Genomic DNA, 57671 nt, shown 5'->3' with positions numbered 1-57671 from the left:
GGTGTCGAAGAAGTGATGATCGGGATGGCACACCGGGGACGGCTCAACGTGCTGTCGAACATCATGGGTAAGTCCTACGAAGCTATCTTCGACGGCTTTGAAGGTAACGTTCCGCAGCACGCGTACGGCGATGGCGATGTAAAATATCACCTCGGCTATTCGAGTCTGCTGCATACCCCGGCCGGTAAGGAGATTAGCGTGAAACTGGCCCCTAACCCGTCGCACCTGGAAACCGTCGACCCGGTGGTTGAGGGCTTCGTGCGGGCGCAGGCCGATGAAGAATACAACGGCGACTTCACCCGGATTATGCCAATTCTGATTCACGGCGACGCAGCCGTGGCGGGGCAGGGTATCGTCTATGAAGTGACGCAGATGGCCAAACTGCCCGGCTACACAACCGGCGGTACAGTTCACTTCGTTATAAACAACCAGGTTGGCTTCACCACTGACTTCGACGACGCCCGTTCGTCGATCTACTGCTCGGACGTTGCCAAAATCATCGATGCACCGATTTTTCACGTCAACGGCGACGATCCGGAAGCGGTAATTTTCTGCGCCAAACTGGCCGTTGAATTCCGCGAGAAATTCAAGCGTGACGTGTTTATCGACATGGTCTGCTACCGACGCTACGGACACAATGAGTCCGACGAGCCGAAGTTCACGCAGCCGACGATGTACGGCATCATCGACAAGCACGACAACCCCCGCGAACTCTACAACAAAACACTGATCGAGCGTGGCGATGTGGATGCCGAACTGGCGAAGGGTATGGACACCGAGTTCAAGAAGCAGCTTCAGGAGCGGCTCGACAAGGTGAAGCAGAAAGCCGAGATTCCGTACAAACCGCTGCGGCTCGACCTCGACTGGGCCGAACTGCGCTACTCCGAACCCGAAGACTTTGAGAAGTCGCCGGAGACGGGCGTACCTGCCGAAACGCTCGAAACCATCGGCAAAGCCCTGACATCGGTGCCGCAAGGATTCAAGCCGCTGAAGCAGATCGACAAGCTGCTGAAAGACCGGCAGGCCATGCTGACCGACAGCAAGATGGTAAACTGGGGTACGGCCGAACTGCTTGCCTATGGGTCGCTGCTGCTGGAAAACAAGCCGGTCCGTCTGAGCGGGCAGGATGTGCAGAGGGGGACGTTCTCGCACCGCCACGCCGTACTGCACGACGCCGAAACAAACGAAACATACTCGTCGCTCGACCATATCGCCGAGGGACAGACGAAGCTACAGATTTACAACTCGCTGCTGTCGGAATACGGCGTGCTGGGTTTTGAATACGGTTACGCGATGGCTAACCCCCACGCGCTGGTGATCTGGGAAGCTCAGTTCGGCGATTTCTCGAACGGCGCGCAGATCATCATCGACCAGTTTATTTCGGCCGCTGAGTCGAAATGGGGTATTCAGAATGGTCTGACCATGCTGTTGCCGCACGGCTACGAAGGGCAGGGACCGGAGCACTCCAACGCCCGCCCGGAGCGGTATCTGCAACTGTACGCGGAATACAACATGGTCGTGGCCAACATCACGACCCCGGCCAACCTGTTCCACGTCATGCGTCGGCAACTGACGTGGGCGTTCCGTAAGCCACTGGTGATTATGTCGCCGAAGTCGCTGCTGCGCCACCCGAAAGTGGTTTCGCCATTGGAAGACCTAACCAACGGTTCATTCCAGGAAGTGCTGGGCGACAGCTACGTCGATGCCAAGAAGGTGAAGCGGGTGCTGCTTTGCACGGGTAAGGTGTACTACGATCTGCTCGAAAAGCAGCAGGCCGATCAGCGCGACGATGTAGCGATCATCCGGCTGGAGCAACTAGCTCCGCTGCCTAAAACGCAGATCGACGCTGAACTGGCAAAATACACCGACGCGCAGGTATTCTGGGTACAGGAAGAACCTGAAAATATGGGTTACTGGACCTACCTGCTTCGTGTAGGCATGGTCCTTCCGATCATTGGCCGGAAAGCGTCGGCATCACCCGCCAGTGGGTATCCGAAAGTACACAGTCAGGAACAGGCCGATATCGTTCGGCGTGCATTTGAATAAATGAGTTTGAGGTTTTTCGTTTAAGGGTTTAAGTTGCCTCCCGGCAGCACAAACCATGAACTACATACCACAAACTACAAACCCGGAAATAATGGCCGTTGAGATGAAAATCCCCCCCGTTGGGGAATCGATTACCGAAGTAACCGTTGGTACCTGGTACAAAAAAGAAGGCGACACGGTGAAGATGGACGAAGTGATTTGCGGATTAGAATCTGACAAAGCCACCTTCGAACTGAATGCTGAAGCCGATGGCGTACTGCACATTCTGGCGCAGGAAGGCGATGTGTTGCCTATTGGTGCCAGCATTTGCAGCATCGACGGCAACGGCAGCGCACCAGCCGCTGCCCCCGCAGCACCGGCCGCCCAGAAAGAAGAGCCTGCTCCAGCTCCCAAAGCGGAGGCTGCTCCGGCCCCGGCGGCAGAAGCTGCTCCCGCTGCTTCGTCGGCAGGTCAGGTAATCGAAATGAAAGTTCCCGCTGTTGGTGAGTCGGTTACGGAAGTGACCATCGCGTCGTGGAGCAAGAAAGACGGCGATCAGGTCGCGCTGGACGAAGTGCTGTGCGAACTGGAATCCGATAAAGCCACCTTTGAATTACCCGCTGAAGCGGCCGGTACGCTCCGTATCGTGGCTGAAGCCGGTGCTACATTGCCCATCGGTGCCTTGATTGCTAAAATTGAAACGAGTGCTGGTGCGGCCAAACCCGCTGCGGCACCGTCGCCTGAACCTGGTCGCCCAGCGGCCGAACCGGCGCAGCAGGCTGCATCGAACGGACAAAATGGCTACGCGGCCAACCATCCGTCGCCAGCAGCGGCCAAGATTCTGGACGAGAAAGGCGTAACAGCACAGGCCGTTCAGGGTAGTGGCGTTGGCGGACGCATCACCAAAGAAGATGCGATGAAAGCATCGCCTGCACCTGCTGAAGCCCCTGCTGCCAAGCCCGCAGCACCAGCTAAACCAGCTGCCCCCGCCCCGCAGGCGGCACCAGCCCCGGCCGGATCGCGTAATCAGCGCACCGAGCGGATGACGTCGCTGCGTCGGACCATCGCCCGCCGACTGGTGTCGGTGAAAAACGAAACGGCCATGCTGACGACCTTCAACGAGGTCGACATGAAGCCGGTGATGGATCTGCGCAACAAGTACAAAGACAAGTTCAAAGAGAAGCATGGCGTTGGGCTTGGCTTCATGTCGTTCTTCGCTAAAGCCGTTTGTGCCGCGCTGAAAGATTTCCCGGCGGTGAACGCCCAGATCGACGGCGACAACATCGTGTTCAACGATTTCTGTGATATCTCCATCGCCGTTTCGACGGAACGGGGACTGGTTGTTCCGGTCATTCGGAACGCTGAGCAGATGAGCTTTGCCGGCATCGAAAAGGAAATTGTCCGGTTGGCTGGTCTGGCCCGCGACAACAAACTGACCATCGATCAGATGACTGGTGGTACGTTTACAATCACCAACGGTGGTACATTCGGGTCGATGCTGTCGACGCCGATTATCAACGCGCCACAGTCGGCAATTCTCGGTATGCACAACATCGTTGAGCGGCCAGTGGTGGTGAACGGTGAGATCGTTGTTCGGCCGATTATGTACCTGGCCCTGTCGTACGATCACCGCATCATCGACGGTAAAGAGTCGGTTAGCTTCCTGGTGCGAGTCAAGCAGATCCTCGAAGATCCCGCCCGGCTGCTGCTGGAGATGTAAGACAATAATTACCCGTACAAAAAAGCGTCTAAGTCAGACGCTTTTTTGTTTTTAACAAATGGTAAAAAATACGCCGTTCTAAACCTGGTATTTAGCTGTGGAATTAGTGACAAACACACTCGCAGTTAAAACCTATGAACAAGAAGATTTTTGTTTCGCTAGCCCTGACACTGCTGTCTTTCGCATGGGCGAATGGTCAGGCTCCGGCTCGTACTGCCAATGGAAAACCGACCGTTGTTTTTGTACACGGATTATGGGCCGATGGCTCGTCGTGGAGTAAAGTAATCGCGCCCTTGCTCGCCAGTGGCTATCCGGTTATCTCCGTGCAGAACCCAACGACATCGCTGGAAGACGACGTGGCTGCGACGAAGCGGGCCATTGCGCGGGCTGAAGGCGACGTTGTACTGGTTGGTCATTCGTGGGGTGGCTTCGTGATTTCCGAAGCGGGCAACGACCCGAAAGTGAAGGCGCTGGTCTACGTAGCGGCCCTGATGCCCGACAACGGGGAAACAATTCCATCGCTTAGCGCGAAGGCTGCGGCCACGAAACTGGGAACGTTCCTGAAACCGGCTGATGGCTTTCTTACCCTGTCGAAAGAAGGTGTTATGCAGGCATTCGCGGGCGACGTAAGCAAGGCCGAGCAGGAGTTGATTTTCGCGACGCAGCCACCCGCTTCGGAATCTGTGTTCAAGGCCGAAGCCAGCAACGTAGCCTGGAAGCAGAAACCAAGCTGGTACATCGTGGCTACCAAAGACGGTGCTATCAACCCTGATCTGGAGCGGATGATGGCGAAACGGGGTAATGCAAAAACCACTGAAATCAGCGCCAGCCACGTACCGATGGTATCGAAGCCAGCCGAAGTGCTCAAGGTAGTAAAAGAAGCCGCCGACAGCGTGAAGTAAGAGTTATCCGAAGCGTTGAAAAAACAAACCCCGGCCATCTGACCGGGGTTTGTCGTTTTTTGGGTAGCTTAAGAAACTGCGTAGCCTGTATGCTGGCGGAGATGTTCCGGGTGGAAGCCTAGCACGATAGCCTGTTTTGGTATTCCCGCTGCAACGAGTGCGTCTGTAACCGACCGATCTGTGTTATCTTCCTGCACCCAGACTTTTTCATCGATTATGTCAATTCGAATGATGGGCTGAACAATGTGTTTTAATCCATCCCATCCCATACTGACTAGCATGTATCGATCACGGTCTGAATCGAATACGACGTCGTCCCGTACCGGCTGACCAACTGAATACGACGCATACTCAGTCAACTGATGGCGGATTAACTGACGGTAGTGGCTCACGGTATCCATTGAATAATCGTTTCGTCTTCTTCATCAAAAATAAGTAAACTGATAGAGAATGTATCCCGTACCAGTTCACCGAATTCGTTCTGAAATAGATTCACGTAAGCACGCTGCGGTATGGCCAAGTATATCGGTCGGTCAGGCTGTTGTAGGGCCAGTATACGTTTATACAACGCATACTGGCCTGCGGCACTTTCCATATCAGCAACGGGCGATACGCTCAGGAAACTTTTGATTTCAACCGCAATCTTATAGTCCTCGCGTTCGGCTCCAATCGTATCATTCTGCGCGCCTAAGTCAACATAAAGTTTTCGGTCACCAAACTTCAGATAAAGCGGGTCATCGGTAATCCGCCAACCATCTTTTTCCAAGGCTTTCACGACTAAGCTATGATAGAGATCCCGCGCGGACATGACTATCCTTTGATCAGGCTCACGCCCGTCATGATCGGTGGTTGCGGTACGCCGAGCAGTTGCAGCACCGTGGGGGCGATATCGGCGAGTTTACCATCGTTCAGGGCGGGGTGGTAGTCGTTGTCGACCAGGATGCACGGCACGAGGTTGGTCGTGTGGGCGGTGTTGGGCGACCCGTCTTCGTTGAGCATAAACTCGGCGTTACCGTGGTCAGCGATGATGATCGTGGTATAGCCGTGGGCTAACGCAGCTTCCGTAACGGCTTTCGCGCAGGCATCGGCAGTTTCGGCGGCCTTCACAACGGCCTCAAACACACCCGTATGGCCCACCATATCCGTATTGGCGAAGTTCAGGCAAACGAAATCCGTTTCTGCGTTTTCCAGCTCGGGAATAATCTTGTCGCGGATGTCGAAGGCCGACATCTCGGGTTTCTGATCGTAGGTTTTGATGGGAATTACTACCTGTTCGCCCTGCTCATTAACGACGGTCATCTCTTTCGGCGACGGAGCCAACAGGCGTTTCTCACCCGTAAACGGCTCTTCGCGGCCGCCCGAAAAGAAGAACGTTACGTGCGGGTATTTCTCCGTTTCGGCAATGCGAATCTGCGTTTTACCCGCTCCGGCCAATACCTCGCCCAGCGTATTTTCCAGGTTGTCTTTCTCGAAAATGACCTTTACGCCCACAAATTCGTCGTCGTATTTGGTCATTGTGATGTAGTTCAGGTCCAGCTTGTGCATGCCCTGGTCCGGAAAATCTTTCTGCGTCAGGGCCTGCGTAATTTCGCGGCCCCGGTCGGTGCGGAAGTTGAAGCACAGCACTACGTCACCCTCCTCGATTACGGCCACGGGCGAACCGGTCGGCTGTGATACGATCAGCGGCTTGATGAATTCGTCGGTTACGTCGGCGTCGTACGAAGCCTGTAGCGCACTGATGACGCCGTCCGGCGAAATAGGCTGACCGATGCCCTTCACCATCGCGTCATACGCCACTTTTACCCGTTCCCAGCGATTGTCGCGGTCCATCGCGTAGTAGCGTCCAACCACGCTGGCGATCTGACCGGTGGTCTGGGCCATGTGCTGCTGTAAGTCCGAGATGTAGTCAACACCGCCTTTGGGGTCGGTGTCGCGGCCGTCGGTGAAGGCGTGAACGAATACGTCGGTCAGCTGATGCGCGTGCGCAATCGACAGTAGCCCTTTCAGGTGGTCGGTATGGGCGTGAACACCCCCGTCAGACACCAGCCCGATGAAGTGTACTTTTTTGCCGTTGGCTTTGGCGAAGTTGAGTGCGTCGACCAGAATCGGCTCATTATCAAGCGTGTGCTCGTCGACGGCTTTGTTGATTTTTACCAGGTCCTGATACACGATGCGACCCGCACCGAGGTTCATGTGACCAACTTCGGAGTTGCCCATCTGCCCAACTGGTAAGCCAACCGCCAGTCCGGACGCTTCAAGCGTGCTGTGCGGGTATTTACCGTAGAGCGAGTTGATGAAGGGCGTATGAGCCGCTTCGATGGCCGACACCGCCGGGTTGATCGGAATCCCCCAGCCGTCGAGAATAATCAGAATGACTTTTTTGTTCATGTTGGTCAATGATTGAATGATAGAGTGATGGAGTGATTGAATGATTGGTGCGCCAGCCTGGTCAATCATTCAATCACTCCATCATTCAATCTTTTGTCAAGTACGCTAGTAACTGTTTGCAGCACCGCTCGACGATCTGGTAGACGTCTTCGAACGCGTCGGGGCCTTCGTAATAGGGATCGGGAACGCTGGGCTGATCGCTGACAGCCGGATCGAATTCACGGAGCAGAAAGATGGTATCCGTCGTGTGCAGACCTGTGCTACGGGAGTTCAGTTTCTCAATAGCATCGAGGTTCAGTTCGTCCATTGCCACGAAATAATCAAACGAAGCGAGGTCGTCGCCGGTCATGCGCCGGGCGCGGTGGGTAAGGGTCAAGCCATGTTCGAGGGCGTTCTGGCGGGTGCGCAGGTCGGGTAGCTGACCAATGTGGTAGGCCGACGTACCCGCCGAATCGCATTCGATCTGACCAGCCAGTCCATTTTCGTCGATAAGCTTACGAAAGACGCCCTCCGCAATGGGCGACCGGCAGATATTGCCCAGACAAACGAATAAAACGCGTATCATCAGCAAACCGGGTGGGTAGATGCACGACACCGACCGTAGCGGTCGACGTGTGGCGGGAAACCCCGCTTATTTTTCAAGGGGTTCATTCAGGGAATCGACCACCACGAAAACGTCTTCGGTGGGCTTCTTCATCAGATACTTCTCGCGGGCGTATTTCTCCCGCAGCCGATCGCTGCCCAGTACTTCGTGCTGGTCAGCGCGAATGGTATCGATCTGCGTCGAATAATAATCGATTTCCCGCTGTAATTCGGTCAGTTTGGCCAGGTTACGAAACTGAGCGATAAAATTGTTGGCGTCGAAAAACGTCATCCAGACCAGCAGCGCCAGCGCCGTAGCTACGTAAAAATTTCGGAAAAACGGCGGAATTTTCTGGAGCATGGCCGGGGGCGGGTTCAAGGTTTAGAGTTTAACGTTTAAGGTTGCTGCTTGCGTAACAACCTTAAACGTTAAACCACAAACGTTAAACTAAACTTACATCTTCAGACCGGGGAAGTAAGCGGTTTCGCCCAGTTCTTCCTCGATGCGGAGCAGTTGGTTATACTTCGCCATTCGGTCGGAGCGCGACGCCGAACCCGTTTTGATCTGACCTGTGTTCAGAGCAACGGCCAAATCAGCGATGGTAGCGTCTTCGGTTTCACCCGAGCGGTGCGACATGATGTTTTTGTAGCTGCTGCGCTTCGCAAGGTTCACCGTATCGATGGTTTCGGTCAGCGAACCGATCTGGTTTACCTTGATCAGAATGGCGTTGGCAATACCCTTGTCGATACCTTCCTGAAGGCGCGTGACGTTGGTTACGAACAGGTCGTCGCCAACGAGTTGCGTTTTCGTGCCCTTCAGCTCGTCGGTGTGCAGCTTCCAGCCATTCCAGTCGTCTTCGGCCATGCCGTCTTCGATCGATAGAATCGGATATTTGGTCGCCCACTCTTTCCAGTAACCCGCCATTTCCGGCGAGGTCAGCTTGTCGCCGGTCGATTTTTTGAAGTGGTACATTCCGCTGTCAGCGTCGTAGAACTCCGAGCTGGCCGCGTCCATCGCGATCCAGACGTCTTCGCCGGGCCGGTAACCGGCTTTCTCGATAGCTTGCAGGATTGTCTGGATGGCTTCTTCGTTCGACTTGATGTTGGGGGCAAAACCACCTTCATCGCCGACGTTAGTTGCCAGACCCATGCCTTTCAGTACTTTTTTCAGGGTATGGAAAATTTCCGTACCCCACCGCAGGGCTTCCGAGAAGCTGGGTGCGTTGGCAGGCATAACCATGAACTCCTGAAAATCAATCGAGTTGTCGGCGTGCGAACCCCCGTTGAGGATGTTCATCATCGGAACGGGCAGCGTGTTGGCGTTAACACCACCGATGTAGCGGTACAGGGGCAGACCAGCTTCCTGCGCAGCGGCTTTGGCAACGGCCAGCGAAACGCCCAGAATGGCGTTGGCGCCCAGCCGACCTTTATTGGGCGTGCCGTCCAGATCCAGCATGATTTTGTCGATCAGGCTCTGATCGAACGCCGAGATACCAACAAGCTCAGGAAAAATCAGTTCGTTGACATTCGATACCGCTTTTAGTACGCCTTTGCCGACGTATACCTTCGGATCGTCGTCGCGCAGTTCGACGGCTTCGTGCGTACCGGTCGATGCGCCCGATGGCACGGCGGCACGGCCCAGAAAGCCGTTTTCGGTGCGAACGTCTACTTCAACCGTGGGGTTGCCGCGCGAATCCAGAATCTGGCGGGCATGAATGCTTTGGATTGTACTCATTGTAACGAAATAAGAAGGGTTAACAACGAAAAAGCTAATTTTTTCAGCCTTGATTGCCAGAACTGTAGCCGATCTGGCGAAGCCGGGGCAAAGTAACAAAATACAGGGCAAAAGTGCAGACTAAGGTTTGGCGAAAAGCACAGCGGGCCGGTAGACGTTGCAAAACAGGGGCGTTTGCCGATATTTGGTGTAGCCTGAACGGTGTAGCCTGGACATTCTGATCCGGTCTGCACAACCCCTCCCTATGCGTCGACTGTCTATTCTTCTGCTACTCATCAGTTTGTTTGGTCAGGTGATGGCTAAACCGGCGGTTCCGATTTTCTCCAAACCGCTGAGCCCCCGGCTGGCAAACTACCAGATCGACGTGTCGCTCGATACGAAGACGCGCAAACTGACCGGGCGCGAAACGCTGACATGGCGAAATCCGTCGAACGCGCCGGTAAACGAACTGCGGTTTCATCTGTACCTCAACGCCTTTCGTAACGAGAAGTCGACGTTTATGCGCGAATCGGGGGGGCAGTTGCGGGGCGATCAGATCGAGCGGAACGGGGCTGAGAATCCGTATGGATCGATTGATGTAACGTCGATGAAAACGGCGGCCGGGGAAGCATTGGCGTATGAATTTATCCAGCCTGACGATAGTAACACCAACGACCGGACGGTGATTCGAGTGTCGCTCTCTAAACCCGTTGGACCGGGACAAACGATCAGCTTACGCATCGACTTCCAGGCTAAGCTCCCCAAAATCTTCGCCCGAACGGGCTACAGCCGCGACTATTACCTGGTTGGGCAGTGGTTCCCCAAAATCGGGGTATACGAACCGGCTGGTACGCGCTATGCCAAGACGAACCAATGGAATTGCCATCAGTTTCATGCCGACTCCGAATTTTACGCCGATTACGGGGTATATGACGTCAACATCACTGCACCGAAGGAGTACTGGGTAAGCGCAACGGGCTTGTTTGTCGGCGAAAAAATGCTGACCAATAACCGCAAAAGGGTGCAGTATCATGCCGAAGACGTAGTCGATTTTGCCTGGACGGCGTCGCCCCATTTTCAGGTCGTCAACGACAAGTGGCTCCGGCCCGATGGCGACTCGGTCAGTATCGAGCTGCTGATGCAGCCGGAGCATCTGTCGCAGGCTAGGCGCCACCTCGACGCGGTGAAAGCGGCCATGACCTACTTCGACAAACACGTGGGCCGGTACCCCTTTCCCAATCTGACCATCGTTGACCCGCCAACCCACGCAAGTGGATCGGGCGGGATGGAATACCCCACATTTATCACGGCCGGAACGAGTTGGGGAACTCCCGCCGGGCTGCGGATACCGGAGGTTGTAACGGTGCATGAATTTGGTCATCAGTATTTTATGCAGCTGCTGGCCAGCAACGAAGCCGAAGAAGCGTGGCTCGACGAGGGCTTCAACCAGTATTTCGAGGGTCGGATTATGGACGAAGCCTACGGGCCGAAAACGTCAGTAGTCGATTGGCTGGGCTTCCGTATGGGTGACCTCGAACTGTCGCGGGATCAGTATGCACACCAGAAGAATCCGGCCGTTGGTTCATCGTTTGGCAACACATGGCAGCTCCCCGCCGGGCAATATGGCGTGCTGACCTACATGAAAACGGCTACCTGGATGCGGACGCTGGAGGGGCTGGTTGGCCGGAGGGTGATGGATGAAATTATCCAGACGTACTTCAACCGCTGGCAGTTTCGGCATCCCAACGCGCAGAGTTTTATCGATATCGTCAACGAAATCGTTCCGAAGCGGCTGGGGCAAAAATACGGTGCTGATATGAACTGGTTTTTCGCGCAGGCGCTCTACGGCGATCAGGTAGTTGACTACCAATTGCAGTCGATACGCAACCGGACCCGGGCAGGGAGTCCCGTTGGGGAAGTAACTGTATTACGAAATTTTGATGGGCAGATGCCGGTGGAGGTACTGATACGGCTCGACGGTGGTACCGACGACAGGCCCCGGGAACAGCGGCTGGTTTGGGATGGCAAAGCCCGGCAGCACACGTTTACCGTGCCCGGCCGGGTCGTGTGGGCGCAGGTCGATCCCGCCCGGAAGGTGTTTATGGATATTGATTTTAACAACAACAGCCTGACCCTATCGCCCTCAACGGCTCCGGAGGCCAAGATCGCTGCGCGTTTTCTGTTTTGGGTCGAGAACTGGATGCAGTGGCTGGTGTGGCTGGCCTGAGTCAGCGTGTATGACGCTAGCTAATGTTGTGCAGTTGGCTGGCGATAGTCTTGCTGATACAGCAGCCACACTATAGGCACGTACCAGACAGGGTGAATAGGTACAATACAAATAGCAACTAATCGAAACAGACTCCCGCGTCCGTCAGTAACGCATTGCGCTACTGACGGATAAACTGACTCGACCGGGTTGGTCGGTGCGGGGCTGGGGAGCGAGGAAGGGTCGAAAAGAGACCGAGATGTTTATCAGGTGGATAGCAGGAACGATACTTAGTAAACTATGGAAGAAGCGAAAAGCTACTGAACAAGGGGCGCTGACGAGGAACCGGAGCCGCGTAGGTTAGGCTGATAGGTACCACCCGACTGATAATTAGATAATTGGGGGGCGGCAGTCAGGGACGGGTCGGTGTGCGTTGTTGTCGAAATGCTGCTATGCTCGTACTGCCAGTAAGCCAGCACTAGCCCAGTTACGACAACGCAAATCAGAACGGTTTTCATAGCGGTCGCGGGGTTAGTTAGCTACCGTTATGTAAGTCGACTGAACTGACGCGGCCGCAATTTCGGTTTCGGGGCCACAACTGGGCAGGCCAGTCATCGTGATCGTATTGGCAGTTAGCGGGGGTTGACGTAGGGAGTTTTTCATTTTTCTGCTGTTTTCAGTGACTGGTTAGTTATAGATCGTTTACTCGCGGAGCACATGACAAAGGTCAGGGTTGCGGGGCGGGCGGGCGTTTGGTTTTGCGTCAGCTTGTTTTGCTAATCGGACAACTTCGGCAACCAACCAGAAAAAGTGCGTTAATGCGGCAGGTCATGTATCAGCGAGCCGTCTGTACCGAGCGACTGGGTTGTCCCCGACAGCTTCCCCGCTGTCGGAGCCGCGACAGCGGCTAACAGAGCTTCGGTCATTCAGCCTGACGGCTCCGACAGCTGGGAAGCTGTCGGGGACAACGTAATCGACCAATTCAGCCATACGGCAAGCGAGTTAGCTTACGTTTGGTTTTGCGCCAGCTTGTTTTGCCTATTGGGCAATCGAGGGCGTCGTCGGTGCAAAAAAGCGGACGAGCTGGTGGGAAGGAAGTTTGCTCCGCGCTTAGCGGGTGGCCAGAAAGTCGGACGGGGTGCGGCCGTACACGTCTTTGAATGCCGTGGTGAAATTGGCGGGGTGCTCGAAACCAACCATATACGCAGTTTCGGAAACGGGATGACCCGCCCGCAGCAGATCGGTGGCCCGCCGGAGCCGGTAGGTGCGAATCAGGTGCGCCGGACTTTCGCCCGCCAGCGTCGTCAGCTTACGGGTCAGCGTACGAATACTCATCGAGACTTCTTCGGCCAGTGCTTCGGCCCGGAACGTCGAGTCGTCGAGGTGGGCTTCAACAATCGCGTACAGTTTCTGCAAAAACACATCCTGCACCGATGGTTCCGGCGGTAGGGCCGGGGCGGGCATAGGCGAGCTGAACTGCCGTTGGTAATAGTCGCGCAGGGTTTGCTGCCGTTGCAGAATGTTGTGCAGCCGTAGATGCAATTCCCGCAGGTCAAACGGCTTGGTTAGGTAATCGTCGGCCCCGCCCAACAGACCCGTCAGTCGGTCTTGCCGGGTAGCGCGGGCCGTCAGCAGAATAACGGCGATGTGGTCGGTGGTGGGGTCGGTCTTTAGCTGACGAGTCAGTTCGAGGCCGTCCATTTCCGGCATCATCAGATCGGTCACGACAAGGTCGGGCAACTCCTGCCGGGCCAGTTCCAACCCGATGCGTCCGTTTGTCGCCGTCAGTACGCGGTACGACTCGGTCAGGGCGTCGGCCGTGAACGCCAGCAGATCGGCGTTATCTTCCACCAGCAGCAGCAGGGGGCGATTGTCGGTCGTGCCGTCGGCTGGAATGTCGATGGACTGAGCGGATAGCGGCAACGGCCGGGTCGACGGTAGCGGCTGCGCGGTAGACCCGGTCTGCCCATCGGCCGGGCTGACGGGTAGGTCGACGGTAAAGGTGGTGCCCGTAGGCGCGTCGATTCGGCTGTGGACCCGAATCTGCCCGTCGAGCCGGGCGATGAGTTCGCTGACGAGCGCCAGTCCGATCCCGGTTCCTTCGTAATTCCGGATCGATGAGGATTCGATCTGGTAGAATCGGTCGAAGATATGGGGCAGGTAGTTAGCCGCGATACCGATTCCCGTGTCTTGTACGATTAGTTGAATACCAGTCGCTGTTGGCGACAGTGCCACATTTACCTGCCCCCCCGCTCCGGTAAATTTCAGGGCGTTGGAAAGCAGATTAGCCATTATTTTTTCCCACTTGTCGGCGTCGAACCGGCCCGCATAGGTGGGTGTGTCGGTTGAAAAGCGCAGGTCGATGTCGCGTTGTTCGGCCAAGGGGGAGAATGTGTCAACGACCTGCCTGGTGTACAGCACCGCGTCGCCCCCGGTTTCGATGACGGGCAGGCTACCCGCTTCGAGTTTGGCGAGGTCGAGCAACTGGTTGATCAGGTTCTGGAGCTGCCGGGCATTGCGCTGCACAACCGTCAGTTGCCGACGTACCGGTTGAGCGAGCGGTTCCTGGCAGAGCAGCGTATCGAGCGGAGCCAGAATGAGCGAAAGCGGGGTGCGAAACTCGTGGGTGATGTTATCGAAAAAACGGGCTTTGAGTGCAGCCACGGCCTTTTCCCGGATTGAGTCGCGCAGTTGACTCACGTGCCGGGCCGTTTTTTCGATGGTCAGTTCAAGGTCCTGGAAATTGATTGGCTTGGTAACGAAGTCGAAGGCCCCCCGATTCATAGCTGCCCGAATATTGCCCAGGTCGCCGTAGGCCGACACCATGACGGCCCGGCTGTTGGGCAACCGCTCCCCGATTTCAGCCAGCAGCGTCAGCCCATCCATGTCGGGCATGTTGATGTCCAGCAGCAGCACGTCGGGGTCGTTGGTGTCGCTGATCGAGGCCAGAGCCGCCCGCCCACTGCCCGCAAAGGCAAACTGGTAGTCGCCCGCCTGTATTTTACGGCGGAAGCGTTGCAACATCAGTGATTCGATGTGCGGCTCATCATCAACAACCAGAATGCGGGTAGGCATGAAATTGAACTCAGTATTTAAGGTCTGAGGGCTGACGTTTAAAGTACGGGACCGATAACCTTGACCTGTAAACGTTAAACCACATTATACTGGGCCAGTATAGTTTTTAGACGGTTGAAATTAACCGGTTTCGTGAGGAAGTCGTCAGCACCGAGTGCGCGGGCCTGCTCCTGATTTTGCGCGTCGCCGTAGGCCGATACCATCAGCACGGCGGGTGGAAGTTGTGGGTGTTGCGCCCGGATTCGGCGCAGGAGTTCCAGCCCATCCATGCCGGGCATGTTAATATCAGACAGGATCAGCACCAGGGCCGACTCGGCCAGTCGTTGCAGGGCTTCTTCGCCCGAATAGGCAAAAATCAACTCAATGTTACCGTCGCGAATTTCACGGCGGAACCGTTGTTCAAAAAGTGGACGTACATCTGGCTCATCATCGACAATCATAATCTTCATAGTAGTCACTAGCTTACAGGGAGGGGTATCTGAAGGGAAAATTCCGTATAGACATCGGGTTGACTATCGACAGAAAGCTGCCCGCCGTGCCCGTTGGTAATAATATCGTAACTGATCGACAATCCCAGTCCAGTTCCTTGTCCGGTTGGTTTTGTCGTGAAAAAAGGTTGAAAAATCTTGTCCTGCACGGCGGGGGGAATTCCCGGTCCGTTGTCGCGTATCGTCAGCCGCACGTAGGTCGCTGTGTGCCGGGTGCAGACCGCTATGGTTGGTATAAAGCCGTTTTCGGCTAACCGGGCTTTCTGCTGCACGGCGTAAAACGCGTTGTTGAGCAGGTTGAGGAGCACCCGGCCAATGTCCTGCGGCACAATCAACACGGGGGGCAGGGCCGGATCATAGTCGGTCTGCAATTGTGCTGTAAACGACCGGTCTTTGGTCCGAATACCCTGATAAGATAGCCGCAGATATTCGTCGGCCAGCGTGTTAAGGTCGGTGAGTTCGAGCTGTCCCGTCTCGGCGCGGGCGTGCTGGAGCATGTTGCGCACGATGTCGGACGCCCGCTGCCCGTTCTGCACGATATACGCCAGATTGGTCCTGATGTCGCTCGACAGTGTCGATACGGTGTCAGTATCGCCCGTTTGCAAGCCGTCGTTCAGTTCGTCGACCAGTTCGACCGATACTTCGGCGAAGTTATTGACGAAGTTAAGTGGGTTCTGAATTTCGTGGGCGATGCTGGCCGTCAGTTCGCCCAGACTGGCGAGCTTTTCCTGCTGCACAAGCTGTTCCTGCGTCTGGCGCAGCGAAGCAAGCGCTACCTGAAGATCGTCTTCCCGGGCGTTGATTTCAGTGGTGCGTTCCTGCACCCGGAATTCGAGTTCGGCATTCTGCCGTTCGACTAGTCTCCGATTTTCGTCGGCAAGCCGAAGTTGTTCGCTGATAGCTTCGTCTTCCTTCTCTTTCAGCAGGTTGACTTTGTAGGTCAGGGCCAGTGCGGACAGGATGATCTCAATACCGGAACCGATATAAAGGCTGTTTCTGGCCCAGAAGGTGGGCGGCAGATACCCGAAGGCGTAGGACAGAAACTGAAAGATTGACAGAAAGAAAATCAGGTTGCCGATGCTGTAGAAAAGGGCGGGCCGAAACCCGTGCCGAAGCGCGAAAACACCCGCCCCGACGCTGAACAAGCCCTCGATCAGTGCAAGCACGGGTATGAGGTCAGTGGGGCTACCCAACTGCCCCCTGGTCGCTATAGTAGACGCGAGCAGCACAATGCCGATCAGGTACAAACCCGCCACGAACAGCCCAACCCGGTAGAAACGGGGGGAGAGCTGGCGAAGGCGCAGAAACTCGACCGTAAACAGGATGTGCAGTATCCCCGTAAGGCCGCCGATGACGCTGCCGTACCGGCTGAGCGACGGGTCGGACGCCCAGAGGAACTCGGTCACAAAGCCCCGGTACAGGGCTAGCTGCAAGCCGATAAACAATACCCAGATGGCATAAAACAGCGTATCGCGTTCGCCGAGCCGGGTGTAGAGAAACAAACTGTACAGGATAACAATCAGGATAAATCCGTAATAAATCCCGTTGAACAGGTCGTCTGAATGGATAGTCCCGAGCAGGGTAGTCGCCGTCTCCGCCCCGAAATACAGTGCCGTCGTGTGAATGCCTTCCATGTACACGTACACTGTGCGGGGCTGACCTTCCGGAAGCTGCATAGGCCAGAACCAGTTGCTGTACCGGAAAGGATTGGCTGATTCCCTAACAAGCGTACCGATCTGCCGGGATGCCACTACGCGCCCATCAGCTACTTCGTAGATTGTCATGCGCTCGGTGCCGCAGTAATCAAAGTGCAGGATAAACGCATCGGCTGACTGGCGCGTCAGGTCGACCCGAAACCAGTAGGCTCGTTGCTGTTCCTGCGGTTTAATCAGCGCGTTGCGGGTCGGTACAAAGGTATAGCGGCCGGGCGTTTGCAGTAAGTCCTGAATCGATACCTGCCCCGGCCGAACCTCCAGCAGCGAACTGGACCGAAACAGATCATACGTTTGGGTGGGGTCGCGCAGGACAATAGGCGTGGCCCCGGCCACCGATAACAGGAGGTAGACGAAAAGACTGCATAGATACGTTCGGGCGTGGAAGGACATAACCCCAAAAGGTGTGCACTTTTGAGACGAATATCAACGATTTTCCGCAGTTAGTGTATCAACGTACGCAGAGGCTGTACGGACGGAAGAAACAGGGTGCGCAGCACCAAGTCAATTTTCTGAGTAGGGGTGCCCATTCGCTGTTGGCTATCAGCTTCAGTGGGGCTTGCACTACGGTGGGCGAGTCGGTAATTTGGCGGCATACGGCCCCTGAATCGTGCTCCGGTCTGTTGAGCCGATGTTGCCATCAAGTCAGTCCATCGGGCTGGTGCAGGGCCGTGCAAGCGGCCAATTCCCACTCCTGACCTTGCCTGATGAAGCTGCGTTCCAACGCTTTGAATCGCCCCTCGATCAGACGCCATAACCGACCCATCAGCGGGGCAGGCTGACGCCGGTTCCGGCCCGTATTGGGCTGGTCGGTGGAGACAGGGGTGGGGCTAGCCAATCCGGTTGCGAAATGCTGTATCTTTGTTTGGTGGGTCCTGTTAGTCGCCCGCCTGATCCCCATGACCTTTTCCGCCATTGTCGACGTACTGACCGATCAGTTCGGAACCGACGTATTCACGACCAATTCACAGGCCATCCAGCCGTTTCTGACCATCCCGACCGAGCGGCTGGTCGATATGTGTCAGTTTCTACGCGACGACGACCGCCTGTTTTTCGATTTACTTGCCTGCGTTACCGCCATCGACAACGGCCCCGACGCAAACACGATGGAGGTAATCTACAACCTGACATCGATTCCGTACGAACATGATCTGATGGTGAAAGTAATGGTGCCACGCAGCGCGGTCGGAAGTAAGTTGCCATCGGTAGCCAGTTTGTCGCATCTGTGGCGTACGGCCGACTGGCACGAGCGCGAAGCCTACGACCTGGTTGGTATCTGGTTTGAGAATCACCCCGACCTGCGCCGGATTCTGATGCCCGCCGATTGGATTGGCCATCCGCTACGGAGAGATTATCAGGAAGAATCTCAGTACCACGGCATTCAAACAAAATGACGGTTTTCGGTTTATGATTTATAGTATTCGGTTGTCGATTTTGCGCTCCGAAGTTTGCCTGGCTGTCATCAATTTCGGGTTCCGTTTACCCCCCAGCCCCCTGAAGGGGGAGTACTCCGCAAATGAACCGCTCCCCCTTCAGGGGGCTGGGGGGTAAACGGAACCTAGCGGATACTGCAAAACCGACAACCGAAAAACCGAATACCGTAAACTGCACTACCGTATACTACACATGCGTTTTCTCACCATACTATTTTGCTCGTTACTACTGTCGGCAAACGTGCTGGCGCAGGTCGACTCGGTAATTGTCAGCGGACGGGTTCGGAATCTGTCGGCCCGGCTCTATCGCGACGCACCGACCGTACTAGTTGGCCGTAACAATATTCTGCAAGCCAGTCGGGAATTGATAAAACCGGCTCCGCTCAACGTCGATGGTACGTTTCGGGTGAGCATTCCGCTAATCTATTCGCAGGAGGAACTCTACTTCACCTACGGCCGTATTTCGACGGCGTTTCTGGCAGCCCCCGGCGCGCTGACGATCGACCTTAACGCCGACTCGCTCTTTACGGCGCGGGTGCCGTTCCGGTTCGGCGGGGTCAATGCGCAGGTCAATCAGCAATATGCCCGGTACAAAGCGTTTGAAGCGGGGTACGCCGATAAGCCGAACGTCAAGAAGCTGTCGGAAGACATCAGCGGCCCAGTTAGTAATACTTCATTCGTACTGCTGAATCAGGCGTTCCAAAAACCATTTCGGGCGTTTGCCGCACAGGAGAAACCGTTTCCGCTGCTGGCCCGCTGGGTTGAGGCAGACAACCGCTACGCTGCCGCCAGTTTTTTATACGATCGCCTGATTGTGGGTGAAGATGAGCGACAACCGCCCGCCCTGAGCGATTCGGTTGGCCTGACGAACGACCTGATCCTGACGGCATCGCGCACGCAGGCCATGAACCGGTTTGCCACCTTTGCCAACCGGCAGATTGTTAGTAAAGCATCGCAACAGGCGCAGCGGGGGCTGGCTGTCGACAAGCTGTCGGGCCTGCTGCTGCGCTATGGAACGAATCTGACCGATGCCGAAAAGGCAAGGTTGCAGCAGTTCGCCGAAACCAACTCCGCCCGCAATGCCGACCTGCGCTTTTTGACCGACTTGGTCCGGCGTAACAACGAAATGATTCAGTCGCTGGTCAACTACGAGTTTCTGATTCAGGAGAGCCGCAAGCAATACGACGATGAACGGCGGGAGTATATGACGGCGTTCTGGCTGGTCAATTCATTCCCGATTCTGACGCTGGCGCAGGATAAGCTGCTCTACGACTATGCCCGCCCGCAACTGACAAACCGGCGGCTGGGACAATCGCTCGACGAACTGTACGCGCTGGAAACCAGAGACAGTGTGGCGATGAAACAGGCCGTTCAGACGCTGGTTGCGAGTAAGGATGTGGCCACCGAACTGGAAGTGTCGCCCGGCGTTTTTGTTACACGCGATAAATTCGGTACGGCCAACGGATCGGACCTGTTCGACAAGGTCATCAACGCCAACCGGGGCAAGGTGATCTATGTGCTGCTGACGTCCAACGAGAGCGAAGCCGGGCGTCAGGCCGCCCTCGACGCGCAACGGCTTCGCAGCACCTACGATGCCCGCGATTTCGCCGTCGTCTACTTACCCATGCTGACTAGTGACGAACAATCCGTGTGGGTTGAAGCCGCTGCCCGCAATAAACTCATTGGCGATCATCTGCTACTGACAAGCGGCCAACTCGACGGGCTGTCGGGTCGGCTCCGCGCAAACGATCTGCCCAGCGCGACGATCATTAACCGCACCGGCAAGGTTATCAAACGCAACGCCCCCCTCCCCGCCGACTTCGATGAAGCCAAGAAAGCGGTGGATAAGGGGCTGTAAGCTGCGCTGGTTTAACGTTTAAGGTCCAATGTTTAAGGTTACCCAGCGGAGCAACCTTAAACATTGGACCTTAAACGTTAAACCAGCATCGCCTACTTCGCCCACCACAGCTTTGTCTGCATGGTGTTGGCACCGCCCATCTGGGTCAGGGCCGTTTTGAAGTTGGCGTTGTTGAGGTTTTCTTCCGACGACGGGTAGGGCAGGCGCGTCGGGATTGCGTTGTTGTTATAATTGATCTTCGGCACCACCAGTGCGGGAATACCTGTCCGGCGATATTCCGTCCAGGCTTCGACACCCTGCCCGAACAGCGCAATCCATTTCTGTTCCAGCACCTGCACCAGCGCATCGTTGCCAGTTTTCAGCGTCGTAGCGGTCAGGTAACTGGCTGGGGCTGTCAGGCCGTAGTAACTCATCGACGCTTTGATACCCTCCTGGTAAGCCGCTGCCGCGTCGCCAGCCGCCGTAACGCCCTTCAGCGCAGCTTCGGCTTTGATGAAGTTCAGTTCGGCATAACTCATCAGTACACCGGGTGTCGTTTCCTGCACGAAGTACGTCCCGATCTTCGACGTTTTTGTCAGGCCGAGTGCACCAGCTTCCGAGTTCGACAGCCCGTTGGGTACGCCCTTATATTCGCCCGTGTCGGCCGCTTTGCTGGCGTAGATGGCCAAGCGTGGGTCGCTCATACCGACGAGTTTATTCATCATCGTGGCACTAACGCGGTGATCGTCGCGGGTGCGCCGGTTTTCGTTGATCGGGTTGTTGCTGGGACGGGCGAGGTAAACAAGCTGCGCTACATCTGAATTCGACGTCATCACCGGGTACTTGGTCGGGTCGCTCAGAATCCGGGTCATTTCGGACTTCGGATCAATGCTCAGCCCCGATTTATTCACCATCCGGTTCAGTAAGCGCAGGCTCAGCGAGTTGGCGAATTTCTTCCACCTGGTCATGTTGGCCGCGAACAGAATGTCGCCTTCGCTCGACACTGTTTTAGTGTTGATCAGGTCGCTGGCAGTTTTCAGATCGGCTACCAGCCCGGCATACACATCTTTCTGCATGTCGAACTTCGGCGCAACAAGACCGCTCGTGGTGCCTTTCAGCGCTTCCGAGTACGGAATATCGCCGTACACGTCGGTCAGAACCGAGTAGACGTACGCCCGCATGATGAGCCCGATGGCCTGATAGTTCTCATTGTTGCCCGCCTGCCCCAGTTCGATGACCTTCTGAAAATCGGCCAGCGATTCGTTGTACAGGTTACGCCAGGGGGTGTCCTGCGTGTCGCTGGTGAAGCTGAACTGGTCGATTTCGGTGTACTGAATCCGGGCCATGTGCTGCGCCCAGTCGTTGCCCACGTCTAAGCCCAACGTGCCGATGACTCCGTTGACGGTCGTGTAGATACCGTGCGGCAGCAGCCGTTCGGCCGGTACGCTGGTCGGGTCGTTGGGGTTGACGTTGGTTTCGTCGAACTTGTTATCGCAGGCGGTGAGGATGCCGAGCGAAAAAGCGAATGAGAGAAAGAGCGATTTCTTCATTGATGTATGTGTGTTTTTAAACACGGAGGAACGGAGATTTCACGGAGTACACGGAGGTCTATTTCTTACGTTGATTCGATGCTGATTCCGTGGTCGGTGGAGACACCGACCACGGGAGTTTGGGAAGCTTTTTCTCTACTTTCTCCGTGCAATCCTCTGTACCTCTGTGTTTAGAAAAAATTAAAGTCCGAAGGTCAGGTTGAAGCCCATGCTGCGGGCCGAGGGGGTGTTGCCGTTCTCGAAGCCCTGCACGTTGCCGTCGCCGTAATAGCTGGTTTCGGGGTCGATGTGCGGGATGTTCTTGTAGAGCAGAGCCAGATTGCGGCCGACGAGCGCGAAGTTGACGTTGTGGAAGGGCGTCCGGCCGAACCACTTCTGCGGAATCGCAAAGCCCAGCCGTACCTCGCGCAGCTTGGCGTAGCTGGCGTCGAAGATGTAATTTTCGTTGACGTTGCGGTTGTAGAAGTTGTGGTAGTAATCGTCGGCATTGGCCACCGCCACCGTGTTGGGCGCGTAGGTAAACGTGCCATCGGCGTTGGCCGTTTCGGTGACGCCCGGCGCTACGATGTTGCCTTCCCGACCCGGCAGCGTTTCGGCCAGTACACCCGTGTACCGCCCGATGTTGATACCCTGCGAGAAGACGTTACCGCCCCAGCGCACGTCGATCAGCGAACTGAGCGTCACCCATTTGTAGCTGAACGTGTTCTGGAAACCGCCCGTCCATTTCGGCATGATATTGCCCACTACTTTCCGGTCCGACGACATGATGGGGTAGCCCTGGCTGTTGATAATCAGGTTGCCGCTGGGGTCGCGCCGGTTGTAAGTGCCGTAGAAGTTGCCGTAGGGGTCGCCGGGCCGCGCTTCCAGAATCACGTTGCGCAGCAGCGAACCCGTGTTGATCTGATACGTCGACAACCCGCCCAGGTCGACTACCAGCGAGCGGTTACGGGCGAAGTTGACACCCACATCCCAGCGGAAGCCGCCCGGCCGCCGGATAACTGCGCCCGACAGCTCAAGTTCGAAGCCGCTGTTGCGGATGCTCCCCGCGTTGATAACGGAGTTGTAGTAGCCCGAACTCTGCGCGACGTTGGCCAGCAGAATCTGGTTCTTCGTGTTCTTGTCGTAGTACGTAAATTCAAATTGCAGCGCGTTGTTGAACAGGCGCGTTTCCAGCCCAAATTCTACCGCCGTCGTGATTTCCGGCTTCAGGTTCTGGTTGTAGATCAGGTTGTTTTCCGAGAAGGTCGTAGTGTTACCCCAGGCCGTTTCGCTGGTGTATACCTGCATCAGGTTGTATGGGTCGGTGTCGTTACCCACCATCGCGTAACCCCCGCGCAGCTTGGCGTAGGTCAGCACGTTGGAGCGCAGATTGAGCATGTCGGTCAGAATGGCGCTGGCCGACACCGAGGGGTAGAAATAACTCCGGTTGTTGGCGGGCAGCGTGCTCGACCAGTCGTTACGGGCCGTCAGGTCGAGGAACAGGTAATCGCGGAACGAGAGCGAAGCTGACCCATACAGGCTGTTCACGCGCTTGTCGGTTTGCCGACCGAAGAGTGCCGGGCGCGACTTGGCGTTGCCGATGTTGTACAGGTTGGGAATCGTCAGCTCCGATGCGTACATGTAGTCGCGCTGGGTGACGTTCCGGCGCTGGTTGCCGCCCACCGATGCCACGACGTGAAAATCGGAGTACCGTTTGTCGGCCGTCAGCAGGAAGTCGCTGTTCGTTTCGCGGACGTACACGATGTCTTCGGTGTAGTCGCCGTTGGGAAGTCCCACGCCCTTCGCCCGTTTGGTGATGCGCCGGTCGTTGGAGAAATCGGTACCCGTACGGCCCGTCAGGCTCAGCCAGTCGGTCAGTTTATAGGTCGCCGTGATGTTGCCGATGATCCGGTCTTTGTCGTTGCCGTATTTGAAGTAGTTCAGCGCGTAAGCCGGGTTGTTCCAATAGTTGGCGTTCCAGTTGCGCTGCTGCGGCCACTGCGACGGGTCGGTGCCTTCCACGACGGGGTTAGCCTTTAGGTCTTCCAGATCGACCTGCCGACCAAACCAGATCCAGTACAGGTTGAGGTTCTGCCGGTTGTCGGAGCCGTCTTTGATGTAGTTGACGCTCGTCCGGACGTTCAGTTTCGGGGTGAAATTCCAGCCTGCGTTCAGCGAAATGTTCTGCCGCTTGTAGTTGGTGTTGGGCAGCATTCCCTTCTGATTCAGGTTGGTGTAGGCAATGCGGAAATCGCCTTTGTCGCTGCCGCCCGTCAGGCCGATGCTATTGGTCGTCGTAACGCCGGTATCGTAGAAATTCTTGACGTTGTCGGGACGCGCAATCCAGGGCGTTGCCGTCCGGACGCCGTTGACGATGGGGGAGTTGTACTGCGGAATCAGCCGCCCGTCGAGCCGGGGGCCCCAGCTTTCATCGACGCCGTCGTTGACGCCACCGCCCAGCCCGTCGACGTACGAAAACTGCCCTTTCAGACCCTGCCCGTATTCGTTCTGGAAATCGGGCAACCGCAGTGGTTTATCGAACGTCGTGTTGGTATTTACCGTTACGCCGATGTTTTTGCTGGCGGCACCGCGCTTGGTCGTGATCAGAATAACGCCGTTGGCCGCCCGCGAACCGTAAAGCGCGGCTGCGTTGGCTCCCTTCAGCACGGAAATATTGTCGATGTCGTCGGGGTTGATCGATGAGGCACCGTTGCCGTAGTCGGTCGTGACGTTGTTGGTGTTGGACGTTGAGCCGGGCGTGACGTTGTAGCTGCCATTATCGATTGGAATCCCGTCGACTACGAACAGCGGCTGGTTATTGCCCCCGATTGAGTTGGCCCCGCGAATCAGAATCCGTGACGATGCGCCTGGAATACCGTTAGTGGCCGTCACCTGCACCCCCGCAATTTTCCCCGACAGGGCATTGACGAGGTTGGTAGGCCGGGCCTGCGTCAGTTCGGCTCCTTTTATTTCCTGTAAGCTGTAGCCCAGCGCTTTTTTATCGCGGGCAATACCGAGGGCCGTCACGACGACTTCCTGCAATTGCGAGGCATCGTCGGCCAGCGTAATCGTAATCTGCGACTGATTGCCCAGCACGAACTCCTGCGTCAGAAACCCGATGTACGAAACGGTCAGCGTCACATTGGGTTCGGCACTGAGCGTAAAGGCACCATCGGCATCAGTTACGGCCCCGACGGTTTTACCTTTCACCAGTACGTTGGCACCGGGCAACCCTTTTCCGTCGGATTTGGCGATAACCCGGCCCGTAATCGTCCGGGCCGATTGGGCCCAGCCAGCCGATTGGGTCAGGAGCCAGCACACAGCCAGTAGCCCCCATAGTTGAACAGTAAAGCGATGTCGCATAGTCAGGATCAGTTAAAAACAGAGACGTATTCAAAATTGTATTCTGCTAATTTATCAAAACTATAGTGCGTATTTTTAACAGTAAAGCAGAATATATTCGTCAATTATGAATTATTTTAAAATAATATTGGGTTAATGCTATTTTAACAAAAAGTCCTGCGCACGAAACAATTGGTGGTACGGATCGTATGAGTATAGAGACGTATAGGCTACTGTTGGCCAGATCAACACCACACAGCAATGAGCAGAACCGGTAATCTGGCGAGAATGATGCGCGTTGGCTGGTGCCTTGGGCTGCTGATAGCCGGTACCGGATCGGCGGGGGCTCAGAACATCGTTACGAGGCTGTACAACCGGTTTCTGAACGATACGACTGCATCAAATCAGCCCCATCTGGCCCTGTATCCGACGCTGGCCTACGCGCCCGAAACCAGTCTCGAACTGGGCGTATCGGCTCTGTACCTGTACCACGCCAACAACGATACGGTCAACAATCGGCTGAGTGAATTGCAGGCGTTTGGGTTTTTTACGCTGCTGGGGCAATACGGTCTGAACCTCGACAATACCGTCTTTGGCGATCACGACCGCTGGTATTTTCTGGGCCGGGCGCGGTTTCAGCGGTTTCCACTGCTCTATTACGGAATCGGCCCCGACGCCCACACCGACAATCCAGCCACGGTCGACGCGTTCTCGATTCAGGCGCGGCAGCGGGTCATGCGCCGGATTCGACCTAATCTATTCGGTGGGCTGGCCGTCGATTTGCAGCACCTGAGCCGGGTTGAGTTTCAGCAGCCGGAGGGTACACCGCTCGACCTGCCACGCGGTAGTACGGGGAGCACCAATCTGGGGTTGGGCGTGGGCCTGATTTACGACAGTCGCCCTAACGTGCTCAACGCCCGGCAAGGTGCGTTCGCCGAACTGACGTATCTCAATTACCACCCGACGCGGGGCAGCACCTACACGTTTTCCAACATCGTGGCCGATGTGCGGCTGTACAAAACAGTCCGTACCAATCAGGTGCTGGCCTGGCAGGCATACGGCGTGCTGGCCGGGGGCGACGCTCCGTTCAACCAACTGGCTTTGCTGGGTGGCGAAACCATTATGCGGGGTTATTACATGGGCCGTTACCGCGACAAGGTTCATGCGGCCACGCAGCTCGAATATCGCTGGCTGCCGTTCTGGTTCAGCAAGCGGGTCGGCGCGGCTGTATTCGCGGCCGTCGGCACAGTGGCCCCGTCGGTGAGGGAGCTGAGTTTCAGTAACCTGCTGCCAGCCGGTGGAGCCGGGGTACGGTATCTGCTGTTCAAAAAGAAAGACGTTTTCCTGCGCTTCGACGTTGGGTTCACCCGCGAAGGCCCCGGCTTTTACATCCTGACCGGCGAATCGTTTTAAGCCTGTCGCGCTACACTCCCCCGACGCTACGCCAGTACCGCATACTACAGTTGCAGCTTATTCACTACGTAGCCTGTGGATTATGCCGTATTTTTAGCCCACTCGGTCTTTGTGACAGCCTGTTTACCCCCAGCCCCCTGAAGGGGGAGCACTACGCAAATGAACCGCTCCCCCTTCAGGGGGCTGGGGGTAAACAGACTAGCACTAAACAGCCCTGATATTCAGTGGGCTGCCGGGTAAACGGACTGTCGAAATCGACCAAACAAAAAACCTGACCCCTGTTTATTACTCTTTTCGTATGAAATACTGTCTACTGCTTTGTAGTTGGCTCATAGTCAGTCTGTCGCTTCAGGCGCAGAATGCCCGAACCCCTGTCGAAGCCGCCCGTTTTATTAAGCTGGGCAATACGCTGCGCATGGTCGACCGGCCGCAACAGGCTATCGATCTGCTACAGCGGGCCATACCGGCCGTTCAGCAAAAAGATCTTACGCAGGAAGCAATTGCTTACGAAAACCTGGGTTACGCGTATACCGAGCTGGAAAACACCAGAGAAGCCGTTCGGTACTTTCAAAAAGCCACGGCGCTGTACCAGAAGCTGGGCTTTACGGCTAGTGAAGCGGCTATGCGTCAGCTAACAAACGAAGCCGCCGGGAAAGACCTCTACGCCGGTATTGATATTGGCGCGTCGGGGGTGAAGCTGGCCATTTTCCGTACGACTTACGACAATGGCTTCTACGCAAAAGATATTCGCTCGAAGCCGCTTGCGCCCAACGTGACGCTGGTGTCGGGTACAGCGCAGGCGTTCGACGCGGGGCGCGATGTGATGAAAGCCTACCTCGACTCGATCCGTCATTACAACATTAGCCCGGAGCGGGTTTATATGGCGTTCAGTAGCGGTATCAACGAGTCGCTGGGGAAGACACCGGAAAAGAAAAAGAAGCTGTATGAATTGCTGACGGGACTGGTCACGACCGAATTGCCAAACGGCAAAAGTATGCCTATTGACACGACGCTTACGGCCGCCCGCGAGGCTGAACTGTTTATGGTCGGTACGATTCCCCGTAAATTCTGGGCGTCGACATCCTGCATCGACATCGGTAGTGGCAATACAAAGGGCGGCTACTACGACGGCAGCGGGCAATTTCGATCGATCAGCTTTCCGTTCGGTACCAAAACGCTGGCGGCTCAGATCGACAACAAACGGTCACTCGATATTACTGGGTACAAAGAAGAAGCGCTGAAAGCCATCCGCCCCCTGACCGACACGACAATCAATCTGGAGTTTAATACGGCGAGTCCGGGTTTGCAGCAGCGCAAAACAGTGGCGTTCGGTGGGGGAATTGCCTGGGCCATGACCGCGTACCTTCACCCCGAGCGGGCCGGTACGACGGCCGTTCCGCTGACGCAGGGTGATGTTGACCGGTTTCGGCAACTGGCTCTCAATGATTATCAGGCGTTGATCCACCCCGACCTGAGCAACCTGACCGACCCCGTGATCCGCCGAAAAGCGGAAGCTGATCTGGCGAACGCACAGAATCAGTTCAACGAAAAACAAATCATCGCCGGAGCCTTGCTGCTCGACGCTATTGTCCGGGCCTACAGCAATACATCGGTGCCGAAGCGGTTCGTTTTTATCCGCGATTCCGATATCGGCTGGGTGACGGGTAAGTTTATGGAACAACTCAATCAGAACTATGAACGCGCCGTCGCTAAGGGGGCGCAGTAAGTAGTTTTACAGTGCTCATTGTGAGGAATTATACATACGGCGTAAGCAGACCACAACATCGGGCAATATTATCCACAAATTCAGTAGACTACCGTAGCGTGTGGTAACTCATACAAACTTTAAAGTTCTGATATACAGATTTTTAAAGTTTGTATTTTCAGAGTGGCATGGTTTTGACCAATATGATTATCTGCACAGACAGTGTTGGATGAAGCAAACTAAACGCTGTCCCCCTTTCTGATTGACTCAACGATATGAACGGCCCCACTTTCACCCGAAAGATGGGGCCTCTTTTTGGGTAACGGTTAATTGGTAAAACGCAAAAAAGCGGCTGGCTCCGTAGAGTCAGCCGCTTCCATTTTCATAGCGTTGAGTCGTGTTGCGTGCTGATTAGTTGAGTTTCAGCGCGTCTTCTACTTTGTTGACACCCGACTTCGTAGCGTCGGCTGCATCTTCAACTTTATCGTTATAATTCGATTTCGCGCGCTCCTGGTTGTACTGCGATTTAACGTCAGCCTTCACCTCATTAGCTTTGTCCTGCGCTTTATCAGCCAGATTGTTTGCTTTGTCTTTTACTTCATCAGCTTTTGCTTCAGCCTGACCAAGTAAGCTGCTGAACTGCGATTTTACATCGGCAACACCCTCGTCCCACTGATTCTGAAGATCACTGATGCCTTCGCTCAGCTTCTGGCGGGTGTCTTTACCGCTACGTGGTGCTGTCAGATAACCAATGGCAAGACCTGCAAGTACTCCTCTAATAAAACCCATGATCGTGTGTGTTTAAGTTGTTTGGGATCTGACTACAGAGTGGTAAAAACTGTGCCAGTAAGAAGTGTTTATAGAGTAATGTGCTAACTGTCAGAATGTTACTTGGTGAAAACGGAACGTAGTAGGTGTGCCGGAAAGTGGGTAGCTGAGTAGGTTTCTCCACAGAATAGGGGCCAGCGTGGGGCGATTGTGTATCCTGTGTTCTGTGTATCCTGACGCGCTTATGTAGCCTGGACGTCCACGTCCGGGTGGCCGTTAGGCCAACTATGTAAGGCGGTAGCTTTGTGGGCCGCTTCGCGTCCACCCGGACGTGGACGTCCAGGCTACACATACACGCCAGGCTACACAGAACACATAAAAAAAGCGGGTTACTTACTAGAGCAACCCGCCTGATAATAGAACCGTGAGAAACTACCGCTTCTCCGCGATTACCTCCCGAATATCGTTAATGATTTTTCCGGCCAGATGATCGGCTGTGGCCAGCGTGTCGGATTCGGAATAAATACGGATGATCGGCTCGGTATTGGACCGGCGCAGGTGAACCCACTCGCGGTCAAATTCGATTTTTACGCCATCAATGGTGCTGATCGGGTTGCGGGCATACCGGGATTTGATCCGGTCCAGCAGCGCGTCGACGTCGATATCGGGCGTTAGTTCGATCTTATTTTTCGAGATGTAAAAGTTCGGGTACGTCCGGCGGAGCATCGATGCCGACTTGCCGGATTTCGCCAGCTGAGTCAGGAACAGGGCGATGCCCACCAGTGCGTCGCGGCCGTAGTGCAGGTCGGGGTAAATGATACCGCCGTTTCCTTCGCCACCGATAACGGCGTTGCTTTCCTTCATCAACTCGACCACGTTGACTTCGCCCACCGCCGATGCAAAGTAGCTGCCACCGGCTTTTTCGGTGATTACGCGCAACGCTACCGTACTCGACAGGTTCGACACCGTATTGCCAACGCCACCCGTACGCAGCACATAATCGGCCACGGCCACCAGCGTATATTCTTCACCGAACGGCGACCCGTCTTCGCAGATCAGCGCCAGCCGGTCGACGTCGGGATCGACAACGATGCCGAGGTCGGCGTTGCCGCGCTCCATCTCCTTGATAATGTCGCGCAGGTTTTCGGGTAGTGGCTCGGGGTTGTGGGCAAAGTTACCGGTCGGTTCGCAGTGTAGTTTCGTTACCTGCTCAACACCCAGCGCTTCCAGCAGCATCGGTACGGCCAGGCCACCGGTGGAATTGACTGCATCGACAACGACGCGGAAATTCCGGGCGGCAACAGCGTCGCGATCGACCAGGGTCAGGGCCAGAATCTGGTCGATGTGTCGGCGGAGCCAGGTGTCGTCGGTCCGGTATTTTCCCAGTTTGCGTACGTCAGCGTACTCGATGGCGTCGGTATCGGCCAGGGCCAGCACTTCGGCACCGTCCTGAGCCGAAATAAACTCACCCGCTTCGTTGAGCAGCTTAAGCGCGTTCCACTGGATCGGGTTGTGGCTGGCCGTCAGAATAATACCGCCAGCGGCCTGTTCGCCAACAACCGCAACTTCAACGGTTGGCGTTGTGGAGAGGCCGAGGTCCAGCACATCGAGGCCGAGGCCCTGTAAGGTTGCTGCTACCAGTTTGGCAACCAGCTCACCCGACAGCCGCCCATCGCGACCGATGACAACCGTTGTCAGTGCTGGGTTGCGCTGTCGTAACCACTGGCTAAAAGCTGCCGTGAATTTAACAACGTCTGGCGGGGTCAGGCCGTCGCCACTGCGTCCACCAATGGTCCCCCGAATGCCGGAAATGGATTTGATTAGGGTCACAATAGGGAATCAGATAAGTAAGAAGTACAAAGCAACAAAGATACAGGTCAAGCTACTGGCGACAACGCCCTACAGACAAATAAGTTGATCTGATTGATCGGTTTACTACTTAAACGGTACCATTCCCGCTAGTTCTGTACCGGTCGGCAGACGCTGTCCGGACAGGTGGCAACCATGAGTTTTACGGGCTGTCCGGCGCGGAAAGTACAGACGTCACAGGTATATATTTGCTAAATTGATATAGAAAATAGGCCCTGATTTTGAACTGAGGGCACCTCCCCAAATTTCCGGCTTCATCGGCTGAACCTTGTGCTCTATTATTCTTTTATATTCACCAGATCAAAGAAAAGTTGACTTATAAGGAGGAAAAAATGTTTTAAACCTAGATGTGCTGCGTTAGTCACGCACGTACTCTCTGTAACTGAGTAACACCTTAACCAACACAAACACGTAAAATGGCATTCTTATCATTTCTCGACCGGGAAAAATCAGTAGCTGGTCCGGGCTATAGTCGCTGGCTGTTTCCCCCCGCTGCCCTGGCTGTTCACATGTGCATCGGACAGGCCTACGGGCTCAGCGTATTCAACATTCCGCTCTCGAAACTGATCGGTATCGATCAACCGGCCCCCGACGACTGGCCACTCTCGGCAACGGTGCAGGGGTTCAACTTTGCCTTCTTTTTTCTGGGCGTATCGGCGGCAATTTTCGGCAAATGGGTGGAGCGGAGCGGTCCGCGCAAAACCATGCTTGTGGCCGCCATCTGCTTCGCCAGTGGCTTCATGGTGTCGGCGCTGGGCGTAAAGATTCACAGCCTACCGCTATTCATCGGCGGTTATGGCGTATTGGGTGGTATCGGTCTGGGACTGGGGTATATCTCGCCTGTTTCGACGCTCATCAAGTGGTTTCCCGACCGGCCCGGCATGGCAACGGGAATGGCCATTATGGGCTTTGGCGGTGGTGCCATGATTGGCTCCCCGCTGGCTGTCGCGCTGATGAAGTACTATGCAACGCCCACGTCGATGGGCGTGTGGCAGACGCTGGTAACGATGGGCCTTATTTACTTCTGCTTCATGATGTTCGGGGTACTCATCGCCCGCGTACCACCCGCCAACTGGAAACCGGCGGGCTGGGTGCCCGCTGTCAATTCCGGCAACAAGATGATTGCCACGGCCAGTGTTACGGCCGACAATGCCATCAAAACCCCGCAGTTCTGGCTGCTGTGGGGCGTACTCTGCCTGAACGTGACGGCCGGTATCGGGGTGTTGTCGCAGGCATCGCCCATGATTCAGGAAGTGTTTTCCGACGTACGAATGGGCGTGGGCAAAGGCATCACGGCTGAAGCCGCTGCGGGTTTCGTGGGGCTGCTGAGCCTTTTCAACCTCGCCGGGCGGTTTTTCTGGTCGTCGCTGTCCGACAAAACCGGGCGCAAAACGATCTATATGGTGTACCTCGGACTGGGTGCAGTGTTGTATGCGCTCATTGGCTCGACGGCTACGATCGGGCTGTTCGTGGGCATCTTCTGCATTATTCTGTCGATGTACGGCGCGGGTTTTGCCACCATTCCGGCCTACCTGCGCGACATGTTCGGTACGTTGCAGGTGGGGGCTATTCACGGTCGATTACTGACGGCCTGGAGCACGGCGGCTATCCTGGGGCCTAACATCGTCACCTCCCTGCGGGAGCACTACATCGAGAGCGGCAAAGCGGCCGGGCTGGCCGAGAACGTGGCCAAAGCCAACGCCTACAACACGACCATGTACATCATGGCATCGCTGCTGGTGGTCGGGTTTATCTGCAACCTGCTGGTAAAACCCGTAGCCGCGAAATACCAGGTCAAACCCGAAGAAAAACCCGTAATCGCTTAGGCCAACTTAGCCATGAACGAAGAAAAAAGCACCCCGACGCTGCGCATTGCTTTGGCCTGGATTTTTGTCAGTATCCCGCTGCTGTGGGGCGTTTCGCAGACGATCATCAAAGCACTGGCGTTGTTTAAATAATCGATAGTGAACCTACCCCAACCCGTTGAGAGGCTATTTGGGGTAGGTTTTTGTAGTGCAGAATTAATCAACCTATGGAAAAGTCACCGAATAGCGAGGAGCGGCCAAGTAATCCGGCCGCCCAGCATGCCGAGAATAGCCCGCGCAGCGGAGAACGACCGGAAGAAGGAAAACAAACGGCGCCCGATCATTACATGCAGAAAACGGACGCCGACAAACACGCCCTGCCTGTGCCCGATAACGTGGGGGCCAAGCATCGGAATCCGGTACTGGCGCAGCCCCCCGAAGCCTTTACGGGGCTGAAACTGGGCGAGCCGGCAACGGTGGCTGCGGGTGTTACGGCGGTGCTGAAATCGATGGAGTTTTCGTGGAGCGAGGCAGGCGTCGGGCGCGGAACGAAGGCGCTACTGAACCTCAATCAGAAAGACGGGTTCGACTGCTCATCCTGCGCCTGGCCCGACCCCGACGATCACCGGTCGTTCGCTGAGTTTTGCGAAAACGGAGCCAAAGCCACCGCATCTGACGCCGACAGCCGCCGGGCCGACCCCGACTTTTTCGCTCAGCACAGTCTGGTCGAGCTGTCGCACATGACCGACCGTGACCTCAACAACACCGGTCGGCTGACGCACCCGATGGTGCTACGCCCCGGCGATACGCACTACCGGCAGATCAGCTGGCCCGACGCGTTTCAACTGGTTGCCGACGAACTTAACGCGCTCGACTCGCCCGACGAGGCTATCTTCTACACGTCGGGGAAAGTGCCGAACGAACCGGCGTTCCTGTACCAGCTGTTCGTCCGGCAGTTTGGTACCAACAACCTGCCCGACTGCTCGAATATGTGCCACGAAAGCAGCGGTTCGGCCCTCAGCCCGACGCTGGGTCTGGGCAAAGGGTCCGTTACGCTCAACGATATTCACGAGGCCGAGGTGATTCTGATTATGGGGCAAAACCCCGGCACGAACCACCCCCGGATGCTATCGGCGCTACAGGTTGCCAAGCGGAAAGGGGCCAAGATCATCTCCGTCAATCCGCTGCACGAAGCCGGGCTTAGCCACTTCAAGAACCCGCAGGAATTCACCAATCCTATCAAGGCGGTCGGAGTGCTGCTCGGTGGCGGAACACCCATTACCGATCTGCACTTACAAGTGCGCGTCAATGGCGACATGGCGGTACTGCGGGGTATTATGAAGCACCTGCTTCGGTCGGAAGAAATGAATCCCGGCGAAGTAATCGACCACGAGTTTATTCGGGAATACACGACCAATTACGAGGAGTTTATTGCCACCATCCGCAACACGAGCTGGGAGTCGATCGAACAAATGAGCGGGCTGACGAAAGAGCAGTTGCTCGAAGCGGCCAACATCATCGCGCCGAAAAAGAAGATCATTACCTGCTGGGCAATGGGACTGACGCAGCAGAAAAACGGCGTGATGACCATCCAGGAAATCGTGAACCTGCAACTGATGAAGGGCGCGATTGGCAAACCCGGCGCGGGCACCTGCCCGGTACGTGGCCACTCCAACGTGCAGGGCGACCGTACGATGGGAATCTGGGAACGCCCGCAGAAGAAATTCCTCGATGACTTGAGCAATGAATACGGTTTCGAACCGCCCCGCGAACACGGCTACGACACAGTGGAAGCCATCAAAGCGATGCACGAAGGCAAAACGGGCGTTTTCTTCAGCATGGGCGGTAATTTCCTGTCGGCCGCGCCCGATACCGAACTGGTTGCCGAGGCCCTGCGGAAGCAGAATCTGACGATTTTCGTGAGCACGAAGCTTAACCGGGGGCACCTTGTAACGGGGAAAACCTCGCTGATACTGCCCTGCCTGACTCACCTCGACATCGACATGCAGAAAGCCGGGCACCAGTTTACGTCCTGCGAAAACTCGATGGGTGTGGTTAGTCAGAACAAGGGCGTGCTGCGGCCGGTTGAGGGCGAAATGCTCAGTGAAGTCGCGATTGTGTCGGGCATCGCCATTGCCACGCTCGGCAACCGGTCTACCGTCGACTGGGTGGGATACACGGAGAACTACGACACCATTCGCGATGCGATCGGGCGGGTAATTCCGGGTTTCGATAAATTCAACCAGAAGATTCGTAAGCCCGGCGGGTTCTACCTGCCCAACGGCCCCCGCGAACGTAACTTTACCACCGCCAACGGCAAAGCGAATTTTACCGCTACGACGATGGAAGGGCATCGGCTCGGAGCCGGTCAGCTGGTGATGATGTCGCTTCGCAGCCACGATCAGTTCAATACCACCATCTACGACTATAACGACCGCTACCGGGGCGTTTACGGCGAACGGCGGGTGGTGTTCATGAATCCCGACGATATGGCTGAGCGGGGCATCCGCGAACGGCAGCTTATCAACATCACCAGCCATTTCAACGGTGAGGAGCGCCATCTGGAAAACTTCGTTGCCATTCCGTACGACATTCCGAAGGGCGACACGGCGGCTTATTACCCCGAAGTGAATCCGCTGATTCCGATTACGAGCGTGGCCGACGTGAGTAACACGCCCACGTCCAAGTTTATCGTCGTCACCATCGAGCCGGTAGCTGAAGAGCTTCCCGAAGGCAGCACGACAGCCGTGCCGCTGGAGCTGGTAGCTTAACCCAGTGATTGATCAGGTTGTCCCCGGCAGCTTCCAGCTGTCGGAGCCGCGATAGCGGCTAACAGGGCTGCTACCATTTAGCCTGTCGGCTCCGACAGCTGGAAGCTGTCGGGGACAACTTGGTTAATCAGTTCAAACATCATCAATAAGAAAAGGGAAACGGCCGTGTGCTGTTTCCCTTTTTTGTTGATAAGGTCGTTGTAAAAATCCGTTGGGGGCCTGTTAGGTGAACAGCAGTTCAGCCCGTAACGTCGAGCTGGCCTGCCCCTGAAACGTGCCGCTAATGGGGGCCGCCAACTCAGGTTTGGCCGTCGATGTCAGGAAAATATGACGGTTACTGACAACGGTACCCTGCGTTGGGTCGAAGCCGCGCCAGCCTGCGCCGGGCAGATACACCTCCACCCACGCGTGTAGCTGATGCTCCTGCTGCGGGTTGCCAAACAAATAACCGCTTACAAAGCGGGCGGCAATGCCGACACTGCGGCAGGCCGCCATAAACAGGGTGGTGTAGTCACGGCACGAGCCGCACATCAGCATCAGCGTCTGCTCCGGCGGGTAGGGCGCTCCTACTTCGCGCACCTCATAGGTAAACTGACGGATTGCCTGATTGAGCGCCATCAGAAAACTGGTTGTCTGCCAGCTAGCCTGAGCCGCCAGCTGTCGCGCCCAGCTTTCCACCCGTTCCGACACCCCGACCCGCTCCATATACGGGTTCAGCAAATCCTGCTCCTGAGCCGGATACCGAAACGGAATTCGTTGGGTATCAAAAGGAAATAGGACAAAGTCGAACGAATTGAATTCCTCGGACTCCAGCTCGATTTCGGCCCGTACGTTCAGGCGGTTGGTCGGATGGTCGAAGTAAGCCAGTTGCTGCACATTGCCCTCGACATCGATATTGCGCACAATTCGCGACGGAACCGGGTCGATAATCAGTTCGTAGCGCAGCAACCGCTGGTACGGGTACATGCGTGGGTACAGATACAGCATCTGCGGCCCCAGGGCAACTGGATGATCGTAGGTGTATTCGGAATCGTGCCGGACATGCAGCTTCATAAGCGGAGGCATTACAGACTAAGCCGGAAAAGCGCTCAACTGTTTTTTACGGCGCGAACCTTTTCGAAAATGGGGTCCATCCAGTAGGAGGGAAGTTTACGGACTGAATTGCTCAGCAGGGCACTCCACTGGTGCGACACCTCGTCCATGTCGTCTTTTTCCAGCCGGTACTCAGTCATGTGGAAACTATCGGTTGGGTACACCACCACGTCGAGTGGGTAATCGACGTCGTTGGCGCTGACACGGGTAGCGTCGAAAGCCAGAAAGCCGATCTTCAGCGCGTCCTGCAAGCTGGTTTCGTAGGATAAATTTCGAAAGAGCAGCGGTTTGCCGTAACCCGAATTGCCGATAATTTTAAACGGTGCCCCCTGATCGACCTCGACCCAGTTGCCTTCGGGATACAGTAGAAACAGCTTGTGTTCGCGGTCCTGCTCCAACTGCCCGCCCACAATGGCGTTGAGGTTGAAATTGAGCCCACTGGCCGTAATCGACGATTTGTCTTCCTGCGCCACCCGTTTTACCTGTTCGCCGAAGGCATTGACAGCCTGATACAGTTTGGTAAACGAGCGGTCTTTTTCGGCAATGACTTCGTTGAAATAGGTGATGGCCTTGTCGCGAACGGAGCGCAAACCGGAGGTCATGATGAATAACGAATGGTTCTCAACCTCATGAACCGAAATTTTTCGATTCGATGATACTTCCGTGCCCGACGTTAGTCGAGTATCGGCGATTGCCACCAGGCCACCTTTTACTTTGATTCCTAAACAATACGTCATTTTCCAGCGATACAAAACGGGGGTGCTCCGGGCAAATATACAGGCTTGCCCGGTTGATGGTTCACCCTGAAATGGCTTTTCTCAAAAAAGCCCCACTTGCTCAACGCTTATCGCCTGACTCTGTGTTGGTCGGGTCTTCAGTCTGGCCGGATCAGATCACTAAGGATTGCCTACTATTTTCTGGAAACGGCCCCCTGCCGCCCGCCCGACAGCCCTGTTACGCGCAGGTCGAGCTGGGCGGTGTCGTCTTCGCCGTTGGTATAGCCATTGCCGGGCGTACTGTCGGGGTCGGGCTGCGTCGATGAATTGATCTGGGCCATATTCGTCAGCGTACCGGTAGCCGTTGTCCGTGCCACGAAGCTAACGGTAGCGCGGCTGCCCGCCTGAAGGGAATTGACGCTGGCCGACAGCAGCGTGCCGTTGCCGGTAGCGGTAAAATCCGACGACGAAACAAACGTGAGCCCGCTGGGGAGCTGATTGAGCACAACGGCCTGCCCAACCGTTTGTCCGCCCAGATTCGATACCGTCAGACTGACGGAAACAAGCTGCCCAATTACGGCTGCGCGCCGGTCAACCTGCATGGTCAGGCTCAGGTCGGCTTTGTTGGGATCGGGTGTGGGCTGGTTGCCCTGTACAGCGGGCAACGGTACCTGATTGGGGTTGGGCGAGGCAAATGTCGCGTTGTTTGAATCGATGCTTGTCGCGCGCAGGTCGACGTGCGCTTCGTCGTCCTGTCCGTCGTCAGTACCGGAGCCGGGCTGGCTGTCGGGGTCAGGGCCGTCTTGCGTCATGATCTCGGCCGCATTCTGATACACCCCTGCCGCCTGCATTCGGGCTACGTACCGGAAACTGCTCGACTGGCCGGGGGCGAGGGTCGCCAGCGTACCTAACACCATACCGTTCGAAAGCTGCATGGTGGGGCTGGAAACGGCCACCAGATTAGCCGGTAACCGGTCGGCAATCGTGGCAGAGCGGACCTGACAGGCACCTTCGTTCCGAACCGTCAGCGTAAACGTGGCGGTATCACCCACGAGCAGGGTGCGCCGACTGACGGCCATGCTGATTGACAAATCTGACCCGGCCGGGCTGATCGATAAGCTGGCGGGGTTTGAAAGGCACCCGTAAGCCGCTCCTTTGGCCTGTACCGAATAAAGGCCGGACCCGTTGATGCTCAGTGAATTCGTATTGACGCCCGTGTTCCACACGTTGCTGCCACTACCGGCATAGCTCGAGGTTAAAATCGTGTTGCCCGGCAGGCAAAACTGGGCGGGGCCCTGCACGCTGATTGTCGGGTCGGCGGGGCGAATCTCCGACGGAACCGTGATGGCCGGCGGAAACGTGATCTTGTTCTGCGCGCTCCTGAGCCGGGCCGAATAGGTACCCGCGCCAACGGTCAGGCTTTGGTCGCTGCTGCCCGTATTCCAGGTGTAGGTAGCGCTGGCAGGCAGGGTGATCTGTACCTGGTTGCCGGTGGCGCAGGCTACGCTGATGAGGGGTTGCTGTTCGGCCAGATACGGCTGCGAGTTACGGAAAAAGTCGTCGCTGATGGCATCTGACCAGAGCTGGGCGACGGCCCGCTGTCCATTGGGCGAGTAATGAATTCCATCGGGGCGGTCGGTCATGTTGTCGAGGTCAGGCCCCTGAAATACGTTGTAGTTGGTCCGGCTCAATACCTGTGTCTGTGCCGACCGTACGTTGTCAAACCGGCCATTGGCGTACGACGAAATAGCGATCAGCATGGGCAGATTTGGCTTGCTGGACTCCTGCCGTACTTTGTCGATCACCCCGTAGTACTGTGTCCGGATATCGTCGGTTGCATTGCCCCGGTCATTTTCGCCGTGGTGAATCAACACCGAGCGCAGGCCGGTAGCCGGTACGTACATGTTCATGATGTTACGGATGTTGGCGTACGGCATCCGGATGCTGTAGTTCACAAAACCATGACTGAATGGAATATCGTAGGCCGCCTTATAATTCTGCTCCATGTTGGTGCCGCCGAAACCACCGTTATAGATCAGTACCGGCACGTTGATACGTTGGACGAGCAAATCGCCCATGCGCCCCCAGAGCCAGCAAAACCGCGCAAAGGGCGACAGCCCGCTGTACGTAGCCAGCTGACCGAATACCAGGCCCGGCAGGTAGGTCGTACTGGCGGTTTGTTCGTAAGCCCGAAACTCCGGCGTCGACTGGTCGACGGGAACAACCGTCACCCGGTCGTCGACGGCTCCGTCTATGGTTGGGCAGTAGTCGGTGCCGCCGATAACGCAGCTGGATCCCTGCGCGTTGGAGTGACCCAGAATAGCAAACACTTCGCCCACGCCAAACCGCGCGACTGCATCGGTGGCCACGGTCTGCCCGTTGCGTAGTCCACGCACCTCGATGCTGTACCAGCCACCACTGACTGGCAGCGTGCCCGAGAATTGGCCATTGACGGGGTTTGTCTGAAGGGATGTCCAGCCGGTGGTGGTGCCCTGCCCGGATGCGCGGGCAACAGCCCTCGCTTCTACGGCATCGAGCAACTGCGCGTAGCTGCCCGCAATCTGGACGGTAGCCCGGTTGTTGTTGTCGCGCTGAACGACCATCCGTTCGACTGGGTAAGTGACATTGATCTGGGCCGATACCGGGCATCCAATCAGCAGAAACAGGCCACCACACAGTGCGGCAAGCAAGCGATCACGGAAACGATTGTTCATAAACGAGGTAGAACTGTATCTGTCTGTTTGCTATGTAGCAGGCACCGTGCCAGACTCCGGCCGGTTGAGTCAATTTGTTGATTAATCGGTAGGTAAAGGTAGTGGCACCGCCAGTTTAGTACCACAGTGTTACTGTTTTCGCAGAAAATTAATGTTAATTAATACGCTGACGGTATTTCTTGTGCCGTGAACAGGCCCGTCGATAGCTACGGGTAATTAGCGGCCGTTTAACGATGTTTAAACAGGCAGATCAGATGACCGTAATGAGTGGTTAAAAATAGGCAATTTATTGATTATCAGATGAGCAGGCAGGCCTGGATGGGTGGGTAAATTTGTTTTACCCAAACCTTTCTCTTACTTTGTCTGACGAAGGAAAATCCCCCCCTTCGTTGACCGGCTGATGAACTTTGATGACGAAGACGACGAAGACAATTTCATGGATTGGGACGGCTTCGACGAAGATTACGATCCTGAAGAGACGCGGGCGGAGATGGAAGCTGAGAACAGACGAATTCGTAACCTGCCCATTCTGCGCAAGGCCAACGAGATCATGGAACTGACGCAGGCCATCGTCGAAACAATCAACAAGGAAGAGGATGTGCTGATGATGCACGAGCAGATGCTGGCCAACGCCATGATGCTGGCACCGAAAATCGTGGGGGCGGAAGGCGGTGACCTGTACACACTGCGCATGGAAAACGCGGTTATCATTAAGATGCATGCCCGCGAATTACTGGCGCAGACCTCGTACTGCAAAGCCGAAAAACTGGCTACCTCGGCCTACCTCAACGTGCTGCGCGACGAGATCGAACAGTTCCGGCTCCTGTTTGTCGACTGGGTAAACGGCTTCGATAAAGATAATGATGCGCCCGACGACTGGGGCCTGTTTTATTGAGTGAGTAATAACCTGAAAGCCCCGCCTTACAACCTGCAAGGCGGGGCTTTTTTTGTGCCGCTGACAGAGACAGGGGCGTGGTGACGTCCGCCGAACTTTCGCCATCCGCTGACGAAAGTTCGGCGAATCAATTCCGCAAATCGAATACCTTTGTTTTTACGCTGTACCAACTTTGTGGCTATGCCATCTCCTCTACTAACCGCTACTCAACGGTCTTTGCCGGCTGCCCTTGCCAGTATGTTATTGCTGCTGCTGGCCCTACTACACTCCGTAACCGTACGGGCTCAGGCACCCGGCAGCACTGCCGGATTGACGATAAGTCCGGCTTCTGTCAGTGTGTGTCTGGGTAGCCCGGCTTCGCTGACGGCCGGTGGCTGCCCGGCGGGTGGTATAGTCCGCTGGTCGACGGGGCAAACGACTGCCGTTGTCAGCGTCACGGCCAGCCAGCCAACAACCTACACCGCTACCTGTACGGTCAGCGGTACGGCCACTACCACTACGGCAACCGTGACGCCCGTTCAGGCCGTCACGTTCACGGCGGGGCCGGGTTCAATTACAGTCTGCTCTGGTAATACGGCTGTTCTTTCTGTTGCCCTGGCAGACGGCACGTCGGGTACGCTGGCGTGGTACGGCGACGGTAATCCGGTACAACAAAATCCTACCGCGTCGACGCCACGGCTGACGTTTACGGACATACAGCCTTACAACGTGGGCAACTATTACCTGACGGCGACGAATGCCTGCGGCACCACCACCAGCCGGGCCGCGCGGGTTACCGTACCGCCCGCGCTGACGATCAACGCGGTCAGTACACCAACCAGCTGCGCCAGCCAGTTCACGGGGCAGATCAGTGTAACGGCAACGGGCGGTTCGGGCGACAAGCAGTATCAGCTCAACGGGCAGGAGTTTCAAACGCAGAATACGTTTATCAGTCTGCAATCCGGTAGCTACGTTGTGGGCGTCCGCGATGCGCTGGGCTGCTCGACTCAGACGACGGTCGAGGTAAAGCCGCCAACGCCCATGACGTTGTCGATTCGTACCGTCGATACCCGATGCTTCGGCGGTATCGATGGTGGGTTGGTCGTTGGTGTGACGGGTGGTACGTCTCCGTATCGGTACCAGATCAACGGCGGAACCGCCCAGCCGAGCGGTACATTCACTGACTTAAAAGCGGGGAGTTATACGCTCGTCGTGACAGACAATGCGGGTTGTGTAACGGCTCAGTCGGCGCTGATTGGGTCGCCAGCGGCTTTCGACATCCGTGCAACAGCACAGCCGACCCGGTGTGCTGGCTCGGTCGATGGGAGTGTCACGATTGTCGCCAGCAATGGCAACGGGCCTTTTCAATACCAGCTCGGTACCGGCGCTTATCAGACGGGTACGGTCTTCACCGGATTAGGAGTGGGCCCCTACGATTTCACCGTTCGGGACCAGATTGGGTGTACGATCAAACGAACCGTAACGGTGCAGCAGCCGGTCGTGCTGGCGCTGACGGCGGCCGTGCTTCCCGTAAACTGTCAGGGCAACGCCAGTGGGGCGATTACGGTGCGCAGTACCGGTGGTACGGAGCCAATCCGTTACCAGCTGACGTCGTCGCGCACGGTACAGCGGAATCCGGTATTCAGCCGGTTAGCGCTGGGCGATTACACGGTTGTAGCGACAGATACCAACGGCTGTACGGCTCTGCTGTCGGTTACGGTGGGGAAAGCCGAACCGATCCGGCTACAGGCAACGACGCAGGCGGCCCGCTGCTGCGTTTGCCCAACGGGTACCGTATCGTTGACGAGTACGGGTGGTTCGGGTACAACGCGTTCTTACCAGCGCCTGGGGCTGACGGATCAGGCCAGTAATCAGTTTGGCGGATTCGTGCCGGGTTCGTACCGCTTTAGAATTGCCGACGAGGCAGGCTGCGCCGACACGGTACAGGCCAGTGTCGGCGATGCATCGGCCCTGTCGCTAACGGTTGGTACGGTGAAAGATGCCAACTGCGCGGGCGGGGCAGACGGGGAAGCGGCCGTACAGATCGTGGGTGGTACACGCCCGTTTCTGTTCTATTGGCAAACCCCTCGGCGCGATACGCTGCAAAGTCGTGCTATGGCACAAACCGGCCTGACTGAAGGCACGTATACGGTAAGCGTTCGGGACAGTAACCGCTGCACAGCGTCGACGGCTTTCGTAACGATCCGATCGCGCTTTCCAACCCCGGAAGCCCCCGTTGTATCGCAGTCGGGCAGCACCTTGCGCGTGACTGGCTCGTCGGGTATTCAGTGGTACGTACAGCCAACGGGCAGTACATCGGCAACTGCCATCACCAACGCTACCTCAACTACGCTGACGCCCTTTCAGAGTGGCCGTTATTACGTCGTTACCACCCAGAACGGGTGTGCATCACCAGCTTCCAACGCGGTTGTTTTTGTGCTGACGGCTATCGCCGAACCCGGTACGGAACTGTCGATCCGGGTGCTGCCCAACCCCATCGGTACGCACCTGAGGCTGGAAATAGAGCAGGCCATCCGGCAAACTGTTTCGCTGACGTTGCACGACGCGGGTGGGCGATCTGTTCGTCAGTTCACCGTACCCGCCTTCGTCGGCAAACAACAGCTTGAATACCCGCTCCCCGATCTTCCCGCCGGTACCTATCTCCTCCGCGCCGACGCCACCGACCGGCAGGCAACGATGCGGGTTGTTAAGGAATAGTTTTAAAGAGCGAAAGAACGAAAGAGTGAAAGAGCGAAAGGTTGCTGACGCAGGCCATCGCTCCGCTTCGGCGGTCCGATTTCACTCTTTCGTTCTTTCGCTCTTTAGAATAGGCTCGCCGAAGTGCGGTGAACCGTCGGGATTCCAGGTGAACGGCTGAATGTGAGGGGCGCGTTTGTTGCCGCAGCCATCGGTGGCCGATGGGTTGGCGTGGTAGATCATCCAGTCGGGTGAGTTAGCGCTGGTGGTGCGGAAAAAACCGCCGTGGCCGGGGGCATAGACGCCGTTTTTGGGCGACTGGACAAAAACCGGCTGTGGGCTCTTTGTCCAGTTGGCGGGGTTGAGCAGATCACCCGTACCGGTAAACGTAAGCAGCCCCATGCAGTAGTCGAGCCAGCAGGCATTGGCCGAATAAATGATGAACAGCTGCTTGTCGTGCCGCAGGAATTCCGGGCCTTCGTTGACGTAAACTTTCGGGACTTCGCCGTTTTTCTGCCAGTCGACCGGAACGTCGCCGTGCCGCTCCCAGGGTAGGTCCGGTTGCGAAATCAGTACGCGTTCGCTGCCCATCGTCCACGGATTGGTCAGTCTGGCGATGTAAATGTTCTGCTGCCCGTTGGTGGCCCCTGCCCAGCCCGACCACGTAGCGTACAGTTGACCGTCATAGTCAAGCACCGACATATCGATGGCCCAATGGTCGCCCGGATCGCTGACTTTACCTTTCATCGTCCAGTCGCCCTGCATGGGGTCGGGCGATTCGTTTTCAACAACCCAGATACGATGGCTCAGATTGTTGACTGAATCGGCCGCGAAATACACGTACCATTTGTTGTTGAACCGATGAATTTCGGGTGCCCAGAGATCCCGCGAGTAGGGGGTTCCGGCGGGGGGCGTGTAGATCACCTTCGACTCCGCATTACGCAGGTCAGCCATGTCGCGGGTTTTCCAGAGCGTCAGGTTTCGGCCCGTCGTATTCATGTAATAATACCAGCCGTCGTGTTGCAGCACCCACGGGTCCGGGCCGGAATCTTTAACGGGATTGGTAAACGTGCGTTGGCTAAACGCCGAGGTTGTCAGAAAAAGGAGCAAGATAATGCTACGCATACCAGTTGATAGTGTTGAGTTTTTGGTCGATTTGTCAGGCAGATGCTATACATCGTAAACCCAGAACCGTAAACTCTATACTGTAAGCAGATTGCCCAAACCGCTATCGAAACAGCGTGGAAACCGGAGTGACCGGGGTGGAGGGGGATGTGGGCGACGCGCTGCTTGGCGCAGGAGCCAGTCCGGGGGCGGGGCGGCTTGTACCGAATAACCGGTTGAACGAGCGGGTGTAAAGCAGGCTTAGCCCACCGCCCGTCGAAATGGTTGTGCTGGCCAGGTTAAACTGATTCAGAATGCTTTGCTGATTGCGATTGTAAACTTTCGCCCGCAATTGCCCGTCAGACGTCAGCCAGTATTCCAGTGTCCATTCGCCCAGCAGACTGGCCGTGTTGTACTGGTTCTGCCCGTACGTGAAGCCCCCGTCGCGGCTGATCCGCAGCCGGTCGTTAAGCAGTCGATACGAAAAGCGTAGTTGCAGGTTATTGAGCAGGTTGTCGTTTTGCGTCGAGCTACTGCTGGTGAAGCCACCAAACGACAGGCCGATGTCCAGGTTGTCATTGAGCGACGAAGCCAGCCGACTGATCTGGTTCGACACTAGTTCACTCACGCTGTTGGCCACGCCCGCGTTGACCTGTCCCTGATCGAACAGGCTGGTGCCTTCGGGTAAAAGCTGGTTGAACAGCAGAATGCTGCTTACCTGCCGGGTCAGCTCCTGATCGTTGCTTTGCAGCCTCGATTGAAAGGCGGTGACGGCCTGCCGGAAATCGGACGTCGAGGGGTAGTCTTTTACGTCGACGTTGTAGTTGATGGCGGGGGCTCCCAGATCACCGTTGATCCGAATCACCAGATCGACCGGGTACCGACGCGTCTGATCGGACCCACGACTGCCCGTTGGCAACAGGGGCGACAAAGACGTGTACTGCGTGTATGCTGCCGTAACGTCGAGCAGGGCACCGTAGGGGTCGCCCGTCCAGGTGATGCGACTGTTGGGCCGAATCTGGAAGCGTTTGTTGATGATGTTCTGGAAGGTAAACGTGTAATCTCCTTTCTGAATGGCGTAGGTGCCGGTCATTGAGAAGTCACCCTTCGTATCAACCCGCATCGCGATCCGCCCCTGTCCGTAGGCTTTGATAATGTCGCCCGTCTGCTTGTCCAGCTGGATTTCGCAATACGCATCGGGGGTGATGTCGAAGTTGAAATCCATCATAATCCGCGACAAATCGATCCCACCCGGACGTTCGTCGGGGGGCAGATCAGTGCCGGATTTGGGCGCGGCATGGCTGACGAACCGAATCTGGTCGTCGGACGATACCGACGCGGCTCCGTCGAGCGGGATGTAGATACGGGTGCCTTTGTTACTGGCTACGTTGGCCTGAATCGCCAGATTGTCGAGCGGCCCGGTTAGTTCTGCTTTACCCGTGATGACCCCCTGCCCGTAGAACACGTCGTTGTCGGTCACGCTGGTGTTCATAATGCGGAAGTTGCGGAAGTCGCCGGTCAGCCCCAGCGTGACGTTGCGGAAGCCGTCGTGAAATACCCCACCACGTAGCTGCGCCGTGTTGCCGTCTGCGTCGCGCAGGGTCAGGTTACGGGCAATGATTTCGTTTTCGCCGAAATAAATTTTGTTGTCGAACGTGAAATCCGTTTTCAGGTAATCGAAGCGGCCCCGTCCGTTCTGCAAGTTCAGTTCACCCGTCAGTATGGGGGCTGCCGGTTTCCCTTTGATGGCGATTTGCCCCATAGCCGTACCGCCGAAATTGGAAAACAACCCTTTCGTAAAGGAATCCAGAATAGCCAGGTCGGCGTTGGTCAGGGCTGCCGTCAGGTTCAGCGGGTCGGTCGTCAGCGAGGGCGTATAGCTACCCAGAATGGTCAGGATATCGGCGTCGTTGCGGCTCAGGTGTGCGTCGACGTTCAGCCGCTGCAATGACTGTTCCCATTCGGCCCGGCTACGCAGATCGCCAAACAGGGTGCTGTCGTAAGCCAGTGCCGTCACCGCAAACTGACTTTCGAGAATGGGTGTCTCGTAAATGTTGCGTACCGACGCGGTGCCGTTCAGCGTACCGCCCAGCTTGGTGTTCAGTACCGAGTTGAGCGATTGCAGTTTGAAGGCATTGGCCGCCACCGTCAGCACCTCGCTCGAATCGGTCGACAGCCGCCCGGCGGCCTGTATGCGCTGATCCTGGTTCGTAACCGACAGATTACGGATGGTGTATTCGTCGCCTACTTTCCGAATCAGGCTTTCGGTGTTCAGTGTCCAGTCGCCATCCAGTACGCGCAGCTGCGATTGCCGGAAGGTCAGGTCGATGGCGTCGCCTTTGAAGCGCAGTTCGCCGTTCAGCACCGCCCGGTTACTGCTGCCCGCCTGATCGACGTTGGTCGTAAAATCAATGTGGTCGGTGTCCCAATAGCCTTCCGCCTGTAGGTTGCGGGTCGGTATCGCCTTGCTGAACGACTGCCGCTCCGACGATAGCACCGCCGATGCCAGCACTTCAGGACTGAGGGTAAACTTAGACGTCGTCAGGTCGAGATCGGTTGGGCCGAACCCGATTTTGTTGAACCGCAGCGAGTCAGTATGCAGGTTGGCCGTCAGGAATGAGGTGTTGCCGACGGTGAAGCGCCCTTCAAGCCGGGTAGCGGGCGAGACATACAGTGTCGGGTCGAGGAAGGCGATCAGGGGCGCTACAGCCTTCGTGATCGTCTGATAGTCGATGCTGTAGTGCATCAGCCCGGTGCGGGGCAACTGCTGTTTCTTTCGGGCGTAGTACGCGTTCATACCAGCCGCATCGCCCGCAAAAAACAGCTTGTATTCCCGGATGAGTTGACTCAGGTCATCGACGGTGCGTTGCGGCTGGAAATTGCCCTGAAGTTTGGCCGTCAGAAACTCCGAGTCGAGCGCAAAGTATCGCTGTGAACTGACCGAGTCCGGATTTCCCTCCTGTCGACGCTGTTCTACCGACGATACCAGCGACAGGGTATCGATGCGGAGTGAACGCCGGTTGAGTAGCAGTCGGGCATCGTGGAAGTAAGCCTGCCCCACAATGTTGTCTAACTTGTTGCCTTCGAGCTGCACGTCGAGGCCGGTGCTGATCTGCAACGAATCGTCGACGAAACCCAGCGCCAGCAGATTGGCCTGCTGCACGGTGCCATGCAGATCATAGCGGCTCAGGGGCTTGGTGAAGTCGAATTCGCCGTCGAGATCAAAGGCCAGGTTCGGGTCGCGGAGGGCCAACTGCCCGTGGAAAAATGCCTTTTGCAGGTTGCCCCGTACCGTCACGTCGCGGTAGTCGTAGCCCTGCCAGCCGAAGCGCGCCAACTGCCCGTTGACGTCGACGCTGGCTTTTTCAATATTGATACCCCGCCCCGTCAGTTGCGCCTGCCCGTCGATCAGTCGGAATTGCTTTGGGTCGTCAATCAACGTACCGAGGTTGAAGTCGGTAGCTTTCAAATTCGCCGTGTAGGTCGTCTGATCGCTGTTTTTGGGGAGTTTCAGGGCAATGTCGCCGGTCACCGTTCCGAGGGCGGTTCGGAAGGTGCCCACGTTTTTAAAGTCGCTGAACAAGCCGACGAAGCGTGTGTCGAACGCTACCGTGCCCAGCTTCTGAATAGTCTTGTTGAAGCCTTCGTTGGGGTAATACTGCCGGATATCGGCCATGTTGACGAGCGAGGGAGCAAACGCCAGATTGACCGTTGTGCGGTCGATGTCGGGCAACCCTTTCCAGGCCATGTCGCCCACAAGCCGACTGCGTCCACCGGGGCCAAAGCGCAGATCGGTATGGTTGAGCCGAAAATTATCGACCGTACCCGTGAACAGCCCTGACAGGTACCACGTCTCGTTGAGTCCACGCAGGTAGTCGGAGAAAAGGCCGAGGTCCTGCGAGCGGATTTCGCTGTCGTGGAAGCGGGCCTGTATCACAACCCGGCGGTTGAAATCGCCAAAGGCCGACGGGCGTTCGTAGAAAAACGTCAGGCTGTGGCGGATGATCGAGTTGCCGATGTGGGCGTAGAGCCGGTCGAAATCCATCGTTTTGGCACTGTACAGAAAGTGCGTGTCGAGCCGCCGGATACGCAGCCCCGATCCCTTGTCGATGCCCGATAAGCCTTTGATGTTAAGCGCGATGGTATCGCCCAGTACCAGAAACTGGCTAACGTCGCCGGTCAGGTTTTTAAGCGTGAAGTGGTTGTAGTCGAAGCTGTTACGGTCGCGCATGTACGGCTCGCGGGGGTCGTCGAGCGTGTAAGCACCTTCGATCAACTGAATCCGGGCGATGGTAAACGGCGTGTGCTGATCGGGTACCGATGGGCGGGTCGTGTCGGCCGTCAGCTTATCGATTTGCGCAATGAACTCGTCCAGGTTGGTGTCGCCCGTGCGCGGATTTTTTATCATCCGTACGTCGGGGCGGTACAGCACGGCCCCGTCGAGGTGCAGGTTGTGCGCCGACGAGTCGATCAGATTGCGGAGGTTGTAATCGAGATCGAGCCGCCCGACCTGAATCATGGGGCGTTGCTCGCGGTCGAGGATTTTAACGCCCGACAGGGTCAGCGAGTCAAACCACTTAATCGATACACTTTCGATACTGACCGGAAATTCAAGCTTTTCCGACACCCGACGGGCTACCTCCTGCACCAGACGCGTCTGAACGGGCGGCAGTTGCAGCGCCAGTAAAATCGCAAACGCCAATCCGACTACCGTCAGCACGAGGTAGAGCAGGGTTTTGGCGAGTATGGCGAAAAACTGACGCATTCCGGGCGGAAAGGGCTAATATACACGCTGTCGGGTAATACCCGTACGGGTCAGACCGCTAAGAGAGGGAACGGTTTAATGGTGACTTTCCTTACACTCTCTACAACAAACATTATCCATTAGTTTTGTGCGTGATTATTTTAGCTATTGAATCGTCCTGCGATGAAACGTCGGCGGCCGTTCTGGTCGATAGTGAGATGCGTTCTAACGTCATTGCGGCTCAGCTGATTCATGAGCAGTACGGGGGCGTAGTGCCCGAACTGGCGTCGCGGGCGCATCAGCAACACATCTGGCCGGTAGTCGAACGGGCGCTGGCTGATGCAAAAGTAACCAAAACCGATGTGTCAGCGATTGCCTTCACGCGGGGGCCGGGCCTGCTGGGGTCGTTGCTGGTGGGCGCGTCGTTTGCCAAAGCCCTCGCCCTGGGGTTGCGCGTCCCGCTTATCGAAGTCAACCACATGCAGGCCCACGTGCTGGCCCACTTCATCGACGACCCCGACCGACCCGAAAAACCGCAGTTTCCGTTTCTTTGCCTGACCGTCAGCGGGGGGCATACGCAGATTGTCCGTGTCGATGGTCCGCTGGATATGCACGTAATCGGGCAGACGATGGACGATGCGGTGGGTGAAGCCTTCGACAAGTCGGCCAAGTTGCTGGGGCTACCGTATCCGGGTGGGCCGCTGATCGACAAATACGCTGCCGAAGGAAACCCGCTGGCCTACCGCTTCCCGATGAGTGAGATGCCCGACTTTAACTTTTCATTCAGCGGTATCAAAACGGCTATTCTGTATTTTCTGCGGCAGCAAACGAAAGAGAACCCCGACTTTATTCAGCAAAACCTACCCGACATTTGCGCCAGTATTCAGCACACGCTGGTTCAGATGCTGTTGACGAAGCTGAAACGGGCCGTGCGCGAAACGGGTATCCAGCAGATTGCCGTAGCCGGGGGAGTATCCGCCAACCGGGGCTTACGCACCGCCCTCAGTCAGCTGGGGCAGGAGCAGGGCTGGTCGGTCTTTATCCCCCGCTTTGACTATTGCACCGACAACGCAGCCATGATTGCGATGGCGGCCAAGTTCAAATACGAGCAGGGCGACTTCACCGATCAAACCGTCAGCCCCCTGCCGAGAATGAGTTTTTAAGTGGTTTAAGGTTTAATGTTCAAGGTCTAAGGTTGTTTGCCTGCCCAACGTTAAACCTTGAACATCAAACCACAAACTACGAACCAACAATGTTTCTCTCCGCCCTATACATCTACCCGATCAAGTCGCTTGGCGGGATTTCGGTTGATGAAGCCGTCGTCGAAGCGAAAGGACTACGCCACGACCGGCGATTTATGCTGGTGACCCCCGACGGGAAATTTATCACCCAGCGTACCCACCCCATCATGGCCCTGATCGACGTCCGAATCGATGGTGATACCTTGTCAGTATGGCACCGGCACCGGGCCGACGATGTGCTGAATCTGCCGCTTGACGGTGCCGTACCGGGGACGGGGGAGACAATGGCCGTGTCGATCTGGGACAGCAAAGACGTGCCCGCACAGACCGTCAGTGCCGAAGCCGATGCCTGGTTTTCGCGGGTACTGGCGATGCCCTGCCGACTCGTCTACATGCCCGATACCACTCACCGGCCCGTCGACGAGCAGTACGCCCGGCAGAATGATCCGGTCAGCTTTGCCGACGGGTATCCGTATCTGCTCATCGGGCAGTCGTCGCTCGATTACCTGAACAGACTGGTTATTTCTGAAACGCAGCCGGAGCCGATGGAAATGGCGCGGTTTCGGCCCAACCTGGTTGTCAGCGGAAGCAAGCCGTACGAGGAAGACGGCTGGGCAACGTTCCGGATTGGTGATCTGACGTTTTACGGGGTGAAACCCTGTGCCCGCTGCGTACTGACAACCATTGACCCGACGACGGCCGAAAAAGGACGCGAACCGCTGCGAACATTAGCCACGTATCGGCAGTATACACACAAGATTCTGTTTGGGCAGAACGTGCTACCCGACCCCGATGCGTCGGGCGTGTTGCGGGTGGGGCAGGTGCTTGACGTGACAGTTCGACAGGAACCCTGGCTGGCTCCGCCCGTTGATATGGAATACTAGTTTTGGCTTATTTGATTGACTTTGTTTACCCTACTTCGCAACGCGTATTATTTGAGTGTACCGGTTGTATTGGGCGCGGTGCTCTCCAACCGGCTGGCGGCCCGCCTGTCCGACGTCGAGCCCGTTCACTGGGCAACGCCGGTTGTGCTGGCTCTGGTTGTTTTTATGATCTACACCGCAGACCGGCTGTTCGATATTCGAAAGCTGGGCCGCACCACCCCGCTTGCCGAACTGACAGCCCGTCACCGTTTTCATCGACTCAACGAAACCCCGCTCTGGTGGGCGATAATCGTTGCCGGACTGATCGCGCTGGTGCTGGTTTTCTTCCTGCCGTGGTCCGTTGTTGAATTCGGGTTGATATTGGGTGCTGTCTGCGCTGCTTACGTGGGTATCGTATTTTCACTCCCCAAACGGCATCCGTCGCTGTTACTGAAAGAACCACTGGTAGCCGTGTTGTATGCTGCCGGAGTGTGGGGCAGCGTGTGGGTGCAGCGGCCGTCGATTACGGGTACCGATATTACCGAAGGGCTGATGTTTACGGCGATTGCGTTTCAGAACCTGCTGCTGTTTGCGGTTATGGAAGAACTGGAACACGCCAAACAGGCTGATTTCTCGCTGGCCACTCACTGGGGGATTGCTACGAGCAACACCATACTGACCGTGATTACGGTAGTAGTCGTTGGTGCGGCACTGACGCTCTGTTTCGTCGTCGATGACCGATTTGCCCAACGGTCGGCGCTGATCATGGGGCTGATGAGCCTGTCGTTGTACGGTATTCAGCGATTCCCGAATCGGTTTGTCAAGAACGAACGATACCGCTGGCTTGGCGATGCCGTGTTCTGGTTTCCGGCACTGGTGCTGTGATCGGTACGCAGCCTAGCGCTGCACCAGTCCCCCCGCTTTCCCGTCTGGCCTGACTTGCAGGTGCGTTAGAATATCCAGCAGAATTTCGGCTATATATTCCCGCTTGTTCATAACAATGTCGTGTCGGCTTTCGGGCAGCAGGAATTGCTTGATGGGCGCATTGACCAGATGTTTCTTGGCGAATGAGACGTTGGTGGGGTACACCAGTTCATCGCGCTGGCCATGCAGCATCGTAATTTTGGCCCGGATGCGGGGCCAGTCGGGCAGGATAGCCCGTAGCGCCTGGTAGTGCGCCATTTTCTCGTCGTTTGCTAGCCGAAGCAGCGGTGGAATTCCCCAGTGCAGCAGCGGCCGATCGACCAGATAACTGATCGGGTACGTTCGTTCCAGTCCGGGGCCCAGCGCCGATGAAACAAAGACAACGTGATCGACCTGATCAGGGTTGTTCATAGCCAGCCGCGCTGATACCGATCCGCCGTACGACGAACCAACGATAATCAGGTGCGAGGCTTTTTTGTACCGATCGATCAGCGGTTGTAAAAACTGAGCCTGCTTGATAACCGACGTTTCAACCCGGCCAAAGTCTGAATAGCCGTAGCCCGGCCGATCGACAGCCACGAGCTGCGCCCGGTCGAGCAGGGTTGTGTCTTTGAAAAAGCCGTTGAAGAACGAGAGCGAACTCGGCGCGCCATGAATAAACAGCACGACGGGCAGCGCTTTGCCACCTATCGATCGGGCCGGGGTTTCCATGAACCGAATCGATCGGTCGGGTTCCGGGCCGGGTACATCGACCCGATAATGATGAATTGTTGGCCGAACTGACTGACCAGCAAATTCGTCGGCTAACTCCTGATCGGTTTGTCTAAAATCGAGGAGCCAGGCTACGATAACGGATCCAATTGCCAATACTAATGTACCCGCCAGAAGCCAGCCCAGCAGGCGGAAAAACCGGTTCATATGAATGGTGGATAAAGGGCAACAATAGGAGGGTAACGTCCGACGCAATCGGAAGGTTACGCTATTTCTTTCTCGACAGCCAGAAAGTGGGTCAATTCTCCCTGACCGTCGTAGAGCGGATTAATTTCAATCTGACACATGTAGGTGTCTCCGTTCTTACGGTAATTGAGCAACTCGGCTTTTACGGGTTTTCTGCGGTGAAGCGATTCGCGAATTTGCTGCACCACTGCCGGATTCGTGGCCGGGCCATGCAGCATTTTGGGCGTTTTGCCAACAACTTCACTGTTACTGTACCCTGTCATCGACAGAAAGCTGTTACTCGTCCAGATGATTGATCTGGCCGCATCGGTCAATACAAGTGTAAAGCCGGTTTTTAGTTTCTGCGCATACTGCTGCTGCTGCCGCCGACTTAACTGCCAGTCGAAGATGTTGCCGAGCCGCTGAAACAGCGTTTCTTCTGACCGGCGGGCACGATCCTGTGCGTGCATCAGCAAAAATATTTCGTAGCTAAGAGCCGGATAAGGGCGATTTCCTTCCGGACGTGGCCGTTGGGTTTGTTGCTCGGTAGTTGAATTGGTATCGGCAGGTATCATGATCTTGGCAGATTCGGTTGTACAAGGTAGTAGATTCATAATACAAACGCGTTGTGTAGCCGTTGCGATAAAACAAGTAAAAAAAAATTCTCCGGAAAAGCCGCTGATTACCAGCTTGTGACCCGCCAACGGAGCGAGTAAATTAACTTTTTTTAGCAACACCCCTTGTGCTGCATTACGAATACCACTACTTTTGTGCCACGATAAAGGGAAATAAACAGCCCCAAATCGAAAAAATGGTTCGGTAGTTCAGTTGGTTAGAATACCTGCCTGTCACGCAGGGGGTCGCGGGTTCGAGTCCCGTCCGGACCGCCAACAAGATCAGAATAGTCTCATGAGCATAGCTTGTGAGACTATTCTGGTTTTAGTACGTTTTAACCGTCCGAGACTATGAGTGCTGTATCAACCGACGGATCGGCAAGAGTCGGCTCAACGCCCCCGCTCAATCCTGCTCAGATCGAACTCCTCAAACTGTTTGAACGTCCCTTGACGGCGCAGCAGTTACAGGATATAAATCAGCTTATCAGCCAATATCTAGCTGAGCATACAAATAAACTGGGAACGCATATCTGGCAGGAAAAACAACTGACTGCCAAAGACATGGATGCTCTACTGACTCAGCATATTCGTACGCCTTACAAGAAGTGATGACGTACATTACACTGGATACAAACATATTACTAGCCATTGTTCTGCCGCCATCACCTTACCATTGGGTTTATCAGGCACTATGAGATCAACAATACGGTCTGGTTGTGTCGACCGATATTCTGGAAGAGTACGAAGAGAAGTTGACGGAATTTTACGGGGCTACGTTTGCCAATGCTGTGTTGACAGAGCTGCTGAAACTTGCTGCTATTCAACGAGTTTCGCCGACCTTTTTCTGGCGCATGATCCACAAAGATCATGACGATGATAAATTCATCGATGCCTATGTTGCTGCGAACGCAGTTTATTTAGTCAGTGAGGACAGCCATTACCAAGGCATCTTTACTGTTGACTTTCCACTTGTTCAGTGGATGCGGTTTGTCAATTTTACGAACTGGCTGCGCGGAAAACCGGCTCTGTTACAGAGGAAGAAGCAGAAGCAAAATCAGTGAGTTGAAGCAAACACATAGTAACATCAGTAGCGTTTCTCCATCTTCAAATACATGCCATCTATAAATACCGAGCAACGCGTTTTATCGATTGTTATTAAGAAAGAATGGTTCGATCAGATTGCAGATGGGACGAAGAATGAAGAGTATCGCGATTTTACACCCCACTGGCAAAGCCGGTTGCTGAACTCCGACGATGAGTACCGTGAGTTTGATGTCGTTGAGTTTATCAATGGCTACAACAAAAATGCACCCCGGTTAGTGGTTGAATGGAAAGGGACGGAAGTTGTTATGTTTGACGATGCGACCGACAACTCAGATAATCCGGACGATTACCAGTTTGTCATTAGCCTGGGTAAAGTGCTGAAACGGACTAATTGCTAAATACGATACACGCATCGTATTTCTCGCAAACGACACAGCCCCGACTTTTGAATAAGTCGGGGCTGTGTCGTTTATGCTTTCTAATAAACCGATCTCGGGCGGTCGGTGGGGGCGGTGCCCCAGGTAGTGCTGGGTTTGTCGCTCATGTCGATTACCAGCGTGCCACCGTTGAGTAAGTCCTGATGGTGGATGTACGAGCGGGCGTACGGCTTACCGTTCAGCGTCATTGCCTTGATATACCGGTTTTTCGTGCTGTTGTTCCGTACGTTGATCGAAAACGACTTATTGCCGGGCAGGCTCAGCGTGACGGCGTCGAAGAGGGGGCTGCCAAATACGTAAGCCCCGTTGGCCGGGTTGACCGGGTAAAAGCCCATTGCAGACAGTACGTACCAGGCCGACATCTGACCAACGTCTTCGTTGCCACACAGCCCGTCGGGGCGGGCTGAATAAAGCGAGTCCATGATGTAGCGGACTTTGTCGGCGGTTTTCCAGGGCTGTCCGGCGTAGGCGTAGAGGTAAGTGATGTGGTGGCTGGGTTCGTTGCCGTGGGCGTACTGCCCGATCAGGCCCGTGATGTCGTTGGATGCTTCGGCGCCCATGTCGCTCTTCACAACAAATAGCGAATCCAGTTTTTTCGTGAACGCCTGTTCGCCACCCATGAGTGCCATCAATCCTTCGACGTCCTGCGGCACCAGCCAGGTATATTGCCAGGCGTTACCTTCAGCGAAGTCGTCTTTCATATGGCGCGACACCACCGGGCTGAATGGTGTTCGCCAGGCTGTTTCCGATACTCTGCCACGCATAAACTTAGTCGCTGGGTCGAAGTAGTGCTGGTAGGCTTTGGCGCGTTTGCTGAAGTAAGCGTAGTCGTCGGTTTTGCCCAGTTTCTTGGCCACCTGTGCGACGGCCCAGTCGTCGATGGCGTATTCAAGCCCTTGCGCTACGCTCTCAACCATACTGTCGGCCGGGATAAACTGTAAGTTTCTGGCCCACTTCAAGCCTCGGGGGTCGCGCATGGCACTGGCTTTCATGGCTGTGTAGGCCCGGTTGGCGTCGATACCCGGAATGCGTTTCAAAATGGCGTCAGAAATAATCGGTAGTGAACTGTTACCGGGCATAGTGTTGGTTTCGTTTCCCATTAACGGCCAGATCGGCAGACTTCCCTGCTGTTCACCGATCGCAAGCATCGAATTGACCATATCGCCGACGCGCTGGGGCTGTACCAACGTGTAGAGCGGATTGGCGGCCCGGTAGGTATCCCAGAGCGAAAAAGTCGTCAGATTGGTGAACGGTGCTTTGGAGTACACTTTTTTGTCGGTGCCCCGGTAGTCGCCGTTGTGGTCGTTGAAGATAGACGGGGCAATCATGGTATGGTACAGGGCCGTGTAGAACGTAGTCAACCGGCTCCGGTCTGCTGACTTGACCTGCACCTTGCCCAACTCCCGGTTCCAGACGGCATCTGCATCGGCCCGCACCTGATTGAAATTCCAACCCGGTATTTCCGCCCGAATGTTGGCCAGTGCGTTGTCGGCGCTGACGGGCGAGATGCCTACTTTCAGCTGGACCGTTTCCCCCGCTTTCGTGGCAAAGCTCAGTACACCCTTCGTTTTGGCGCTGGTCAGGCTCTGGCCGGTGGCGGCTGTCTGATCGTCGTATAGCGCGAAGCTGGCGACGGGGCGGGACAAAACGATAGCGAAAAACAACCGTTGATCGGCGGCCCAGCCCTTCGAAAAGCGGTAACCGACGAGTGTGCTGTCGTTCAGTTTTTCCAGCTTTGTTTCGGTCGATTTATCCCAGCCGATACCCTGCTCCAGATCAATCAGTATGTGTGCGTCGCTGGTTTTGGGAAATGTGTAGCGGTGCATGCCAACGCGTTCCGTCGCCGTGAGTTCGGCACCGACGTTATAGCGGGGTAATTTGACGGCGTAATAGCCGGGACGCGCGGTTTCGTCGCTATGGACGAAGTGGGACGCGTAGCCGCTCTGGCTGTCGCGCGGTTTTCCTTTGGTCAGATGAACCGGGCCCGTGGTGGGCATAATCAATACATCGCCGAGGTCGCCAATGCCCGTGCCGCTGAGGTGCGTGTGCGAAAAGCCAATCAGTAGCGAGTCGGTGTTGTGGTAGCCGGAACACCAGTCCCAACCGTCGGCCAGCCCCATCGGACCCAGCAACGTAGGGCCAAGCTGCACCGCTCCAAACGGTACGTTCGCACCCAGAAACACGTGACCGTGAAAACCCGTGCCAATAAATGGGTCGACATACTGCGTGACGCCGGGGGCGGGTGTGCCGGATTGTTTCGGTTTCGCCGACGACTGGGCGAACGCGCCGGGGGATGCGATAAGCCCGATTGCAACTGCTGTGAGCAGCGATAGGCGTTGAATGAACTTCATGAATATGGGTTATTTACCGGAAAGCCGGACGTCGTC

General features: G+C 56.0%; 43 protein-coding genes and 1 tRNA gene (2 of these 44 only partly in view). 20 read left to right on the top strand and 24 right to left on the bottom strand.

The window, feature by feature from the left end; genetic code table 11:
- From HH216_RS01145 to HH216_RS01135, 3 genes are all read left to right on the top strand, one after another.
- Positions 1–2046 carry the 3' portion of a 2-oxoglutarate dehydrogenase E1 component gene (locus tag HH216_RS01145; protein WP_169549121.1) on the top strand. It extends 732 nt beyond the left edge of the window, so the window shows 2046 of its 2778 coding nt (coding positions 733–2778); the start codon falls outside the window, past its left edge; the stop codon is at positions 2044–2046.
- 91 nt (positions 2047–2137) lie between these two features.
- On the top strand, positions 2138–3745 hold the full coding sequence (gene odhB, locus HH216_RS01140) for a 2-oxoglutarate dehydrogenase complex dihydrolipoyllysine-residue succinyltransferase (RefSeq protein ID WP_169553220.1): 1608 nt from the start codon (positions 2138–2140) through the stop codon (positions 3743–3745).
- A 134-nt stretch (positions 3746–3879) separates the two neighbouring features.
- Positions 3880–4647 (top strand): alpha/beta fold hydrolase, encoded by a 768-nt coding sequence (locus HH216_RS01135; protein WP_169549120.1) that lies wholly within the window; start codon positions 3880–3882, stop codon positions 4645–4647.
- Positions 4648–4715: 68 nt separating this feature from the next.
- Here HH216_RS01135 and HH216_RS26835 read toward each other — a convergent pair whose 3' ends face one another.
- The 6 genes from HH216_RS26835 to eno form a co-directional block, all read right to left on the bottom strand.
- The gene (locus HH216_RS26835) at positions 4716–5048 is read right to left on the bottom strand and encodes a XisI protein (protein WP_169549119.1); all 333 of its coding nucleotides are present in this window, start codon (positions 5046–5048) and stop codon (positions 4716–4718) included.
- Positions 5036–5422: an element excision factor XisH family protein gene (locus HH216_RS01125; protein ID WP_217371886.1), complete on the bottom strand. Its 387-nt coding sequence runs from the start codon at positions 5420–5422 to the stop codon at positions 5036–5038. Before HH216_RS01125 ends, HH216_RS26835 begins: the two co-directional genes overlap by 13 nt.
- 35 nt (positions 5423–5457) lie before the next feature.
- A complete protein-coding gene (gpmI, locus tag HH216_RS01120; protein WP_169549117.1) occupies positions 5458–7035 on the bottom strand; it encodes a 2,3-bisphosphoglycerate-independent phosphoglycerate mutase in 1578 nt (525 codons plus the stop codon).
- Between the two features lie 85 nt (positions 7036–7120).
- Positions 7121–7600 (bottom strand): low molecular weight protein-tyrosine-phosphatase, encoded by a 480-nt coding sequence (locus HH216_RS01115; protein WP_169549116.1) that lies wholly within the window; start codon positions 7598–7600, stop codon positions 7121–7123.
- Positions 7601–7666: 66 nt separating this feature from the next.
- Positions 7667–7978: an FtsB family cell division protein gene (locus HH216_RS01110; protein WP_169549115.1), complete on the bottom strand. Its 312-nt coding sequence runs from the start codon at positions 7976–7978 to the stop codon at positions 7667–7669.
- Positions 7979–8071: 93 nt separating this feature from the next.
- Positions 8072–9352 carry a phosphopyruvate hydratase gene (eno, locus tag HH216_RS01105; protein ID WP_169549114.1) on the bottom strand — a complete coding sequence of 427 codons (1281 nt, stop codon included), beginning with the start codon at positions 9350–9352 and terminating at the stop codon, positions 8072–8074.
- Positions 9353–9596: 244 nt separating this feature from the next.
- Here eno and HH216_RS01100 point away from each other — a divergent pair, with 244 nt between their 5' ends.
- Complete coding sequence (locus tag HH216_RS01100) at positions 9597–11558, top strand: M1 family metallopeptidase (protein ID WP_169549113.1); 1962 nt, start codon at positions 9597–9599, stop codon at positions 11556–11558.
- Positions 11559–11854: 296 nt separating this feature from the next.
- On the opposite strand, the gene HH216_RS01095 is transcribed toward HH216_RS01100, so the two are convergent.
- The 5 genes from HH216_RS01095 to HH216_RS01075 all read right to left on the bottom strand — a co-directional run bounded on the left by HH216_RS01095 (position 11855) and on the right by HH216_RS01075 (position 17650).
- Positions 11855–12055 carry a hypothetical protein gene (locus HH216_RS01095; RefSeq protein ID WP_169549112.1) on the bottom strand — a complete coding sequence of 67 codons (201 nt, stop codon included), beginning with the start codon at positions 12053–12055 and terminating at the stop codon, positions 11855–11857.
- A 592-nt stretch (positions 12056–12647) separates the two neighbouring features.
- Positions 12648–14612 (bottom strand): response regulator, encoded by a 1965-nt coding sequence (locus HH216_RS01090; protein WP_169549111.1) that lies wholly within the window; start codon positions 14610–14612, stop codon positions 12648–12650.
- A 74-nt stretch (positions 14613–14686) separates the two neighbouring features.
- Positions 14687–15061: a response regulator gene (locus tag HH216_RS01085; protein ID WP_169549110.1), complete on the bottom strand. Its 375-nt coding sequence runs from the start codon at positions 15059–15061 to the stop codon at positions 14687–14689.
- Between the two features lie 8 nt (positions 15062–15069).
- Entirely contained in the window at positions 15070–17205 is a 2136-nt protein-coding gene (locus tag HH216_RS01080; protein ID WP_169549109.1) for a sensor histidine kinase, read from the bottom strand.
- A 247-nt stretch (positions 17206–17452) separates the two neighbouring features.
- Entirely contained in the window at positions 17453–17650 is a 198-nt protein-coding gene (locus tag HH216_RS01075) for a hypothetical protein (protein WP_169549108.1), read from the bottom strand.
- A gap of 61 nt (positions 17651–17711) precedes the next feature.
- Here HH216_RS01075 and HH216_RS01070 point away from each other — a divergent pair, with 61 nt between their 5' ends.
- Positions 17712–18206 carry an NADH-quinone oxidoreductase subunit C gene (locus HH216_RS01070; protein WP_169549107.1) on the top strand — a complete coding sequence of 165 codons (495 nt, stop codon included), beginning with the start codon at positions 17712–17714 and terminating at the stop codon, positions 18204–18206.
- Positions 18207–18438: 232 nt separating this feature from the next.
- Positions 18439–20103, top strand: coding sequence for a hypothetical protein (locus HH216_RS01065; RefSeq protein WP_169549106.1), 1665 nt, complete (start codon positions 18439–18441; stop codon positions 20101–20103).
- A gap of 92 nt (positions 20104–20195) precedes the next feature.
- On the opposite strand, the gene HH216_RS01060 is transcribed toward HH216_RS01065, so the two are convergent.
- Both HH216_RS01060 and HH216_RS01055 read right to left on the bottom strand, forming a co-directional pair.
- Positions 20196–21632, bottom strand: coding sequence for a SusD/RagB family nutrient-binding outer membrane lipoprotein (locus HH216_RS01060; protein ID WP_169549105.1), 1437 nt, complete (start codon positions 21630–21632; stop codon positions 20196–20198).
- 180 nt (positions 21633–21812) lie between these two features.
- The gene (locus HH216_RS01055) at positions 21813–24974 is read right to left on the bottom strand and encodes a SusC/RagA family TonB-linked outer membrane protein (RefSeq protein WP_169549104.1); all 3162 of its coding nucleotides are present in this window, start codon (positions 24972–24974) and stop codon (positions 21813–21815) included.
- Between the two features lie 240 nt (positions 24975–25214).
- Here HH216_RS01055 and HH216_RS01050 point away from each other — a divergent pair, with 240 nt between their 5' ends.
- Both HH216_RS01050 and HH216_RS01045 read left to right on the top strand, forming a co-directional pair.
- A complete protein-coding gene (locus HH216_RS01050) occupies positions 25215–26366 on the top strand; it encodes a BamA/TamA family outer membrane protein (protein WP_254448630.1) in 1152 nt (383 codons plus the stop codon).
- Positions 26367–26664: 298 nt separating this feature from the next.
- Positions 26665–28092 (top strand): tetratricopeptide repeat protein, encoded by a 1428-nt coding sequence (locus HH216_RS01045; RefSeq protein ID WP_169549103.1) that lies wholly within the window; start codon positions 26665–26667, stop codon positions 28090–28092.
- 390 nt (positions 28093–28482) lie between these two features.
- Here the strand turns inward: HH216_RS01045 and HH216_RS01040 are convergent, their stop codons facing one another.
- A complete protein-coding gene (locus tag HH216_RS01040) occupies positions 28483–28860 on the bottom strand; it encodes a YtxH domain-containing protein (protein WP_169549102.1) in 378 nt (125 codons plus the stop codon).
- Between the two features lie 411 nt (positions 28861–29271).
- Positions 29272–30669 (bottom strand): phosphoglucosamine mutase, encoded by a 1398-nt coding sequence (glmM, locus tag HH216_RS01035; RefSeq protein WP_169549101.1) that lies wholly within the window; start codon positions 30667–30669, stop codon positions 29272–29274.
- A gap of 455 nt (positions 30670–31124) precedes the next feature.
- Between glmM and HH216_RS01030 the strand changes: the two genes are divergently transcribed.
- The 3 genes from HH216_RS01030 to HH216_RS01025 all read left to right on the top strand — a co-directional run bounded on the left by HH216_RS01030 (position 31125) and on the right by HH216_RS01025 (position 35284).
- A complete protein-coding gene (locus HH216_RS01030) occupies positions 31125–32534 on the top strand; it encodes an OFA family MFS transporter (protein ID WP_169549100.1) in 1410 nt (469 codons plus the stop codon).
- Between the two features lie 12 nt (positions 32535–32546).
- On the top strand, positions 32547–32666 hold the full coding sequence (locus tag HH216_RS27040; protein ID WP_456300617.1) for an MFS transporter small subunit: 120 nt from the start codon (positions 32547–32549) through the stop codon (positions 32664–32666).
- Positions 32667–32740: 74 nt separating this feature from the next.
- Positions 32741–35284, top strand: coding sequence for an FdhF/YdeP family oxidoreductase (locus HH216_RS01025; protein WP_169549099.1), 2544 nt, complete (start codon positions 32741–32743; stop codon positions 35282–35284).
- 222 nt (positions 35285–35506) lie between these two features.
- On the opposite strand, the gene HH216_RS01020 is transcribed toward HH216_RS01025, so the two are convergent.
- From HH216_RS01020 to HH216_RS01010, 3 genes are all read right to left on the bottom strand, one after another.
- Entirely contained in the window at positions 35507–36337 is an 831-nt protein-coding gene (locus HH216_RS01020; RefSeq protein WP_169549098.1) for a transglutaminase family protein, read from the bottom strand.
- Between the two features lie 35 nt (positions 36338–36372).
- The gene (locus HH216_RS01015) at positions 36373–37113 is read right to left on the bottom strand and encodes a peptidase (protein WP_169549097.1); all 741 of its coding nucleotides are present in this window, start codon (positions 37111–37113) and stop codon (positions 36373–36375) included.
- 173 nt (positions 37114–37286) lie between these two features.
- On the bottom strand, positions 37287–39806 hold the full coding sequence (locus tag HH216_RS01010; protein WP_254448629.1) for a DUF11 domain-containing protein: 2520 nt from the start codon (positions 39804–39806) through the stop codon (positions 37287–37289).
- 400 nt (positions 39807–40206) lie between these two features.
- Here HH216_RS01010 and HH216_RS01005 point away from each other — a divergent pair, with 400 nt between their 5' ends.
- Both HH216_RS01005 and HH216_RS01000 read left to right on the top strand, forming a co-directional pair.
- Positions 40207–40701 carry a hypothetical protein gene (locus HH216_RS01005; RefSeq protein ID WP_169549096.1) on the top strand — a complete coding sequence of 165 codons (495 nt, stop codon included), beginning with the start codon at positions 40207–40209 and terminating at the stop codon, positions 40699–40701.
- A 180-nt stretch (positions 40702–40881) separates the two neighbouring features.
- Positions 40882–43398 carry a T9SS type A sorting domain-containing protein gene (locus HH216_RS01000; protein ID WP_254448628.1) on the top strand — a complete coding sequence of 839 codons (2517 nt, stop codon included), beginning with the start codon at positions 40882–40884 and terminating at the stop codon, positions 43396–43398.
- Positions 43399–43479: 81 nt separating this feature from the next.
- Here HH216_RS01000 and HH216_RS00995 read toward each other — a convergent pair whose 3' ends face one another.
- Together HH216_RS00995 and HH216_RS00990 are read right to left on the bottom strand one after the other, a co-directional pair.
- Positions 43480–44502 (bottom strand): glycoside hydrolase family 43 protein, encoded by a 1023-nt coding sequence (locus tag HH216_RS00995; RefSeq protein ID WP_169549095.1) that lies wholly within the window; start codon positions 44500–44502, stop codon positions 43480–43482.
- Positions 44503–44605: 103 nt separating this feature from the next.
- Positions 44606–49246 (bottom strand): translocation/assembly module TamB domain-containing protein, encoded by a 4641-nt coding sequence (locus tag HH216_RS00990; protein WP_169549094.1) that lies wholly within the window; start codon positions 49244–49246, stop codon positions 44606–44608.
- Between the two features lie 131 nt (positions 49247–49377).
- Here HH216_RS00990 and tsaD point away from each other — a divergent pair, with 131 nt between their 5' ends.
- The 3 genes from tsaD to HH216_RS00975 all read left to right on the top strand — a co-directional run bounded on the left by tsaD (position 49378) and on the right by HH216_RS00975 (position 52214).
- Complete coding sequence (gene tsaD, locus HH216_RS00985) at positions 49378–50388, top strand: tRNA (adenosine(37)-N6)-threonylcarbamoyltransferase complex transferase subunit TsaD (RefSeq protein ID WP_169549093.1); 1011 nt, start codon at positions 49378–49380, stop codon at positions 50386–50388.
- 89 nt (positions 50389–50477) lie between these two features.
- Positions 50478–51350, top strand: coding sequence for an MOSC domain-containing protein (locus HH216_RS00980; protein ID WP_169549092.1), 873 nt, complete (start codon positions 50478–50480; stop codon positions 51348–51350).
- Positions 51351–51371: 21 nt separating this feature from the next.
- The gene (locus HH216_RS00975) at positions 51372–52214 is read left to right on the top strand and encodes a UbiA prenyltransferase family protein (RefSeq protein ID WP_169549091.1); all 843 of its coding nucleotides are present in this window, start codon (positions 51372–51374) and stop codon (positions 52212–52214) included.
- Between the two features lie 12 nt (positions 52215–52226).
- Here the strand turns inward: HH216_RS00975 and HH216_RS00970 are convergent, their stop codons facing one another.
- Positions 52227–53171 (bottom strand): alpha/beta fold hydrolase, encoded by a 945-nt coding sequence (locus HH216_RS00970; protein ID WP_169549090.1) that lies wholly within the window; start codon positions 53169–53171, stop codon positions 52227–52229.
- A 56-nt stretch (positions 53172–53227) separates the two neighbouring features.
- Positions 53228–53764: a PAS domain-containing protein gene (locus HH216_RS00965; protein WP_169549089.1), complete on the bottom strand. Its 537-nt coding sequence runs from the start codon at positions 53762–53764 to the stop codon at positions 53228–53230.
- 238 nt (positions 53765–54002) lie between these two features.
- On the opposite strand from HH216_RS00965, the gene HH216_RS00960 reads away from it, so the two are divergent.
- The 4 genes from HH216_RS00960 to HH216_RS00945 all read left to right on the top strand — a co-directional run bounded on the left by HH216_RS00960 (position 54003) and on the right by HH216_RS00945 (position 55245).
- Positions 54003–54079: transfer RNA gene (locus tag HH216_RS00960), tRNA-Asp, on the top strand.
- A 75-nt stretch (positions 54080–54154) separates the two neighbouring features.
- Complete coding sequence (locus HH216_RS00955) at positions 54155–54412, top strand: hypothetical protein (RefSeq protein ID WP_169549088.1); 258 nt, start codon at positions 54155–54157, stop codon at positions 54410–54412.
- Positions 54413–54519: 107 nt separating this feature from the next.
- A complete protein-coding gene (locus HH216_RS00950; RefSeq protein ID WP_169549087.1) occupies positions 54520–54864 on the top strand; it encodes a PIN domain-containing protein in 345 nt (114 codons plus the stop codon).
- A gap of 51 nt (positions 54865–54915) precedes the next feature.
- Positions 54916–55245 (top strand): ASCH domain-containing protein, encoded by a 330-nt coding sequence (locus HH216_RS00945; protein ID WP_169549086.1) that lies wholly within the window; start codon positions 54916–54918, stop codon positions 55243–55245.
- An 80-nt stretch (positions 55246–55325) separates the two neighbouring features.
- Here HH216_RS00945 and HH216_RS00940 read toward each other — a convergent pair whose 3' ends face one another.
- Positions 55326–57635: a GH92 family glycosyl hydrolase gene (locus HH216_RS00940; protein WP_169549085.1), complete on the bottom strand. Its 2310-nt coding sequence runs from the start codon at positions 57633–57635 to the stop codon at positions 55326–55328.
- Positions 57636–57644: 9 nt separating this feature from the next.
- Positions 57645–57671, bottom strand: the final stretch of a protein-coding gene (locus HH216_RS00935) for a sialidase/neuraminidase family protein (protein WP_169549084.1). 1824 nt of this gene lie beyond the right edge of the window; 27 of the gene's 1851 nt are visible here — the last part of the coding sequence; the start codon falls outside the window, past its right edge; its stop codon occupies positions 57645–57647.

Source organism: Spirosoma rhododendri, assembly GCF_012849055.1.
In the GTDB taxonomy this organism is placed as follows: domain Bacteria; phylum Bacteroidota; class Bacteroidia; order Cytophagales; family Spirosomataceae; genus Spirosoma; species Spirosoma rhododendri.
The sequence above is the reverse complement of the archived record's forward strand: the minus strand, read 5'-3'. Positions and strand labels throughout refer to the sequence as shown.

Bases quoted from the DNA above. Each gene is read 5' to 3' on its own strand.
- HH216_RS01045 (WP_169549103.1), top strand. From the start codon at position 26,665: ATGAAATACTGTCTACTGCTTTGTAGTTGGCTCATAGTCAGTCTGTCG.
- HH216_RS00970 (WP_169549090.1), bottom strand. From the start codon at position 53,171: ATGAACCGGTTTTTCCGCCTGCTGGGCTGGCTTCTGGCGGGTACATTA.
- HH216_RS01115 (WP_169549116.1), bottom strand. From the start codon at position 7,600: ATGATACGCGTTTTATTCGTTTGTCTGGGCAATATCTGCCGGTCGCCC.
- HH216_RS01085 (WP_169549110.1), bottom strand. From the start codon at position 15,061: ATGAAGATTATGATTGTCGATGATGAGCCAGATGTACGTCCACTTTTT.
- HH216_RS01040 (WP_169549102.1), bottom strand. From the start codon at position 28,860: ATGGGTTTTATTAGAGGAGTACTTGCAGGTCTTGCCATTGGTTATCTG.
- HH216_RS01005 (WP_169549096.1), top strand. From the start codon at position 40,207: ATGAACTTTGATGACGAAGACGACGAAGACAATTTCATGGATTGGGAC.
- HH216_RS00940 (WP_169549085.1), bottom strand. From the start codon at position 57,635: ATGAAGTTCATTCAACGCCTATCGCTGCTCACAGCAGTTGCAATCGGG.
- HH216_RS01055 (WP_169549104.1), bottom strand. From the start codon at position 24,974: ATGCGACATCGCTTTACTGTTCAACTATGGGGGCTACTGGCTGTGTGC.
- HH216_RS27040 (WP_456300617.1), top strand. From the start codon at position 32,547: ATGAACGAAGAAAAAAGCACCCCGACGCTGCGCATTGCTTTGGCCTGG.
- HH216_RS01060 (WP_169549105.1), bottom strand. From the start codon at position 21,632: ATGAAGAAATCGCTCTTTCTCTCATTCGCTTTTTCGCTCGGCATCCTC.
- HH216_RS00955 (WP_169549088.1), top strand. From the start codon at position 54,155: ATGAGTGCTGTATCAACCGACGGATCGGCAAGAGTCGGCTCAACGCCC.
- HH216_RS00965 (WP_169549089.1), bottom strand. From the start codon at position 53,764: ATGATACCTGCCGATACCAATTCAACTACCGAGCAACAAACCCAACGG.
- HH216_RS01010 (WP_254448629.1), bottom strand. From the start codon at position 39,806: ATGAACAATCGTTTCCGTGATCGCTTGCTTGCCGCACTGTGTGGTGGC.
- HH216_RS00995 (WP_169549095.1), bottom strand. From the start codon at position 44,502: ATGCGTAGCATTATCTTGCTCCTTTTTCTGACAACCTCGGCGTTTAGC.
- HH216_RS26835 (WP_169549119.1), bottom strand. From the start codon at position 5,048: ATGGATACCGTGAGCCACTACCGTCAGTTAATCCGCCATCAGTTGACT.
- HH216_RS01070 (WP_169549107.1), top strand. From the start codon at position 17,712: ATGACCTTTTCCGCCATTGTCGACGTACTGACCGATCAGTTCGGAACC.
- HH216_RS01090 (WP_169549111.1), bottom strand. From the start codon at position 14,612: ATGCCTACCCGCATTCTGGTTGTTGATGATGAGCCGCACATCGAATCA.
- HH216_RS01095 (WP_169549112.1), bottom strand. From the start codon at position 12,055: ATGAAAACCGTTCTGATTTGCGTTGTCGTAACTGGGCTAGTGCTGGCT.
- HH216_RS00990 (WP_169549094.1), bottom strand. From the start codon at position 49,246: ATGCGTCAGTTTTTCGCCATACTCGCCAAAACCCTGCTCTACCTCGTG.
- HH216_RS00945 (WP_169549086.1), top strand. From the start codon at position 54,916: ATGCCATCTATAAATACCGAGCAACGCGTTTTATCGATTGTTATTAAG.
- HH216_RS01100 (WP_169549113.1), top strand. From the start codon at position 9,597: ATGCGTCGACTGTCTATTCTTCTGCTACTCATCAGTTTGTTTGGTCAG.
- gpmI (WP_169549117.1), bottom strand. From the start codon at position 7,035: ATGAACAAAAAAGTCATTCTGATTATTCTCGACGGCTGGGGGATTCCG.
- HH216_RS01000 (WP_254448628.1), top strand. From the start codon at position 40,882: ATGCCATCTCCTCTACTAACCGCTACTCAACGGTCTTTGCCGGCTGCC.
- HH216_RS01020 (WP_169549098.1), bottom strand. From the start codon at position 36,337: ATGAAGCTGCATGTCCGGCACGATTCCGAATACACCTACGATCATCCA.
- HH216_RS01025 (WP_169549099.1), top strand. From the start codon at position 32,741: ATGGAAAAGTCACCGAATAGCGAGGAGCGGCCAAGTAATCCGGCCGCC.
- HH216_RS01030 (WP_169549100.1), top strand. From the start codon at position 31,125: ATGGCATTCTTATCATTTCTCGACCGGGAAAAATCAGTAGCTGGTCCG.
- HH216_RS00980 (WP_169549092.1), top strand. From the start codon at position 50,478: ATGTTTCTCTCCGCCCTATACATCTACCCGATCAAGTCGCTTGGCGGG.
- HH216_RS01135 (WP_169549120.1), top strand. From the start codon at position 3,880: ATGAACAAGAAGATTTTTGTTTCGCTAGCCCTGACACTGCTGTCTTTC.
- HH216_RS01080 (WP_169549109.1), bottom strand. From the start codon at position 17,205: ATGTCCTTCCACGCCCGAACGTATCTATGCAGTCTTTTCGTCTACCTC.
- HH216_RS01050 (WP_254448630.1), top strand. From the start codon at position 25,215: ATGAGCAGAACCGGTAATCTGGCGAGAATGATGCGCGTTGGCTGGTGC.
- HH216_RS01065 (WP_169549106.1), top strand. From the start codon at position 18,439: ATGCGTTTTCTCACCATACTATTTTGCTCGTTACTACTGTCGGCAAAC.
- HH216_RS01015 (WP_169549097.1), bottom strand. From the start codon at position 37,113: ATGACGTATTGTTTAGGAATCAAAGTAAAAGGTGGCCTGGTGGCAATC.
- eno (WP_169549114.1), bottom strand. From the start codon at position 9,352: ATGAGTACAATCCAAAGCATTCATGCCCGCCAGATTCTGGATTCGCGC.
- HH216_RS01110 (WP_169549115.1), bottom strand. From the start codon at position 7,978: ATGCTCCAGAAAATTCCGCCGTTTTTCCGAAATTTTTACGTAGCTACG.
- odhB (WP_169553220.1), top strand. From the start codon at position 2,138: ATGGCCGTTGAGATGAAAATCCCCCCCGTTGGGGAATCGATTACCGAA.